The organism is Cohnella sp. GCM10012308, assembly GCF_042649185.1.
Taxonomy (GTDB): domain Bacteria; phylum Bacillota; class Bacilli; order Paenibacillales; family Paenibacillaceae; genus Cohnella.
Map to the genome: position 1 here is coordinate 86,254 of NZ_JBHRYU010000023.1, position 47,728 is coordinate 133,981.

The 47,728-nt window shown below is 60.0% G+C and carries 35 protein-coding genes; 6 read left to right on the plus strand and 29 right to left on the minus strand.

The window, feature by feature from the left end; translation table 11 throughout:
• Together ACFOTD_RS22285 and ACFOTD_RS22290 are read right to left on the minus strand one after the other, a co-directional pair.
• On the minus strand, window positions 1-1,611 hold a 1,611-nt coding region (locus ACFOTD_RS22285), incomplete at its 3' end, for an S-layer homology domain-containing protein (protein WP_378122139.1).
• 233 nt (window positions 1,612-1,844) lie between these two features.
• On the minus strand, window positions 1,845-3,236 hold the full coding sequence (locus ACFOTD_RS22290) for an MFS transporter (RefSeq protein ID WP_378122140.1): 1,392 nt from the start codon (window positions 3,234-3,236) through the stop codon (window positions 1,845-1,847).
• 114 nt (window positions 3,237-3,350) lie between these two features.
• On the opposite strand from ACFOTD_RS22290, the gene ACFOTD_RS22295 reads away from it, so the two are divergent.
• Entirely contained in the window at window positions 3,351-4,244 is an 894-nt protein-coding gene (locus ACFOTD_RS22295; protein ID WP_378122141.1) for a LysR family transcriptional regulator, read from the plus strand.
• Between the two features lie 81 nt (window positions 4,245-4,325).
• On the opposite strand, the gene ACFOTD_RS22300 is transcribed toward ACFOTD_RS22295, so the two are convergent.
• The gene (locus ACFOTD_RS22300) at window positions 4,326-6,953 is read right to left on the minus strand and encodes an S-layer homology domain-containing protein (RefSeq protein WP_378122142.1); all 2,628 of its coding nucleotides are present in this window, start codon (window positions 6,951-6,953) and stop codon (window positions 4,326-4,328) included.
• A gap of 5 nt (window positions 6,954-6,958) precedes the next feature.
• Complete coding sequence (locus ACFOTD_RS22305) at window positions 6,959-9,052, minus strand: dockerin type I domain-containing protein (RefSeq protein ID WP_378122143.1); 2,094 nt, start codon at window positions 9,050-9,052, stop codon at window positions 6,959-6,961.
• 201 nt (window positions 9,053-9,253) lie between these two features.
• Here ACFOTD_RS22305 and ACFOTD_RS22310 point away from each other — a divergent pair, with 201 nt between their 5' ends.
• A complete protein-coding gene (locus ACFOTD_RS22310; protein WP_378122144.1) occupies window positions 9,254-9,943 on the plus strand; it encodes a response regulator transcription factor in 690 nt (229 codons plus the stop codon).
• On the opposite strand, the gene ACFOTD_RS22315 is transcribed toward ACFOTD_RS22310, so the two are convergent.
• Both ACFOTD_RS22315 and ACFOTD_RS22320 read right to left on the minus strand, forming a co-directional pair.
• Window positions 9,919-12,060 carry a sensor histidine kinase gene (locus ACFOTD_RS22315; protein WP_378122145.1) on the minus strand — a complete coding sequence of 714 codons (2,142 nt, stop codon included), beginning with the start codon at window positions 12,058-12,060 and terminating at the stop codon, window positions 9,919-9,921. The two genes, ACFOTD_RS22310 and ACFOTD_RS22315, sit on opposite strands and share 25 nt — an antisense overlap.
• Window positions 12,061-12,157: 97 nt before the next feature.
• A complete protein-coding gene (locus ACFOTD_RS22320) occupies window positions 12,158-12,895 on the minus strand; it encodes an SDR family oxidoreductase (RefSeq protein ID WP_378122146.1) in 738 nt (245 codons plus the stop codon).
• Between the two features lie 182 nt (window positions 12,896-13,077).
• Here ACFOTD_RS22320 and ACFOTD_RS22325 point away from each other — a divergent pair, with 182 nt between their 5' ends.
• A complete protein-coding gene (locus ACFOTD_RS22325; protein WP_378122147.1) occupies window positions 13,078-14,052 on the plus strand; it encodes an AraC family transcriptional regulator in 975 nt (324 codons plus the stop codon).
• 447 nt (window positions 14,053-14,499) lie between these two features.
• On the opposite strand, the gene ACFOTD_RS22330 is transcribed toward ACFOTD_RS22325, so the two are convergent.
• From ACFOTD_RS22330 to ACFOTD_RS22350, 5 genes are read right to left on the minus strand one after another with little or no spacing between them, the layout of a single operon-like run.
• On the minus strand, window positions 14,500-16,746 hold the full coding sequence (locus ACFOTD_RS22330) for an alpha-L-fucosidase (RefSeq protein ID WP_378122148.1): 2,247 nt from the start codon (window positions 16,744-16,746) through the stop codon (window positions 14,500-14,502).
• Window positions 16,743-18,062 carry an alpha-L-fucosidase gene (locus ACFOTD_RS22335; protein WP_378122149.1) on the minus strand — a complete coding sequence of 440 codons (1,320 nt, stop codon included), beginning with the start codon at window positions 18,060-18,062 and terminating at the stop codon, window positions 16,743-16,745. The genes ACFOTD_RS22330 and ACFOTD_RS22335 overlap by 4 nt, the downstream gene beginning before the upstream one ends.
• A 15-nt stretch (window positions 18,063-18,077) precedes the next feature.
• Window positions 18,078-19,700, minus strand: a complete 1,623-nt coding sequence (locus ACFOTD_RS22340; RefSeq protein ID WP_378122150.1) for a type 2 periplasmic-binding domain-containing protein — start codon at window positions 19,698-19,700, stop codon at window positions 18,078-18,080.
• Between the two features lie 48 nt (window positions 19,701-19,748).
• Complete coding sequence (locus ACFOTD_RS22345; protein WP_378122151.1) at window positions 19,749-20,633, minus strand: carbohydrate ABC transporter permease; 885 nt, start codon at window positions 20,631-20,633, stop codon at window positions 19,749-19,751.
• A gap of 26 nt (window positions 20,634-20,659) precedes the next feature.
• Entirely contained in the window at window positions 20,660-21,619 is a 960-nt protein-coding gene (locus ACFOTD_RS22350) for an ABC transporter permease (RefSeq protein WP_378122152.1), read from the minus strand.
• Between the two features lie 223 nt (window positions 21,620-21,842).
• On the opposite strand from ACFOTD_RS22350, the gene ACFOTD_RS22355 reads away from it, so the two are divergent.
• Window positions 21,843-23,426 (plus strand): response regulator, encoded by a 1,584-nt coding sequence (locus tag ACFOTD_RS22355; RefSeq protein ID WP_378122153.1) that lies wholly within the window; start codon window positions 21,843-21,845, stop codon window positions 23,424-23,426.
• Complete coding sequence (locus ACFOTD_RS22360; RefSeq protein WP_378122154.1) at window positions 23,423-25,174, plus strand: sensor histidine kinase; 1,752 nt, start codon at window positions 23,423-23,425, stop codon at window positions 25,172-25,174. Before ACFOTD_RS22355 ends, ACFOTD_RS22360 begins: the two co-directional genes overlap by 4 nt.
• Window positions 25,175-25,647: 473 nt before the next feature.
• Here ACFOTD_RS22360 and iolB read toward each other — a convergent pair whose 3' ends face one another.
• From iolB to ACFOTD_RS22420, 12 genes are all read right to left on the minus strand, one after another.
• The gene (gene iolB / locus ACFOTD_RS22365; protein WP_378122155.1) at window positions 25,648-26,457 is read right to left on the minus strand and encodes a 5-deoxy-glucuronate isomerase; all 810 of its coding nucleotides are present in this window, start codon (window positions 26,455-26,457) and stop codon (window positions 25,648-25,650) included.
• 16 nt (window positions 26,458-26,473) lie between these two features.
• Window positions 26,474-27,541 carry an inositol 2-dehydrogenase gene (gene iolG / locus ACFOTD_RS22370; RefSeq protein ID WP_378122156.1) on the minus strand — a complete coding sequence of 356 codons (1,068 nt, stop codon included), beginning with the start codon at window positions 27,539-27,541 and terminating at the stop codon, window positions 26,474-26,476.
• A 27-nt stretch (window positions 27,542-27,568) separates the two neighbouring features.
• Window positions 27,569-29,035, minus strand: coding sequence for a CoA-acylating methylmalonate-semialdehyde dehydrogenase (locus ACFOTD_RS22375; RefSeq protein WP_378122157.1), 1,467 nt, complete (start codon window positions 29,033-29,035; stop codon window positions 27,569-27,571).
• An 84-nt stretch (window positions 29,036-29,119) separates the two neighbouring features.
• Window positions 29,120-30,136, minus strand: coding sequence for a 5-dehydro-2-deoxygluconokinase (iolC, locus tag ACFOTD_RS22380; RefSeq protein ID WP_378122158.1), 1,017 nt, complete (start codon window positions 30,134-30,136; stop codon window positions 29,120-29,122).
• A 3-nt stretch (window positions 30,137-30,139) separates the two neighbouring features.
• Window positions 30,140-31,069, minus strand: a complete 930-nt coding sequence (gene iolE / locus ACFOTD_RS22385; RefSeq protein WP_378122159.1) for a myo-inosose-2 dehydratase — start codon at window positions 31,067-31,069, stop codon at window positions 30,140-30,142.
• 56 nt (window positions 31,070-31,125) lie between these two features.
• The gene (gene iolD, locus ACFOTD_RS22390) at window positions 31,126-32,970 is read right to left on the minus strand and encodes a 3D-(3,5/4)-trihydroxycyclohexane-1,2-dione acylhydrolase (decyclizing) (RefSeq protein WP_378122176.1); all 1,845 of its coding nucleotides are present in this window, start codon (window positions 32,968-32,970) and stop codon (window positions 31,126-31,128) included.
• Window positions 32,971-33,084: 114 nt separating this feature from the next.
• Entirely contained in the window at window positions 33,085-35,382 is a 2,298-nt protein-coding gene (locus ACFOTD_RS22395) for a glycoside hydrolase family 88/105 protein (RefSeq protein WP_378122160.1), read from the minus strand.
• A gap of 35 nt (window positions 35,383-35,417) precedes the next feature.
• Window positions 35,418-37,172, minus strand: coding sequence for a hypothetical protein (locus ACFOTD_RS22400; RefSeq protein WP_378122161.1), 1,755 nt, complete (start codon window positions 37,170-37,172; stop codon window positions 35,418-35,420).
• A complete protein-coding gene (locus ACFOTD_RS22405) occupies window positions 37,169-38,188 on the minus strand; it encodes a sugar phosphate isomerase/epimerase family protein (RefSeq protein WP_378122162.1) in 1,020 nt (339 codons plus the stop codon). Before ACFOTD_RS22405 ends, ACFOTD_RS22400 begins: the two co-directional genes overlap by 4 nt.
• Window positions 38,185-39,057 carry a carbohydrate ABC transporter permease gene (locus tag ACFOTD_RS22410; RefSeq protein ID WP_378122163.1) on the minus strand — a complete coding sequence of 291 codons (873 nt, stop codon included), beginning with the start codon at window positions 39,055-39,057 and terminating at the stop codon, window positions 38,185-38,187. The genes ACFOTD_RS22405 and ACFOTD_RS22410 overlap by 4 nt, the downstream gene beginning before the upstream one ends.
• A gap of 26 nt (window positions 39,058-39,083) precedes the next feature.
• The gene (locus tag ACFOTD_RS22415; protein WP_378122164.1) at window positions 39,084-39,986 is read right to left on the minus strand and encodes an ABC transporter permease; all 903 of its coding nucleotides are present in this window, start codon (window positions 39,984-39,986) and stop codon (window positions 39,084-39,086) included.
• A 78-nt stretch (window positions 39,987-40,064) separates the two neighbouring features.
• Window positions 40,065-41,711: an extracellular solute-binding protein gene (locus ACFOTD_RS22420; RefSeq protein ID WP_378122165.1), complete on the minus strand. Its 1,647-nt coding sequence runs from the start codon at window positions 41,709-41,711 to the stop codon at window positions 40,065-40,067.
• A gap of 184 nt (window positions 41,712-41,895) precedes the next feature.
• On the opposite strand from ACFOTD_RS22420, the gene ACFOTD_RS22425 reads away from it, so the two are divergent.
• Entirely contained in the window at window positions 41,896-42,057 is a 162-nt protein-coding gene (locus tag ACFOTD_RS22425) for a hypothetical protein (RefSeq protein WP_378122166.1), read from the plus strand.
• A gap of 142 nt (window positions 42,058-42,199) precedes the next feature.
• Here the strand turns inward: ACFOTD_RS22425 and ACFOTD_RS22430 are convergent, their stop codons facing one another.
• The 6 genes from ACFOTD_RS22430 to ACFOTD_RS22455 form a co-directional block, all read right to left on the minus strand.
• Window positions 42,200-44,452 carry a helix-turn-helix domain-containing protein gene (locus ACFOTD_RS22430; RefSeq protein ID WP_378122167.1) on the minus strand — a complete coding sequence of 751 codons (2,253 nt, stop codon included), beginning with the start codon at window positions 44,450-44,452 and terminating at the stop codon, window positions 42,200-42,202.
• A 245-nt stretch (window positions 44,453-44,697) separates the two neighbouring features.
• On the minus strand, window positions 44,698-45,204 hold the full coding sequence (locus tag ACFOTD_RS22435) for a DinB family protein (protein ID WP_378122168.1): 507 nt from the start codon (window positions 45,202-45,204) through the stop codon (window positions 44,698-44,700).
• Between the two features lie 272 nt (window positions 45,205-45,476).
• Entirely contained in the window at window positions 45,477-45,857 is a 381-nt protein-coding gene (locus ACFOTD_RS22440; RefSeq protein ID WP_378122169.1) for a VOC family protein, read from the minus strand.
• Window positions 45,858-45,913: 56 nt separating this feature from the next.
• On the minus strand, window positions 45,914-46,306 hold the full coding sequence (locus ACFOTD_RS22445) for a VOC family protein (protein WP_378122170.1): 393 nt from the start codon (window positions 46,304-46,306) through the stop codon (window positions 45,914-45,916).
• Between the two features lie 263 nt (window positions 46,307-46,569).
• Window positions 46,570-46,938 (minus strand): VOC family protein, encoded by a 369-nt coding sequence (locus ACFOTD_RS22450; protein WP_378122171.1) that lies wholly within the window; start codon window positions 46,936-46,938, stop codon window positions 46,570-46,572.
• Window positions 46,935-47,324, minus strand: coding sequence for a MarR family winged helix-turn-helix transcriptional regulator (locus tag ACFOTD_RS22455; protein ID WP_378122172.1), 390 nt, complete (start codon window positions 47,322-47,324; stop codon window positions 46,935-46,937). Before ACFOTD_RS22455 ends, ACFOTD_RS22450 begins: the two co-directional genes overlap by 4 nt.
• Window positions 47,325-47,728 lie beyond the last annotated feature (404 nt).

Below are 47,728 nucleotides of genomic sequence, written 5' to 3' on the forward strand. Positions count from 1 at the left end.
CGGCGACGCTGTTGGTGACGTAGTCGGCGACGCTGTTGGTGACGTAGTCGGCGACGCTGTTGGTGACGTAGTCGGCGACGCTGTTGGTGACGTAGTCGGCGACGCTGTTGGTGACGTAGTCGGCGACGTTGTCGGCGATATCGTTGGCGTTGCGCTCGGCGTAGGCGTCGGGGTTGCCGCCGGCGATGTCGTCGGGCTTGTCCCCTGACCCGCATCCGAGTTGCCCGTCTGCCCCGCCGCATTCCCCGACTTCTCTACGTTGGCAGGCTGCTTCTCGAACGTAACGTTCGCGGAAGCCACGATGGCTTTTTGAATCGTGCCTTCGCCTTTGACCGAAGCTCCGCCCTGCAGATTCAACTCGGTCACGCTTACGCTGCCGTCAAGCGTGATCGTCGAGCCGGTTACCGCAGCGTCTACGGTCAGATGCTCGATGGCGCCTGCGGATACCGACAATTTTACGTTCGCTTTCACTTCAATATTTTTAAAGTCGCCGGACAAGGTCACTTCTCCCGCCTGGGAGATCGTGATGCCTTCGATGCCGGCACTGCTCTCGGACTCTACTGTCGCATCCGAACGGATGTCCATCTGCTCGACGACCGTCGTACCGCCGACGACGACGCGCACGCGTCCGCCTACCTTTTCGACGACGATCGACGTCAGGCTGGAATCATCGATGTGGATACTGTTCGGTCCGCCGCCTTTGACGATCATACTGCCGGCGACTATGACGTTCTGCAAATAGACGTCGCCTTCGCCAACGGACTCGGCGATCGTGAGATTGCCGCGAATCGTCAGGTTTTGCAGCGTAATGCCCGGCGCCTGAATCGACACGTCTCCGGCGACGATCGTCTCGCCGCTCGCCGGGCCGTAAGTCCCCGCTTCCGACAGCGCCTTCGGAGCGGCCTTGAACGCCGACGTCTGCCCAGCGTCCGCGCTTCCTTGCTTGAGGATCCGATCCAGCAGCGCTGCCGCCTCAGCGCGGGTCAGAGCCTGGCCCGGCCGAATCGTCGCATTTTCGAAGCCTTTCATGTAACCGGCGTCGATTGCGCCCCTGAAGGCGTCCGCGCTATAAGCGGGAACCGCAGAGCGGTCGCCGAACGCGCTTAACGGGTCCGTGCCGGTTCTCGTCAAGAAAGGGACGAGCCGCGACAGAATGACGGCTGCCTCGGCACGGTTCAATGGCTGGTTCGGCCGAAACGCTCCCAGCGAATCCCCTTGAACATAGCCCGCTTGCGATGCGATGCTGACTTGCGCAGCGAACCAATTCTCCGGTTGAACGTCCGAAAAAACGGCCGCGCCCGGAACGCTAAAACGAAATAGCTTGTTCACTAATGTCACGAACTCGGCTCTCGTGACGAGACTATTGGGCCGGAACGTGCCGTCCTGGAAACCGCTGACGATTCCCTGGTTCGAGAGGTCCGTAATTTCCTGTTCCGCCCAGTGACCCTTCGTATCGTTAAATGAATTCAAAGTGCTTAATAGGTTCTGGATCGCTGCTTGTCCGCTCTCGGCTGCGGCGCGATTCGCCGGAACGAGATTCGCCAGCATGGCCAGCACAAGCAAGCAGCTGACAAATATACGATTTCTTTTGTGCATCAAATGATGGTACACACGTTTGCCCCTCTCAATGTTGACACGCTCCGACACAAATATGGTTCATATCTACCATTTTAACTGATCCAGATGTCAGCAGGATGTCGAAACTAAAAATAAATGTAAAATATTCGACATTTATTTAATAGAGAAGAAAGCTAGAAAACGGCGACCGTTCCCCGGTTGAATGCCGGAGTTCGATTCGCCGTTTCGTTGGGACATCGCGCTAGCTGGCCTGCGTTCTGATTCTCTTACTCTCGGACGCCCCCCGCCGCCGGCACGGACGCGCTGCGCCGCAAGTTCATCAAGACCAGGACCAGCGCGATCGCCGCGAGGAAGACGCCGAGCTGCCGGAAGCCGACAACGCTGAACGTCCCGCCCATGATCATGCCTGTCAGCAGCGAAGATAGAATCGTCCCGAGATATCTCGATGTATTAAAGAGGCCCGAGGCTACGCCGGTTAGTTCTTTGGGCGCGCTTTTAAACAGGGCGGCCTGCATGCCGACCGCGTTCAGTCCGTTGCCGATCCCGAAGGCCGCCAATGCCAGGCTCGCGCCGATCGCAGGCGAGGACTCGCCCAGCGTAACAAGCCATAAGGAGCCGAGCATCATCAGCATGGCGGCCGCGATCAGCGCGGGCCGCGGTCCCGATTTGTCGATCCATTTGCCCGCGAACGGAGAAGCGACGAGCGAGCACAGTCCCAGGGTCAGCATCAGAAGCCCCGCGTGGAACTCGCCGATATGGCGAACCGTCTGCAGATAAGAGGGAACGCCGAAGAAGAGCGCATAAAAGAGCAGGTTGACGAGCAGGTATTGCACATTGACCCAAGTCATGGCCGGGTATTTGGCAAAGGCGCGCAGCGGAATAAACGGTGCCGCCGTCGTCAGCTCGTGCCTCGCGAATGCGGTCAGCGACATTAGGCCGATCAATCCGACGGCAACGTTCCCATACGAGGCATGCCCGGACGACTTGATAGACAGCAATCCTACGAGCAGACCTAGCAGTCCCGCCGTAAAAAGCAAAATCCCGATCGCGTCGATTTTCTCCGACCATTTTCGAAAAGTCAGCTTGCCGGACTCTCCTGTCGGACCGTCCGCGGGAATCGCGCGCCTCGCCAGCAGGAAGCTCGCCGCCACGAACGGAATATTGACGATAAAGATCGCATGCCAGTCCCACCGCGCCAGCATAACGCCCCCCGCAAAAGGACCGATCGCCGCCGCTCCCGACAAAAATACCGACAGCACGGACAGGGCCGTCGCCTGCTTTTCCGTCACGTGCATTCTTACGATCGCCATGCCGACCGCGACCAGCATGCTCGTTCCGACGGACTGCACGACACGCGCCGCGATCAGCCATCCGAAGCTGGGCGACAGAGGGGCCAGCATCGAGGCGACAAAGGATACGGCAAGACCCGCGAGGAAGATTTTCCTGCGGCCGAATAAATCGCTGGCCTTGCCCATAACGGGCTGGGCAACCGCGCTCGCCAAATAAAAAGAAAAGATGATCCAGGAGACCTCCGTATAATCGAGCTTGTAAACTTGCTGCACCCGCGGGATCGCGACGGCGATCATCGAAGAATTTAACGGATTTAATAAAACGCCCAACCCGACCGCGATCAACAGCTTTTTGCTGCGTACATCCATCTGGCTCCCCCCTCCAAATACCTCTACAGCCATCTTACTTAACGCCATTCATTTACTCCAACGCATTTTAAGTTATGATATCATTGACTACGAGGAATGATTGGAGGTGTCGTCATGGAGCTTCTTCAGCTGCAATATTTTATCGCGGTCGCCCGCCTGGAGCATATGACCGAAGCCGCGCGGAGCCTGCACGTGACGCAGTCGTCGCTCAGCAAAACGATCCAGCGCCTGGAGGAGAGCCTCGGCGTGCCGTTGTTCGACCGGACGGGCAGGCAGCTGCGGTTGAACGCGTTCGGCAGCCGGTTTCTGCGCCGCGCGGAACGGGCTTTGTTCGAACTGGAGCAAGGGAAGCAGGAGCTCGGCGATCTGGCCGATCTGAAGGAAGGCACGCTCAAGCTGGCGATGACGACCGCGAGCACGCTGCCCGGCATTTTGAAGGCATTTCGGAAAAGGCGTCCTTCCGTCCATTTCCATGCGCAAATGGCGAATCTGACGGAGATGATCGCGCTGCTTCGCCGCGGCGAGGTCGACTTCTGCATCACTTCGCCCCCCGTCGAGGAGGAAGACATTCACTGCCAGGTCGTGTTCGTCGACCCTTTCGTGCTGGCGGTTCCTAAGGGGCACCGGTTGGCCGATCGCGGCAGCGTATCGCTGGAGGAGCTTAAGGACGAATGGTTTGTCGGCGTAAAAAAGGGCTACGGCACGCGCGATTTGCTGGATGTCGTCTGCGATGCCGCAGGCTTCGTCCCCCGTTACGTGTACGAGGGCAACGAACCCGCAAGGCTGAGCGCCCTTGTCGAGGCCGAGATCGGCGTGGCCTTTATGCCCGGCACGGCAAAGTACCCGCAGGAAAATGTCAGGTATCTTCATCTTGAGGATGCCGGATTGACGCGGGAAATCGCTTTGCTGTGGCACAAGAGCCGCTATCTGTCGCAGGCCGCGCTGGATTTTCGCGAGGTCGTGCTGTGCTATTTTGCAGAGCAATCCGAGCGCCCGTTTAAGGGCTAAATGTGTCCGGCTCTCCTGCGATTGTGACCTGCGCACAAAAAAAAAAGGAAACCCTCGGGACGAGGATTTCCGTTCCTTGCTTTAATCGTTTGCGCTCCACTGCTCGCGGCCCTCGGCGTTCATCGTGTACCGATGCGTTACCGACGCTTCGAGGATGTCGCGATATGCCCAGTGCGTGCCGGGAACATCGCGCCATGTCGCGCCGGCTGCCTGCGCGGATGAAGCGTCGCGGCCGAGCAGCTTATTCACGATCGCCACGGCTTCAGCGCGCGTCACGGGCTTATTCGGAAGGAAGCTGCCGTCCTCATAACCCTTGATGATGCCGGCGCTTTGCACTTGCTTGATCGCCGCTTCCGCCCACGTGCCTGCGGTGTCCGTGAAGCCCTTTCCGGCATCGCTGACGGCAGTCGTGCCATCCATCAACTTTGCCGCCAGGCTCGCCAGTTCGGCGCGCGTGATCGGCTTTTCCGCGCCGAACGTGCCGTCCGCGTAGCCCTTCATCAGCCCCATCGTCGTTACCGACGAAATCACGTTCTTGGCCCAGTAGCCGCTCGGCACGTCGCCGTATGCGATGTCGGCCGTCGTAGCAGGCAGCGTCACGGTCCGCGCCAGGATCGACGCGATCTCGGCGCGCGTAATCGTCCGCTCCGGACGGAACGTGCCGTCGGCATAGCCCTTCACATACGCTTCGTGTGCCGCGCCATCCGTCTTCACGAGCGTGAACGTGCTGAACTTGTTCACTTTGAATTCAACGCCCTGCACGCCGCTATCGTAGGTAACGAGCTTGCCGTGCAGCAGTTCCTTCGTTCCGTCGCTGTGCTCGATGAAGATCCCCAAGCCCGCAAGCTCCGCCTGGCTCAGCGTTACACCCTTCAGCGGCATGACCAGCGTGACCTCGCGGCCCTGCAGGTTCGTTTCAATCGTCATCGGACGGCCGACGACCGTGACGCCAAGCTCGCCTGCCGCCGCCTTCACGGCCGCATCCTTTTCAGCGCGCGCCTTGGCTTCTTGCTTGCCGGCCTCGCTCTTGATCGGCACGAACCGGAAGTACAGCTCGTCCGTGAAGTCCTGCAGCGACGCTGCCGGGATCTGTACCTTCACGTTGTCCGTCACGATGCCGAGTCCGATTTTAGCGTCCCGGATCAGCTGGCCCGCATCCTTCGGCACGGTCACGTTCACCTCGGACACTTCGTCCTTCGTATCCGTAATGATGATGTTCGCCATCTTCGAACCCGCGGCGATGATGCTCGCCACCGTCTGCTTCGCCTGATCTGCCGTCAGCACGACCTTATCGCTCTTCGTGCCGTCCGCTTTTTTCGTGCGCTCGATCTGCGCCTTGGCGACCGCGCCGCCGCTCGCGGAGCCGGCATCCTTCACGTCGACCGTAATAATCTCCTTGTCCGGCTGCGCAGCCGAGGAAGGTGCGTAAACCTCTACGCTGCCCGCCGTCAGCGTCTTCACCGTCTCGTAAGCCGCGACGTCCGTCACCGTGAACTGCCGCAGATCCGCCTCGTCGGCAACCTTCAACGCGTAGTTGCCATACGCTGCATCCGTCTTGATCTTGAATGTTACCGTGAACAGCTTGTCTCCCATCTCGAGCGCCTCGTCGCCGCCGGAGATATCCGCCCAGCTCGCCGACAGCCAGCCTGCTTCGTTATCGAAGCCGCTATCGAACAGTTCGCCGCCAGGTCCGGCGATGTCCGTCACTTCGAGAGCCGACGAATCGAATGAAAGCCGCATGCCGTACGAGCCGATTCCCGCCGAAGCATCCGTCAACTTCACGGGCACCGCAACAGTCGCACCCTGCAGGCCTGACGCTTGACCGATCGTCACAGCTGCGGTCTCTCGAATCCCCTCGACAGGTCCCGTTGCCACGCTAAGCGCAGCTGTTCCTGTCGTCGCGCCTCCCTCGGCAATAGGCGTCACCTCGAAGAACAAATATTTGCTCTGCAGCGCTGCGGTCAACGCCAACGACTTGTCCGTCGCTTCCTGGATTACGGTCCTGTCCGTACCTGCCGCATCGGACGCTGCGTACCATTGATACGCCGATGTTCCCTCTGCGTTTCCTTCCCGGTCCGCATACTTGTAACCGCCCGTCAGCGTCTGTCCGACCGCCGGCGTACCGTCAAGTCCGATGTCCGCGGCCGTAGGCGCGTCGTTCTCGATCGTCACCTGCGCGCCGCTCAAGCTCTCGATCTCGACAGCTTCCGTATCGAGCGTATAGGAGCCCTCCTGCAGCAGGATGTCGGTCGCTCCCGGCGCCGCATCCTTGTTCACGGTGAAGGTCAAGGTAAATACATCCGCTTGCTCCATTACGAACCCGGCGATACCGCTGCCGAACGAGTCCGCCTGCACGTACACGGTGCCCGCCACCGAAGTATCCGCGTCGAAGTGCTCGGCGTCCGCTTCGTCGCTTACGGCTCCCTGCAACGTCAGCACTTGCGGATCGTACTGTAAGCGCATCGTGTACGCCCAGAAGGCATCGTCATAGTCCGCTGCGTAACCCGGCTCCAAGGAGACGGTCACATCCACCGTCTCCCCGCCCCGACCCGTAACATCCGACGCCGCAGCGGCGAACGGCTTGGACGGTTGTCCGGCGTTCGCCGATACGGGCAGCAGTCCGAGCGTCAGGCACAGCGCCAGCAGCGCGGCTGCCAGCCGTTGACCGCTCCTGACGCTTCCTTTCATGAATCGCAGTATGGTAGTCATGCCGCTCACACTCCCTTGCCGTTGTAAATATTAAGTATAATCGCGGCATCGGCAGCATCGACATCGCCGTCGTTGTCCATATCGAGCATGACCTTCTGCTCATCGGTCAGCGAGATCTTGCCCGCCAAATACTTGTTAATGATAAGCGCATCGGCCGGCGTAACATATCCGTCTCCGTTGACATCGCCCTTCACTACGCCTACCGGTCCAAGCGGGGCACTCTCCGTCGGCGTGCCGCTCGTTGTGCCGGCTGCAGCGCCAGGCGTCACCTCGAAGGTGATGTACTTTTTGAACTGGGCGGCCTTGAGGACGAGCGTCGTGCCTGTCTCACCGGATATGATCGTCTTATTCGTACCGGCAGCGTCGTCGGAAGCGTACCATTTAAAGACCGTAGCGCCTTCTGCATCCTTCTCCGCGTCTACATAGCCATAGCTGCCAATTAACGTTTGATTCAGATTCAGGCCACCGGCAATGCGAACATCTTCAGCCGTCGGTGCCGCGTTCGCCGCGACCGGAGAGGAGCTCGTATACGTAACCGGGATACCCGACTGCGTACCGGCCGAAGCAACCGGCGTTACTTCGAAGATAATGTATTTGCCGGCATAGGCGCTTGTCAGCTGCAGCGTTTCCATCGTTGCTTCCGGAATGACCGTCTTCCCCGTACCCGCGGCGTTGTCAGACAAATACCACTTGAACGTCGTTGCGCCTTCGGCATCGCTTTCCGAATCTTCGTACTTATAAGTGCCTGTCAGTATGCCGCCTTCCTTTAGCGTGCCGGAGAAGCTCACGCCGCTCGCCTTTGGCGCTTCATTATCCGGCCCCATCCGCACCACTCTTACTTGATTGGCAGTACCGTTGCTCTCCAAGAATATCGCGTACAGGCCACTGTCGCCGCCGTGAGAATGAACGACTAAATCGCCATAATTTGAACTCTTCGTCGCATCTTTGTTCAAGCCATTCCCGCTCGCCGGCTCAGCGGAGGTCCAACTGGTGCCGTCATACTTTTTTGCGCGTATCGTATTGATACTGAAGTAATTCTGCGCCCAAATCGCGTACAACTTACCGTCGTACACGGCGAATCTGGCAAATGAGTCGCTTTCATACTTCCTGTGGGTTGCAATTCCTTTGACCGGGTCTCCGCCGTCCGCGGAAGTCCAGGCCGTGCCGTCAAACTTTTTCACGCGAATCTCGCTGCCGTTGTCGATCGACTCCACCCAGCTCGCGTACAAATTGGAAGGTTCCGAACCGGCGCCGTACACGGCCAGCCTGGGTCGCATCCCGGACATGCCACCGTTTACGTTAAGACCGCTTGTCCCACCCCCGTCTGCGGAGGTCCAGCTCGTGCCGTCATACGCTTTGACGCGAACCTGGTACTTATAATTGACGTCCGCCTCATGCCAGGTGGCATACAGCTTGCCGTTCCAGATGGCCGCCTCGGGATATTGCGCAGTGTGACTCTCATCATAATTCAGCGGCGTCCCGCTCGTCAGACTCCAGGTGGCTCCGTCATTGTTATATTTTCGCATCCATATGAGCGTCTTGATTCCTGTCGACTCGTCCCAAAGCAAGTATAAAGCGTTGTTGTATACGACAAGCTTGGCATCCCGGGCATTGATGTTCGGATTGAAGTTCAGACCGTTCGCACCGTTGCCGTCGACCGACGTCCAAGATGAACCGCTGAGCTTTTTGACGCGTATCTGCCACATCGGTCCGACTTCTTCCCATGCGACATACAACTCGCCGTTGTATATGGCCAACGAAGGATTTTTCGCTTCTTTGTCTGACGAATAGTTAAGCGGATTGCCATTGTTGGCATCGATCCAGTTATTCGTGTCGTCGTCGTACTTTTTAACCCGGATTTGTGTCGTCTGCCCGTTTGATTCCGCCCACGACGCATAGAGCGATCCGTTGAATTCGACCATCACCGGAATTTGCGCGCTTTGACTCACGTCCGCGTTAATGCCACTCTCGCCGTTTCCGTCGATGAAGGCCCAGGATGCTGCCGAGACCGACGAATGGCTGAATACGGACACCACCAACAACATCAGGGCCAGCGCGCCTGCGCCGACACTCCAAGTTTTCTTCTTTCTGATAGTCAAGCGGATTCCTCCCCGTGTCATGGTATGGCTCTTCTGCACAACTCCGTCCGGACGCCGCCGTCGACAAATTCATACAATTTCCCCATAACGAAATGAAGTATAATGGAGACGGCACATTACGCCTAGTAACGGAAAGACACAATAAAAGTGACCTTTAGTCACCTCGCCCAGTACAACCCATGCAGCGGAAAGGACTACATCGTGCCGACAAAAACATGGAACGTGCTTATCGTGGAGGACAATGCGTTGATGCGGGGAGGCCTGCAGCTGGCCATCGACAGCGAGCAGGATCTGAACGTCGTCGGCACGGCCGCGAACGGCCTGGATGCGCTGGAATGCTGGGAACGGCTCCGGCCCGACATTATTCTCATGGACGTGCAGATGCCCCAGATGGACGGGATCTCTTGCATCAAGGAGATTCGCAAGCAAGACGATCGGGTGAAGATCGTCATTTTGACGACGTTTAACGAAGAGGAATATATATTCGAAGGCCTGGCGAGCGGGGCGAACGGGTACTTGCTCAAAAGTCTGGATATCGACAAGCTGATCCGGACGATCCGCGATGCCGCCGGCGATGCGTTCGTCCTGCCTGCTGAGGTCGCGGCCAAGGTCGCCCGCTACGCCGTAAACAACTCGCAGACCGCGCGGCAGCAGCAGATGATGGACCGGTTCATGGCGCAAGATACGCTGTTCACGCACAAGGAACGGCAGATGATCTCGCTCCTGATGCTCAAGCTGCCCAACAAAGAAATCGCGGCCAGACTCTCCCTCACCGAAGGCACGGTGAAGAACAAGCTGACCGTCATATACGATAAATTAAACGCGAGCAGCCGGTACGATGCCGCCCGGCTGCTGAACGAATATATTCACGGCTTCGATTCCGGCATCTGAAGCGGACTTGCAGCCTCGGCGCCGAACGCAAGCGGCAGCGCCATGCTAAACGTGCTTCCCGCCCCCTCCTCGCTCTCCACGCCGACCGCGCCTCCATGCCGCTCGACGATTTCCTTTACGATCGCCAGCCCCAGACCGCTGCCGCCCTCATTGTTTTCCCGCTGCGTGAAAAACCGGCGGAAGACATGCGGCCGCATCTCCTCCGGGATGCCCGTGCCGTGATCGCGAACGGCGATGACAAGCGCGCCTCGCGGATGCGCCGGATCCGGACGAACGTATGCTTCAAGCTCGATCGCCTCATTAACGCCTCTGCTGAACTTGACCGCGTTGTCGATGTAATTTTGCAGCGCCTGCGCGATGCGGACCGGATCGATCGTAGCGGTCGCTTCCATGCCGTCCTCCGTCTCCAGACGCCACGCGCCCCTGCCCAGCGTGATCCCCGCGTGCCTCAGATCCGGTTCGAACTTGCGGTAGGTCGCTTCAAGCCATGGACCCATGACGACCGTCTGGAATTGAAATGCCTGTCCGCCCGACTCCAGCTTGGACAGCTCGAATAGATCATCGACCAGACGCTTCATATACCCGGTATGCTCGAGCAGCTGCCGCGTCAGGTCCTCCCTGTTCGTACCGGCCTTTCCGCGCAGCATCAATTGCAAATAAGTCTGAATGCCGACCAGCGGCGTACCCAGATCGTGCGCGATATTGAGCAGCATTTTGGTCCGGGTATCGTTCGCTTCGCGGAGACTGCGCGTGCGCAGCGTCACCTTGTGCTCCAGCTCCGCATTAAGCCGGTTCGTCTCCGCCAGCAGCATATGGTTGCGCGTCGACAGCTGCGTGTAGCGGTACGATACGATAATCGCCTGCGCCATAATAAAAGGAACGACGCTGTATCCAAGCAGCTCCGGCGTATCGGCCAGCCTCAGATAATACAGCATATCGTTCAGCGATGCCGCTACGATGACGCCCAACGCAATGAGATGGATGAGCGCGCCTTCTCTTTTTCGCAAATAGGCCCGTACGCCGACATAAAACAGGAAATAAAGCAGCACGGCCGCCTTGACGACGGTCTGAATCAGCATCGTCTCTGTATAGACGCGGGCGGGCGTCAGCGCAACGAACAGCAGCAGGGCGCATGCGATGGCGAGCGAGATTCTCACCATCATCCGGCCGGTCTCCTGCGGGTACAGCCGCTTCATCAGGAAGATGCAGGCGACGAGGCCGCCGATCTCGCTCATATATTCGAGCTTGACGAGCAGCTCCCAGCTCTCGATGCCGAGCAGCTGCGTGGATACGTAGCCGTTGATGAACAACGTCCGCAGCGACACCGCCAGCGCCAGCAGGCCGACCCACAGCGTCGCTTGTTCCCGCCTGCGCATGACGAAGATGATCAGATGATAAATGCCGATCATCAGAAAGCCGCCGATGACGAAAATGTCCGTCAGCAGCTCCTTAAGGACGAACGGAATGAGCGCGGCCGTATCCCCGTAGACGATGTCCCGGTTGATCCCGCCTTCGCGGAACGAGTAGTTGGACACCTGCATGACGATCTCCACCGTGCGGTCGCGAGGCTGAAAAAACACCATGTTGATATGCGCCTGCGGTCGCTCTTCGCCCAGCGCGGTGCCCACCTTGCCCAGTCCTTCCATCTCCGCGCCGTCGATCCACAGCCGGTAGGCGCTTCCGACGGAACGGATGAAGAGCGCCTTGCCCTGGCCGACATCGGAAGCGGGAACGCGCAGAAGAAGCCGGTAAGTACCATATCCGTGCGCGTCCCACGAGGAAGGAACCGTACGGTAGGAACGCTGCATATCGTTTAATTGCAGATCCTGCGGTTCGAGGAGCTTGTTCCAGTAAAATTCCCACTCGCCGTCAAGCGCGATCTTCTGCTCGCCGGCGTCGGCATCGTCGCCGATTTGCAGGGCGCCGCCTGCCGCATGCGGCTGCGATTGCGTTTGTGATTGCGGCTGCGATTGCGGCTGTAATTGCATCTGCGATCGAGCGTCGCCCGCCGCGAACGACCGCTGCGGCAGCGATGCCGCAGCGGCTGCCAGCATCAACAAGATCAACAACGGGGCCAGCTTCCCCATCCAGCTTCCGGGCATCCATCTTCCCTGCATCCGATCCCGCCTCTTCGTTCGACAAAATACGCGATTATGCTGTAAGCATACTTCACGCTTGCCTGCGGGTAAACGGGTTTTATACTATACTAGCCAATCAATTAAAACCGCCGTTCACGCGAAGGGTTTGCCCGGTGATCCAGCGGCCTTTGCCCCCGGCGAGCAGCTCCACCGCGTTCGCGATGTCTTCGGGCTCTCCCAAACGTCCGAACGCGTTCATCCGCCGAAACGATTCGACCAGCTCGTCGGATTTGCCAGTCAGGAACAGCTCGGTCGACACCTGTCCCGGCGCGATGCAGTTGATCGTAATGTCCTTGGGACCGAATTCCTTGGCCAATTGACGCGTCAACTGTTCGACGGCGCCCTTGGTCGCGGCGTAGACGCTGTATGTCGGCAGCATCGCGCCCGCTACGGAGGTCGAGAAGTTGATGACCGATCCGCCCGGCGACATATGCTTCATCGCTTGCTGGCAAGCAAAAAACGTCCCTTTTACGTTGATGGCGAATTGACGGTCGAACGCCGCCTCCGTCACGTCCGCGATCGCCGCATTATCCATGATGCCGGCATTGTTGACGACGATGTCGACGCGGCCGTATTGTTCAAGCGTCCGTTCGAAAAGCGCTTCGACGTCGCATACTTTGCTAACGTCGGCGCCGATGGCGAACGCTTCTCCGCCGGCTTGCTTGATCGTCTTTACGACTTCGTCCGCCTTGCCCGGATTCGAAGCATAATTGACGATCACCTTCGCGCCGGAGCCTGCCAGTTGAATGGCGATCTGCCGCCCGATTCCTCTCGAAGCCCCTGTGACGATCGCGACTTTTCCCTGCAATTCCATATCGAATCTCTCCTTTTGGTTTAAACGGCCGCCCCGCTGACTGCGTCCGACCTCGTATCCTCATTATAGGAAAGCTTGGCTCTCGCAGGGTAGAACAGACGTATTCGATCCTTGCCTATTTCTCTTCGGACCGGGTATGATAAAAAAAAAACGCGAAGCGCGCGGGAAGGAGACGTCGACCGATGAATGAACCTTCGCGCATAGAGCAGGCCCGGCAGCGATTGGCGAATGCGATTCAGCGCCATGCTCCGAGAAGCGGCACGCATCGAACGGCCATACCGGATTTGACGCTGCTGCATGCCGTGCGAACGTCCGAACCGCTGGAGTCCGTCTACAAGCCCTCGATCTGCATCGTGGCGCAGGGCGCCAAAACGGCTGCCGTGGCGGACGGTACCTATACCTACGACCCGATGACGTACCTGGTGACTTCCGTCGAGCTGCCGATCTTCGGCAAAATCGTCGAGGCATCGCCCGAGGTGCCCTATCTTAGCCTGAAGCTGTGCTTCGACGCCGATGTCATCCTGGACATTGCCGGCGAGATCCAACGTCCTGAGCTCATCTCCCCGGAAGCTAGCCGCGGCATTACCGTGAGCCGCATGTCTCCCGCCTTGCTCGAAGCCGCCTGCCGGCTGGTCGAACTGCTGGATGCGCCCGAGGATGTACCGGTGCTGGTTCCCCTCGTCATTCGCGAGATGGTGTACCGCCTGCTCCAAGGCGAACAAGGACCGCTCCTTCGCTCGTTCGCGACGGTCGGCAGCCAATCGCATCTCATCGCCCAGTCTGTCCGATTGATCAACCGGCAATACGAGCGACCGATTCGCGTCGAAGAGCTGGCGGACGCCGTCAACATGAGCGTGTCGGCGTTCCACAAGCACTTCAAGCGCGTCACAGCCATGAGCCCGCTGCAATATCAGAAGACGGTGCGTCTGCAGGAAGCGAAGCGCCTGATGCTGTCGGAAGCCGCACCGGCGTCCGAGGCGGCTTTTCGCGTAGGCTACGAGAGCCCGTCTCAATTCAGCCGGGAGTACGCCCGCTTGTACGGACGGCCGCCGATGCAGGACGTGCAGGAGCTTCGCGAGGCGGCGGAGAGCGGGGCGGGCGGCTTCGGAGCGGGTAGCGTTGGGGCGGGCGGCTTCGGGAAGGGTAGGGGAGAATAGTCGCGATAAGCCGTTCTTGCGAGGGTTGCGATAGCGGGCCGCGCAAGATAGATGCAAATATGCAGTTAATCATGGGTAAAAAACGGAGGCTGAGAAAATACCTGCGAATGTGCAGTTATCTTCTCTGGCTGAGCTCGTTTGGCGCCAAACGAGCGGAAATAACTGCATTTTTGCAGGTATCTGCTTCATATCGGGGAGTTTGGGCGAAAATAGATGTACGATTGCAGGTATTGCCGCCAGACTGCCGCCACACCGCCGCTCGAACCGTCACCTGTACCCGAACCTGCACACCTGCACTTTTATCGCCTGCACCTACACCGCCACCTGTCCCTGCATCGCCACCGCGTCCCTCCCCCGCCCGCACGCCTTTTTAAAGCAACCACGCAGCAAAACAGCCCCCGGTCGTTCCGATCGGAACGGCCAAGGGCTGCAATGACTGGCTTAGGTCTACTGGAACGACAAGGCGTCCACTTCTACGTAATAGTTCGTCGATCTTACGTTTTTGCTGTTCTTGGCCACCACTTTGATCGTGTGCGTGCCGGTCGTCAGGCCTTGCTTGCGATAGACGGCGACGTCGGTGAAGCGTTCCTCGCTGTACAGATCGACCGTCTGGTCCAGCACGCCGTCGATATACACGTCGGCCATCCCGTGGTCGGCGTCCGTCTTGCCACGCCATTCGACGCTCGTTCCCGTGAAGCTGGCTTGCATATACGCGCCGGTCGAGGTCGTATGATGGCCTGTATCGCGATAATAACCGGTGCCGGTCGAGATTCCTGTGCCCCACGTACCGGAATAAGCCAGCTGCGAGCTGCTGTCGTCCCAGGTGACGATCGGCGTGCCCTTCGAGCTGTTCAGCCGGTCGATCTCCACGTAATAGCCGGTCGAAGCCGCGTTCTTGTCGCTGCGCGCGACGATCTGGATCGTATGCGCCCCGTTCGAGAGTCCGCGCTTCACATAAATTTGATTATCGATATAACGATTGGCATTATAGAGATCGACGGTCTGATCGAGCGTGCCGTCGATATACACGTCGGCTTTGCCGTGGTCCGGACCGATGACGCCGTACCATTCGACGCTTGCGCCGTTAAACGTATATTGCGCGTAGCTTCCGCCAGCCGTCGAGAAGTGTCCCGTATTGTTCCAATAACCGGTTCCCGAAGGTACGCTGGTCAGCCACGTGCCGGCGTAGGTAAACCCGCTGGCCGTGTCGTCGATGACCGTCGGCGTCCCCGTCGTGACGTTGAAGCGGTCCACCTCCACGTAGTTGCCCGTCGACGCGCTGTTTTTGTCGCTCCTGGCAACGATCTTGATCGTATGTGGACCGTTCGTCAGGCCGACCTTGGAGTAAATCTCCGTGTTGACGAAGCGATGGACCGCGTACAAATCGACCGAATTGTCCAGCGCGCCGTCGATATAGACGTCCGCCGTGCCGTGATCGGGACCTTTGACGCCGGACCAGACCACGTTGGTGCCGTTAAACGTATATTCCGAGTAGCTGCCCGTAGTCGTCGTAAAGTGCCCGTTGTTCCCCGAATACCCCGTTCCCGACGGAACGCTGGTCAGCCAGGTTCCCGAATAGGCAATGCCCGCGTCGTTGTCTTCCACCACGGTTACGCCCGGCCCTACGCCCGCGATCGCGTTATGCATGTTGACCAGCTGCGCATATTGCGGAGAATTGATATGACCTTCCTTGCTGACGTTCGGTCCGATGGAGATGACGCCGCTCTGATTGGTCACCGTCGAAAAATAGTTGGTCAAATCCAGCGTCGAGTACTTGAAGCCGTTCCGCGCCCAATCGTAGCCCTGATAGGCCGTCTCGCTCCACTGGACCCCGCCGATCCACCTGGAATAAGGCGCCGCGTTGTATTGGGAAGGCACGTATTGGAGCAGGTTTTGCTCGCCCGTAATATAATCCGCGTGTGTGGTCATCGGCGCTTCTACCGACAGACCCGGATCGAAGGAAACGATCGCGTCGGCATTGCCGTGCTTGGCGGCCGCGGCGAAGGTCTGAAAATTGTGCGCGGCCGTGTAATCCGTATACGCCTGCGAAATATCCGGCTTGCCGTACATGGCGCCGTTATTGTAGGTCCCGTCGAACCACCAGCCTGCGACTTTCGAACCGTAACGGTCCGACCATTCCTGAATCACGCTCTCCCATTTGGCCTGGAAGGCTTGCGGCGCCAGATGGTCGTAGATCGGCGTCGGATCGCCGAGCGCCGCAACCGCGTCCGGATCGTCCGAAGGCGAGCGGGCGGGCAGGTACAGCATGAGCTTGATGCCGTAAGGATTCAGCGCGTCGTACAGATCCTCCGGCAAATCCCGCGTCGACATCTTCGACGTAGAAGCGGTGCGCCCGACGAGGCTGTCGTACGTCGCATTCGGCGAAGCGAAGTAACCGCTGTTCTGACCGAGCGTAAAAATGACGTACTTCGCACCGGTCTCGCTCACTTGCTTCGCAAAATAATCGACGTCGAAGTTGTCGACCAGCGTGTTCCAGTCGCCCGTAATATCGCCGCCGCCGTACAGCCACTGAACGAACAGCCCGAATTTCCCCTGCATGAACCAATCCGTGTTGGCATTGTACGTCTGGGCCTGCGCGCGATGAGACGGAATGACTGCCAGAACAACCAGTAAAGCCAGAACCAACGCATACGTACGATTAGAACGTTTAAATGGTCTTTGACGCATCGTCATGCTTGAACCCTCCCTTGGCGGATGGCTTGCTTAATGGCTTGCAGTTGCTCCAGTTGCCGCGGATCGAGACGGCCGAACCGGTTGACGTGAACGTCCAACGCGATGACGCCTTGCAGCTCGATGGCGGACTTGACCCAATCCGTCAACTCGCCGGTCGGCCAGTTCAGCCCCGTATTGCCCCAGCCCGCCAGATCCGTGACGAATCGCCCCAGGAACGTCCAATGGAACCACTGCACGCCTTCCCGTTCATCCGCCCATCGCCCGTTCGGGGGCAAAGGACCGATCTCGTTGGTCTCTCCCGCCGTATAGTCCTCGAGCGGCGAATTGACGAGCCGGTCTCGGAAGATGCCGCCGTTAAAGGCCACGATGCGCGACGGGTTGCCCGACTTTGCGGCGCCGGCCAGACTGTACCAGTTGTATGGCTGCGTCAGGTCGTCGTAAGCCTCCTGGAACCACATGCCGTCGAACCACCAGCCCGCCAGCTTTTCCCCGTACCGGTCCGACCATTCGCGGATGACCGCCTGCCACTTGGCCTGCGTCTCCTGCGATGGCGCGATCTCCACCGGATAATCGAATGCCCGGTTGATCGCGTGATCTTCTCCTTCCAGATGCGCCTTGCTCGGCGGGTTGGCCGGCACGTACAGGATCAGCTTAATGCCGTGAGGCGCCAGGGCGCCGGCAATCTCAAGCGGCAGATCTCTCGTCGAGGCGCGTTCGCCCGGCTGCAGGACGGCGATGCGATCGTAGGTCGCGTTGGGCGAGAGCAAGTAGCCGCTGTTCTGGCCGAGAGTCAGAATAACGAAGCCGGCTCCGCTCTCTACGACCTGCTCCACATAACGATCGACGTCGAAGCCGGCGATCACCTCGTCCCAGCGCTCCCCGTCCTGCCATTTCTCGCCGTCGTTCGGCGCCACCCGGTTCATGAACTCCGCCAGTAAATGGTGCGAGATGCCATATCGGGCGTCATACAGCCAATCCGTATTCGGATTTCCTTCCGCATCGGCAATGGGTCCGATCGTGTCGCTGGTCAAGACGAGACGCTCATCTCCGTTGGCGAGCACCGTCTCGCACCTGACATAGCGGCCGACGGAGGCCGCGGAGAGCGGCAGAACATCGTAGTACGCACCGGCGATTGGCGCATAAATCCCGTCCTTGGCATCCGAAGTGAGCCAACGGTAGGATGGCCCCTCGTGCCCCTCGTACCGGGCGGATTCCCGCTCCGGCAAAATGATCCTGGCTTGCAGCGCGCCCTTCTTGCGGGGCAAGCCCGTTATTTCGACGCGCGCTGCGTTAACGTTCTCACGATTGGACGGCACGGGCATCCGCTCCTCTCATTTCTTATTGAGCTGGTCCAAAGTCGCCTGCGCTTCGGCCAACACCTTGTCGCCTCCGGCCTTTTTCCAGTCCGCTACGTACTTGTCGAATTCGCTAATCGGCCTGCGGCCGGTGATGAAGTCGATGAAGCTCTTGATCGTAAGCTGCGTCAGCGCGTCCTGGAATTCGTCGTAAGCCGGCTTGGCCAGCGGCGTCATGAAGTCGTATTTGCCGATCCCTTTGCTCGCCGCCGCTTCCTTGACAGGCATCAGGTCGCCCCGCGTCATGAACGGCGCCTGGAAGTCGTAATCGTTGAAGCTGGCCGGCGCGTGATAATAGTTGCCGATGCCGAACTTCGTGCGCTCCTCATCCGTGTCGTAAGGCGGGATGTAGGCGTAGGTGCCGTCGCTCTTGATTTCGAACGTCTTGCCTTTTTCTCCGTAGTGGATTTTCGTATACAGGTCGAGATCGAAGGAGGTCGCGTCGAACATTTTCAGATAGGCCGCCATCTTCGCGGGATCCTTCTCGAGCTGCTTGCCGAACTGAATGCCCGTTCCGAGCATCGGATTGCCCTGCGTGATGCCGAAGCTGCCGCTCGGCCCCTTCGGACCGCTGGACAGCGCCCAATCCGCGTCCGGTACGTTTTTACGCAATTGGGCGTAATACTTCCCTTCGTAAAAGGCTTCCGGCTGGATGAACTCCCACCACGACCTCTGCACGGCGCCGACTTTGCTGGAAATGACCTTATCGTCCACGTTGGAGTCTTTGTTGACGAAAAATTCCGGATCGATCAAGTCGGCCTTGAACCATTTGTTCAACGTCGTCAGCGCTTCCTTGGCGCCCGGTTCGATCTCTCCGCGCACGGCCTTGCCGTCCGCATCGACGGTAGCGCCCGGATATACGCCGTACGCGCCGAAGACGGACGAGAAAATGGTCTGGATCGTCGTGGCGCTGGCCGTCATGCCGTAGGTGTCCTTCTTCCCGTTGCCGTCCGGATCGTCGTTGCGGAACTTGGTGAGCGCCCCTTCCATCTCCTCGACGGTGTCCGGCGTCTTCGCGATGCCGACCTTCTTCAGCCAATCTTGCCGATAGCCGATGATCTCGGAGGAGGAAGCGAGCGTCCACAGCACCGGCAGATTATAGATCTTGCCGTCCTCGTGCCGGACGAACCGCATCGGATCGGCGCCGAGATTTTTCTCCAGCCAGGCCATATATTTCGGCGCGTTCTGCTGCAGCATATCGATCGGAATCTCCGCCGCCGCCCCTTGATCGGCGAACTTGTCGGCGTCGGCGAACGGCACTTCCTTCCACCAGTCCGGAATGTCGCCCGAGGCGATCTGCAGCAGCAGCTTCTCCTTGATAGCCGCCGCGTCGTTCGTCGAGTTGTAAAAGCCGATATCGACGCCGAACTTGTCGCGAATCGCGTTCATCGCATATCCGTCGAGATTCGTCTTGTCCGCGTCGAAGTTCCATACCATCAGCTTCATTTTTTCGCCGGATGCCGACGCCGAAGCTGAGGCCGCAGACGCGCCGGACGATGCCGCGGCATTGCCGTCATTGTCGTTGCCGCATGCCGTCACCGTCGTCGCCAACAGCGCCGTTCCCAGCAGCATCGAGATTCTTTTCTTCTGTTTATCCATCTGAACCGCTCCCTCGAGTGTCGTTTTTCGAATCTGTATATAAAAGGCTCAGCCTTTTATAGCGCCTACCATGACTCCTTGGACGAAATACTTCTGCACGAACGGGTAGACGACCAGCATCGGTATGATCGACAGCATGACGACCGCCGCCTGCAGCTGCCTATCCGTATATTCGCTGTGCGTGTTCATCTTCTGGATCATCGCGTTCATGTCCGCCGTATCGTTTTCGATGAGAATCTTGCGGAGGACGACCTGAAGCACCTGCTTGTGCCCGTCGGCGATATAAATCAGACTGTCGAACCACGCGTTCCAGTGACCGACGCCCACCCACAAAGCAAGCGTCGCCAGCACGGGCGCGGACAGCGGCAGGATGACCGAGACGTAGATTCGCAAATAACCCGCGCCGTCCACGCGCGCCGACTCCTCCAGGCTGTCGGGTATGGAACGGAAGAAATTGCGCATGACGAGCGCGTTAAAAGCGCTGAGCGTGCCGGGCAGCACGAGCGCCCACACCGAATTCAGCAGATGCAGCTCGCGAATCAACAAGTAATTCGGGATCAGGCCGCCGGTAAACAGCATCGTCAGCAGCAGAAAGCCGGTCAAGGCGCGATTGAAGGGCAAATCCTTCTTGGACAAGGGATAGGCGGTCAAGGAAGTCACGACAAGCATGCACAGCACGCCAAGCACGGTTCTGACGATCGTATTGAGATAACCCGTCCACAGCGGCGTAAAGTGAAAGGCCAGGCGGTAAGCCTCGAATGAGACATGCTCCGGAACGAACATCAGGCGGGTCGAATAGACGGAAGCGCCCGTCTCCAACGAGGTAACCAGCTGCGTCCAAAACGGATAAAGCGTGAGCAGCATGAGCAGCGTCATCGACGCATACAGGCATAGATCCGCAGCCATGCCGAGCCGCGTTTTACGGTAAACCATCTTCTCACCTCTTCTCGTACGTTGGTCTACCAAAGCGTGTGATCGTTGCCTCCGACGGCTTTGACCAGACGATTGACGCTTAGCAGCAGGATTAACGCCACTACCGATTTGAACATGCCGACCGCCGTGGAATAGCTGTAATCGGCATTAATGAGCCCCAGCCTGTACACGTAGGTGTCGATGACGTCGGCAACGCCGTACACCTGCGAGTTGTACATATTAAAGATCTGATCGAAGCCGGCATCCAGAATTGTTCCCATCGAGAGAATGAGCATGATGGAGATGACGGGCGCCAGCATCGGCAGCGTAATCTGGATCATGCGCCTGAACCGGCCGGCCCCGTCCATGATCGCCGCCTCGTGAAGCTGCGGATCGACGCCCGCGATCGCCGCCAGAAAAATAATCGAGCTCCAGCCGAAGCTCTGAAAAACCGAGGTGCCGACCAGGATGCTTCTGAAGTAACGCTCGTCGGCCATGAATACGACCGGCGCATGACCGAACGCCTTGACGAGGGCATTGACGGGTCCGTCTAGAGAGAAGAGCGTCGTGAAGATGCCCGCAAGCACGATCCAGGAAATAAAATGCGGCAAGTACGACACCGTCTGCACCCATTTGCGGAAAAGCGGACGTCTAATCTCGTTAAGCAGCAGCGCGAACGCGATCGGCGCCGGGAAACCGAAAATCAGCTTATAGACGCTGATCAAAATCGTGTTTTTGAGCACGACGTAGAAATGCGGATCGTCGAACACCTTGTTAAAGTGCTTCATGCCGACCCAGGGACTGTCGAGAATGCCCGAGGTAATGCGGAAGTCCTTGAAGGCGAGCACCAGCCCGTACATCGGTGCGTAATTAAATACCAGCAAGAAGATAAAGCCGGGGACGAGCATTAAAAACAACATCCGGTATTGCTTGAACTTGTTGAACCGTCCCTTCGCCCGACCGCTCGAACGGGTCTGGACGGCGGATTCCGTTGCGGTTGCCTGCATCGCTCGCTTCCTTTCCAGCGCTTGCCGAACGCCCTCTGCTTGTGCCTTGCATGAGTAATCTTAGCAAGCCGGAATGGCTTTGTATCGTTCTCATTTCTTCGATTCGTTTCAGTTTTTTTCGTTGTTGGCCGACGCTGCCGCATACCGCTTGACGCCTTTTCTCCAGGTAAGCAATAATCGATTAAAGCGCTTACGCTAACCTGCAACGGAAAGAAGGCTGGCTATGTTCCGCATCCTGATCGTCGACGATGAGCCCTTCGAGCGTGACGGCGTCGTCTTTCTCATTCGCAAGTTCGGTCTGGATCTATCGATCGCCGAAGCGGAGAGCGGCGAAGAAGCGCTTGCGTATATGAAGACGCACGCCGTCGATATTCTGCTGACCGACATCCGGATGCACGGAATGGACGGCCTGCAGCTGGCAAGGCAAGCGCGGGACCTGCAGCCGCATGTCAAAATCGTCATTCTGAGCGCCTACGGACAATTCGAATATGCGCAGCAAGCGATCGACCTGCAGGCCGTTCAATACGTGCTGAAGCCCGTCGAAGTCGAGAGCTTCATGGAGACGCTTCAAAAAGCGATCGATCTGTGCGCGGAGGAACGGCGGGAGTCGGAACGGCAATCCCGGCTTCAGCAAGTGTACCGCCGCGGCATTCAGTCGGAGAAAATCACGCTGCTTGCCGACCTCATGAGCGAGAGGGAAAACGAAGCTTCATCCGAGGAAGACGTCAACGGCGAGCTGCTGCGATTGCACCGCTTGTTCGCCGGCCCCGGCGTTTCCGAAGATCGCTCGTACCGCTTCTTGATGCTGGATACGCGACTGCGTTTTTTCGATACGGTCGATGCCGGATTCGAAGCGCTGGTGGGCGATCGGCTGGCATGCGAAGGCTCCGTCATGGTTTTGAACGAATATCAGGCACTTGTCCTCATGGAAGCGCACGCTGCGGAGACGGAGCGCTCGCTGGAGCGGATGTGCGAAGACTTGCTGCGCTGGTTCAAGCGGCAATACGGCAAGGAGCTGAGCATCGTGTGCAGCGGCTCGTTTCATGATGTCGCGCAGATGCGAGCCGAATACCGCAAATTGGAGACCATGCTCGAAAACAAGTTTTTCTACGAGGAAGGCTTCGTCTTGTTCGTCGACGCCCCCCAACCGCAGCTGCAATCGTCCGCGATTGCGGAGCGGGCGATCGCGGATATTTCCCAGTGCTTGTCGCGCAAGGAGTGGGACGTCGCCCAGGTCCGCTTCGTCAAGCTGTTCGACGATTTGAAGAACGGCGGACATTTCTCGGTGATCTACGTCAAGTACATCTGCTCCGAAATTATTCGCCCGCTCCTCCAGACGATGCGTAAAGGAGATTCCGACTACTTCCGGCGCACGCTCGAAGCGATCTTCCGCACGGCCGCGCTGAAGGAGCTGCGGCAATTGATGCTCGACCTGTTCAGGGAATGCGGCGCCCGTACAGATCAAGCAGTTCCGACGGAAGCCAATCATAAAGTCGTGGACGAGGTCATTCAGATCATCGGGCGGGAATATCATACCGACTTGTCGGTCGACACGATCGCCGAACGCGTCTATCTGACGCCGAGCTACTTAAGCCACTTGTTTGCCAAGCAGACCGGCGTGAGCCTGATCAAGTATTTGACGATGCACCGGCTGGAGAAGGCTAGACAGCTGCTACGAGAAACCAACCGCAAAATCGTCGAGATCGGCGCCGAAGTGGGCTATGCCAACTATCCGTATTTTTGCTCGCTGCTCAAAAACTATTACGGCAAAACGCCCACGCAAATCCGGGAGGAAGGCCGGGCATGATCGCCGCAATCCGGCATGCGGTCAATCGGCTGAGGTTCAGGCAGAAGCTCGTGCTATCCTACTTGTTTATCAGCTTGATCCCCATTTTGTTTCTTGGGACGTATTCCTATAACCAGTCGAAGCATTTCCTGAACAACCAGGCGATGGACGACTTCCGCAGCAGCGCGGGCATCTTCGCGGAAAGCATCCGCGCCAACATGGACCGGTACGAAACGATGGCCAGCCTGGTGCTTTACAACGATATCATTCAAAAGATTCTGTCCAAACGTTACCTGGACCTGTTCAATTTGTACGATGACTTGACGGAGTTTCTGAACCCGTATTTGAACATGCTGCTTAACCTGAACAAGGACACGCTGCAGCTCACCATCTACACCGAGAATCAGATGCCCGAGTACGGCGACTACATCAATCGGATCGAACGCATTGAAGGCCTGCCATGGTATGCAGAGCTGCGGAACGGCAATCGGCCGCAGTGGTTCCACGACCCGAACCAGCTGTTCCTCGCGAGCCGCTTCCCCAAGCTGCGCCCGGCCGGCAATGCGGACGGCGCGGCAGGAAGCGCGGGCGACGACAATGTCCTCTACATCCGCGTGAACAATCGCAATTTGTTCGCAAGCCTGCCAGACGCGATGAAGGACCAGTTGGTATTCCTCGTGGATGTCTCGGGAGCGACGGTCTACGCCAATCAGACCATGGACGAACAGATGACGCGCACGCTCGCCGGCATCGTGAACAGACCGGAGGGTCATCTGAAAATCGGCGGGGCCGATATGATCCTGATCAAGCAGCCCGTCGCCGCGACCGACTGGCTGCTGTATTGCCTCGTTCCCTATCGCAACCTGGCCCAGCATTCGGGCAGCATCGTCCGGGCTACGCTTATCGTCGCGGGACTTTGCTTGCTTTTTCTGATCGTGATCATCGCGGTGTTCGCCAAATCGATGATCCGGCAGATCTACAAGCTGAACAACTGGATGCGGCGCGTCGAAGAAGGAGAGCTCGAGCTGAGAATCAAGAGCACGTCGATGGACGAGATCGGCGAGCTGACGCGCCGGTTCGGCAACATGCTGCAGCGGATCAATGAGCTGATCAACGAAGGCTACAAAAACAAGATCAAACAGAAGGAAGCAGAGCTGAGCGCGTTGAAATCGCAGATTACGCCGCATTTTCTTTACAACACGCTCAGCTTCATAAATTGGAAAGCCGTGAAAAGCGACGATCTCGAGCTCAGCCGGATGGTCACCAGCCTCTCCAAGTTTTACCGGACGGCGCTTAATCGCGGGGATAACATGATCTCCGTGCGCGACGAGATCGAGAACATGAAGTCCTACGTGGACATCGTGCTCATGACCAGCGGCCACCGCTTCGACGTGATCTGCGACCTGGACGAGACCGGCTACGGGTACGGCACCATCAATCTGATCCTGCAGCCGCTCATTGAAAATGCGGTCAAGCATGGCATCAACAAAAAGACGGACGGCAAAGGCTTGCTGGAAATCAGCCTGCGCGTCGGCGAGGACACGATCGAATTCAGCGTTCGCGACAACGGGCCCGGGATCGAACCGCGCCTGTTGGGCGAGCTGCTGACCAAGCCTACCGCCGGCTACGGTCTGAAAAACGTGGATGAGAGAATCAAGCTCGTATTCGGCGCCGAATACGGACTGCTGATCGATAGCGAGGTTGGCAGAGGAACGTGCATGCGGGTCGTTATTCCGAAACAGGCGATGCGGAGCGGCGGGGGAGAATAAGCGGGGAGCGTGTCGTCGAAAATGGGACGGGGCAGCGCGATGCCGAGCGGCAGCAGCAGCAGCAGCGCCAGCCGTACTTCGTTGCCCAGCAGGTTCATCAGCCTCAACTCCGTTCCGCCGATTCACGGCACATCCCCCCCTCCCCCGCCGAGATAGCTGCCAAAAGGCATTTATAACGCAAGACTTGCCCGATCAAACAGAAATAAGTGTTGAAGAGCAGTTAATTGCTCCCTGAACGCCGCAACCGAGCGAAACGAGAGAGATTAACTGCTCTTTAGCCATTAATAGGCCCATCAGGCGCGGCTGAACAAAAATAAATGCTTTTTAACACTTATCGCCTTGCTCCAGCCTGCCGGCCTCCGCCACAGTCTGCGATTATGCTTATTTGGGGGAAATGTCGTTCTGCTCCAGAAAAAAAGAAACCGCGCCGGATCGGCGCGGTTGCAGTCTGGCAGTTATATAGTTTATGTGCGTCAGCGCATCAGCCAGGCGTGGTCGGGGTCGTTGTGAAAACGCCACGCGCGCGTCGGGCCGGCCATGACGTTCAGGTAGTAAAGGTCGTAGCCCGGCGGCGCGGATACGGGGTGGTAGCCGCGGGGCACGAGCACCGCTTCGCGGTCCTTGACCGCGAGCGTCTCGTCGAGGGAACGGTCGTCGGTGTAGACGCGCTGCACCGCGAAGCCTTGCTCGGGCTGCACGCGGAAGTAATAAGTTTCCTCCAGCAGCGACTCGTTCGGCAGGTCGTCTTGATCGTGCTTGTGCGGCGGATAGCTCGACCAGTGTCCGGCCGGCGTGAATACCTCGACGACGAGCAGGCTGTCCGCCGGCTCGCTCTCCGGAAGAATGTTGTGCACAAGGCGCGACATGCTGCCGCTCCCCCGATGCTCGACGCCGACGCGGTCCGGCGCGATCAGCCGCGCCGCATGGCCGCCCCGGCCGGGCGCCAGGCATACCGCCAGCTCCACGTCGGTCAGCGCCTCAAACGACCATTGGTCGCCCGACGGCACATATACCGTGTAGGGAGGCGTCTGCTCGAATACGCTCATACGCTTGCCGATGTCTTGCCACGTCTGTCCGCCGGCGCTCACGTTCGCGCGGCCGGACAGCAGCACAAGCGCGGCCTCCTGAGCGCCGGTCTCCCGTCCGAGCTTGTGACCGGCCTGAAGACGGAACACCTCAAAGCCGACATATGTCCATCCGGCGCTCTCCGGCGTGACGGACAACACGCAGCCCCGCTCGTCGGGGACGGCGCGCGAAGGTACGATTAATTGGGATACGCCCATCCGTTCTCCTCCTCTCTTATGCCTCGACGGCCGGAACCGCAGCAGAATCGACGGCGGCCTCGGCGAGCTCCGCGAGCTTGACCGGACGTCCCGTCTCGAGCGAACGCTTCGCCGCCACGGCGATCAGCTCCGCCTGCAAACCATCCTGGCCGCTCACCGGCACAGGCTGACCGTGACGCACGCTGTCGACGAATTGGCGCATCTCGTCCCGGTACGCTTCCATGTACCGCTCGAGGAAGAAGTGCAGCGGCTTGTCCCGCGTGATCGCATCGATTCCGCTTACGACCGCCGTATTCGGATAGTCGTTGCCGATCGACACGCTGCCGCCGGAGCCGAACACCTCGACCCGCTGGTCGTAACCGTAGACGGCACGCCGGCTGTTGTCGATAACGCCGAGGGCCCCGCTGGCGAACTTCAGCGTCGTGATCGCCGTATCGATATCGCCGGCTTCGCCGATAGACGGATCCACCAGCACCGCGCCCTGCGCGAATACTTCCTCGACCTCGCTGCCGGAGAGAAAGCGGGCGATGTCGAAGTCGTGGATCGCCATGTCCATGAACAGTCCGCCGGAAACTTTAACGTACTCGATCGGCGGCGGGCTCGGATCGCGGGAGGTGATCTTGATCAGGTGAGGTTCGCCGACGCGGCCCTCGCCCACGATCTCCTTCACGCGGCGGAAGTTATGGTCGAATCGCCGGTTGAAGCCGATCTGCAGACTCACGCCCGCAGCCGCGACCGCCCGCAGCGCCTCTCGCGTGCCTTCGACGCTCATGCTGATCGGTTTTTCGCAGAAAATCGCCTTATCGTTCGCGGCCGCTGCCACGATCAGCGGGACGTGGGTGTCGGTCGGCGAGCAGATGACGACAGCTTCAATGGCGGGGTCCGTCAGAAGCTCGCTCGCATCGGACGTTACCCGTGCGATGCCGCGTTCCGCAGCCCATGCGGCGAGCGCTTCGCCCGCGAACGGGTCCGCGATCGCCGCGACCGTGACGCCGGGCATGCGCAGCAGATTGTCCGCATGGATCTTGCCGATGCGGCCGGCGCCGATGACGCCGATGCCGATCGTTTTCGAGCTATTATTCAACGTAGGTTCCTCCCCTGCCGAAATGGCTTACCACCGCGCCGTGACCATTTTTTTACGCGTATAGAACTCGGCGCCGTCCGTACCGTTGGCGTGAAGATCGCCGTAGAACGACTTCTTCCAGCCCGAGAACGGGAAAAACGCCATCGGCGCGGGCACGCCCAGATTGATGCCGAGCATGCCGGCGTCGATCGTCTCGCGGAATTGACGCACGGCGCTGCCGCTGTCCGTGAACAGGCAGGCGCCGTTCGCGAACTCTGAGCGGTTCGCGATCTCGATCGCCTCGTCCAGCGTGGCGGCGCGCATGACGGCCAGCACCGGCGCGAAAATCTCGTCTCGCCAGATCTTCATCTCGCAGGCGACATCGTCGAAAATCGTCGGTCCGACGAAATATCCCTTGCCGTCGGCTGCCGCGTCCTGGCGCCCGTCGCGCACGAGCTTCGCGCCTTCCTGCTCGCCGGCTTCGATATAGCCGAGCGTCCGCGCTTTGTGCGAATCTCGGATGACCGGGCCGAGGAATACGCCCTCGTCCATGCCGTTGCCGATCGAGATCGCGTCGGCCGCCTGCTTCAGCTTCTCCACCAGCGCGTCGCCGACGTCGCCGACCGCCACGACGACGGAGCAGGCCATGCAGCGCTCGCCCGCTGATCCGAAGGCGGCGGCGACGATCTGCGTGACCGCCGCGTCGAGGTCGGCGTCCGGCATGACGATGCTGTGGTTTTTGGCGCCGGCGAGCGCCTGGACGCGCTTGCCGTGCGCCGAAGCGGTCTTGTACACGTACTCGGCGACCGGCTGCGAGCCGACGAACGAGACGGCCGCGATGCCCGGATGCTCGAGGATGCCGTTGACCGCGTCATGCGCCCCGTGCACGAGATTCAGCACGCCCGGCGGCAGTCCCGCCTCCTCGAACAGCTCGGCGAGCCGCTGCGCCAGAAGCGGCGTGCGCTCCGAAGGCTTGAGCACGAATGCGTTGCCGCAAGCGATTGCGAGCGGGAACATCCAGCAAGGCACCATCATCGGGAAATTGAAAGGCGTAATCCCCGCCGCGACGCCGACCGGATAACGGTACATGCCCGATTCGAGGTTGGTCGCGATGTCGGGCAGCTGCTTGCCCATCATTAGCGTCGGCGCGCCGGCCGCGAACTCTACGCACTCGATCCCGCGCTGCACCTCGCCGTAAGCTTCCGTATAGCTCTTGCCGTTTTCCAAAGTGATGAGCCTGGCCAGCTCCTCCCAGTGCTCGACGAGCAGCTGCTGATACTTGAACAGAATCCGCGCGCGGCGCGGCACCGCCGTCTTGGCCCAGGCGCGTCCGGCCTCCGCGGCCGCGCGCACCGCCGTGTCCACGTCCTCCTTGGCGGATAGAGGTACGTACGCGATAACCTCCTCGGTGGCCGGATTGTAGACCGGCTCCAGCTTGCCGGAAGCCGACGGAACCTGCTTGCCTCCGATCAGGTTACTCAGCGTACGGGCTTCGGCTGCGATGTGATTCGTCATGACTGGCATGCCCCTTCCTGTTTCAGTTCTGATATCTTCAAGCGCCGCCTCGCCTATCGATCGAGCCCGGCGCTTCGTTGTCGTTCATCGGCTGTTTGCGGTAATCTCCCCGCGGTTGCACCGCTCGATATAGTCGTGGACGGCGCCTGCTGTCGGCATCGCGTCCGAGCAGCTGTGGCTGGAGATCACGATACAAGCCGCCGCGCTGCCGAATTCCATGCAGCGCTCGACCTCCCAGCCTTGCAGCAGTCCGTACAGGAAGCCTGCCGCATACGAGTCGCCGGCGCCGAACGTCTTGACGACCTTCGCAGGGAAGCTCCGGGCGGTGTGCGCCGCTCCGTCCTTCGTATAGGCGACGGAGCCTTCCTTGCCGTGCTTGATGACGACGATCCGTGCGCTGTAGTCGAACCACTTGGATGCCGTGACGCGGTCGTCGCGGTCCGGATTGCGCTCGAACCGCTCCATCATGTCGAATTCCTCGCGCGTGCCGAGGAGGATGTCGCATTTCTCGGCGGCAAGATTGTAGTAAACGGCCGTCTCCTGCTCCGACCGCCACGTATAAGGACGATAGTCGAGGTCGAACGTGATGACCGCGCCGTGACGCTTCGCATAGTCGAGCGCGAGGAACACCGCTTCCCGCGACGGACTGGCCGCGAGCGCCGTCCCGGAGATCAGCAGCATCTTGGCGTCCGCGACGAGCGCCTCGCTGACTTCGTCCGGCGCCAGCAGCAGGTCTGCGGCGTTGTCGCGGTACATCAGGATGCTGCAATCGGTCGGGCTCTTGATCTCGGTGAAGGCCAGCCCCGTCGTCGCGCCGGTGCGGTCGATCGACACGCTCGACGCGTCGATGCCTTCTTTGGAGAGATACTGCGTAATAAATCGGCCCATCTGGTCGTTCGCCACCTTGCCGATGAAGCCCGTACCGAGGCCGAGCCGGGACATGCCGATGCAGATATTGGCTGGAGAGCCGCCAACGTATTTGGTGAACGTGAGCGTCTCTTCCATCGGCCGGTTAATCTCATTGGCGTTCAAGTCGATGCACAGGCGGCCGATGGCCGCGAAGTCGAGCTTTTTTGCCGCGTTAAAATCGATGATTCCCATCGCTTACGCCTCCCTTGTGCCGGCTGTCCCTTGAACCCGGTCCAGCATCGTATCGAGATAAACGATCGCCCTGTGCGCATATTCGCGGGGCTGGTGAAGCGCCGGGTCCTGCTCGCCCTCCAGCATCGCCCAGCCGTCATAGCCGCGCGCCAGCAGCTCGCGCACGATCGGCTCGAAGTCGATGCAGCCGTCGCCGGGGACGGTGAACACGCCTTTGCGGATGCAGGTGACGAAGTCTGCGCCTTCCGTCCTGGCTTCGGCGAGTACCTTCGGCCGGATATCCTTCAGATGGATATAAGCGACTCTGTCGTAATGCTTGCGCAGCAGCGCCAGCGGATCGGAGCCGCCGTAAAAGGCATGGCCCGTATCGTACAGCAAATGGACAAGCGCGGGATCGGTCCGGCGGAGCAGCTCGTCGATCTCCTCCGGCTGCTCGACGACCGTGCCGCCGTGGTGATGGTACGCGAGCTTCATGCCGAAGCTTCTAGCGATCTCGCCGGCTGCGTCCATCCCTTTTGCAAGACTCTCCCAGCCCGCCTCGTCCAGCCGCAGCACCGTCTTCTCTCTCGCCGAGCGCCGGGGATCGAAGTGCAGGGAGCCTCCGACTTCGGCCGTGCTGATGACCGTGCTGCCGAACTCGGCCAGAAACGCCGCGTGGCGGCGGTAATCTTCGAGCTCCCGCTCGAGATAGTCCGGATCGGAGAACAACACGGACTTCCATTGGGACACGAGCCGGACGCCGCGGGCATCGAGCTCCCGCTTCAGCACGGCCGGATCCTTGGGAAACTTGCGCCCCATCTCCGTTCCCTTCAGGCCGAGGGACGCGATATCGTCCACGATGGTCTCGAAGGTCGTATCCGCGCCGTGCTCCGCTACGTCCTCGCCCACCCAGTTGATCGGGTGGATGCCTAGCTTAAACGGCCGATCGGCCATGCGGCTCACCTCTTCCTCTATATTTAATAAAGCTTCGCTTATTCGCTTTTCGTTTATCAGTAAGGCTTCGCTTCCGCGGTCCTCGCCGCCATCTCCCGCTGCGCCGCGCCGACCTTGGCAGAGACGGACACCTCCGGCACCTCGACGCGCCACCACGATTCGTAGCCGTCCGTGTTCGTGCCGGGCACGACCGGAATCTCGATCAGCGTGGTCGTCGTCTCCCGCTTGGCCTGCGCCAGCGCCTCGCGGAGCTCTTCCGGCGTCCGCGCGGTGTAAGCGGCAGCCCCCAGGCTGCGGGCGTGCGTGGCGAAGTCGATCGGCAGCGGCGCGCCGGTCAGGCGGCCCGTGTCTGCGCTGCGATAACGGAATTCGTTGCCGAAGCCGTCGCTGCCGTTCGCGCGCTGCAGGTTGTGAATGCATTGGAAGCCATGGTTGTCGAAAAGAAGAATCGTCATCTTGCGTCCTTCCTGCAGGCTCGTGATCAGCTCCGAATGCATCATCAGGTAGCTGCCGTCGCCCACGAACGCGTACACTTCGCGCTCGGGCTCGGCCAGCGCGGCGCCGAACGCGCCCGCGACTTCGTAGCCCATGCAGGAAAAGCCGTATTCCATGTGATACGTCTTGGGCTGCGCCGGTCGCCACAGGCGATGCAGGTCTCCCGGCAGACTGCCCGCCGCGCAGACGACGACCGACGTCGGATCGATCGTCTCCTGGATGACGCCGAGCGCCCGCGTCTGGGACAAGCCGTCCGGATGCTCGGCCGCGTACAGTCGATCGACCTCGCGGTCCCATTCCGCTTTGAGCGCTGCCAGCTCGCCCTCGGCGTACGCGCTGCGATAGCCGGCGGCATCCAATGCAGCTTGCAGAGCTGCAAGCCCCGCCTTCGCGTCGGCAACAAGCGCCGTCCCTTCCAGCTTCGCCGCATCCGCGGCCTGCACGTTCAGGTTTACGAACTTCACGTCTTCGCCCCTGAACGCCCGCTTGGACGCCGTCGTGAAGTCGGAGTACCGCGTGCCGATGCCGATGATCAGATCGGCCTCGGCCGCAACGCGGTTCGCCGCGAGCGAGCCGGTGACGCCGATCGCGCCCAGGTTAAGCGGATGATCCCAAGACAGCGCGCTCTTGCCCGCCTGCGTCTCCGCCACGGGGATGCCGAAGCGCTCCGCGAACGCGGCCAGCTCGGCCGTCGCGTCCGCGTACAGCACGCCGCCGCCGGCGATGACGAGCGGCCGCTTGGCTGCCGCGATCAGCGCGGTCGCCCGCTCCACTGCGGCAGCCGACGGCGGACGGCGGTCGACGACATGTACGCGCCTGGCAAAAAATGCGTCCGGATAGTCGTACGCCTCGGCCTGGACGTCCTGCGGCAGCGCCAGCGTCACCGCGCCCGTCTCGGCGGGATCGGTCAGCACGCGCATCGCCTGCAGCGCCGCCGCCATCAGCTGCTCGGGCCGGACGATCCGGTCCCAATAACGGCTGACCGGCTTGAAGGCGTCCGCCGCGGAGATGTTGTAATCGGACGCTACCTCCAGCTGCTGCAGCACCGGATCGGGCTGGCGGCCGGCGAAGTTGTCGCCGGGCAGCAGCAGCACCGGAATCCGGTTGACGGTGGCGGTCGCCGCCGCCGTCACCATATTGAGCGCGCCCGGGCCGATGGACGACGTGCACGCCCAGATCTGCCTGCGGTTCTTCTGCTTCGCGTAAGCGGCGGCTGCGTGAACCATGCCCTGCTCGTTTTTGCCCTGCACGTAGACGAGCTCGCCCGCGCTGCGCTCGAGCGCCTCGCCGATGCCGGTCACGTTGCCGTGGCCGAAGATGCCCATCACGCCCTGCACGAACTTGGTCTCTACGCCGTCTGCCGATATATATTGGTTGTCCAGAAACTTTAACAGCGCCTGGGCCATCGTTAATCGTATGGTCAATTCGTTCTCTCCTCTCGGCCGATCGCTGATCAATTGCCGCCCGCCGTTCACTTGCCGCTTGCCGTTCTCTTGCCGGTCAGTAGCCGGGCCTGTCGTTCACGCGCCGGTGCCGGTCTGCACAGCCGCAGACGTCCCCGACGAATCCCGTTCGCGCAGGAATGTCGCAAGACGGCAGATCTCCACGCCCGCCAGCATCATGATGCCTGTCCCATGGTTGTCGTTGACGACGGTGAGCAGATCGTATTTGTAATAATCCCCGGTAAAAGAGTAGCGCGAGCCGCTGCACACGCCGTGCACGTTGCCCTGGCGGTCGATCGCCTTGTCGGCGAGCCCCCGCCAGCCGCGCAGCGCGGCGTCGGTATAGCGTGCGGCATCCTCCAGCCATCCGAACCGGACGCCCCGCGCGAAGGCGTAGGCGAACATCGCCGTGCAGGAGGCTTCCTCGTACGCGTCCGGATCGGTCAGCACCTGCCGCCACAGGCCGGACTCGCCCTGCTGCGCCGCGATGCCCGCGCACAGCTCGCAGAAGAAGGCGAGCAGCGCCGGCCGGTCCGCATGCGCCAGAGGCAGCCGCTCCAGCAGCTCCGACAGCGAGAACAGCGTCCAGCCGTTGCCTCTGCCCCACGGGATGCGCGTCGCCTTGCCGTACTTAAAGTCGTACACATGGCTCATGACGCCCCGGTCTTCCATGTACAGATACCGCCGGTAATGCAGGAACTGGCTTGCCGCATCGTCCAGGTACTGCCGATTCCCGGTAATTCCCGCGTAGCGGCTCAGGAAAGGCGCGCTCATGTACAGATCGTCCGCCCACATCGTGTCGGCCGAGTATTCGCCGACGCACAGGCGGTAATACGCGCCGTCGTCGCGCCGCTCCAGCCGGTTCGCGATAAAGTCCGCGATGACGTCCGCGATGGCCAGGTAGTCCGCGTTGCCTTCGGGCGGATACGCCTCCAACATCGCCGAGCCGAACGAGCCGCAGTTGTCCAGCATCTTCATCAGCACGAGCTGGTGGTTGACCGACGGGAAGCCGTACGCGGCCTTATCCCAGAGGGAATACGCGTACCAGTCGGTGCAGCTGTCGATATGCGCGCGCGCATAGTCCGCGATCTCGGGACGGTCCAGCTCGCGGGCGGTCTGCAGCAGACCGTACATCGTCACGCCGAGCGGATAGTCCCAGCGGGCGAAGTTGGTCGCGGCGCCTACCGTCCAGCGGTTGCTCAGCATCGCGTTCTCGTAATACGGCCGCAGCCTGAGGCCCGGACCGTCCAGCGACCAGCCGGCCATGCCGCGAGCCCCCGCCGCCTCCGCGCCGTCGGCCAGCTTGAACAGCCGCTTGACCGATTGCACGGCGGCTGGCGCCTCATCGTGCTCGGCCGGCAGCGGTCCCGCGTAGAGCCACCCGCCGGCCGAGTCTACGCCATGTACCGGTACCGGCATCTCAAAGCGTACCGGACCGCTCGACTCCGCGGACACGGCCAGCTCGAAGCCCCAGCCGTGCTCGCCCGTCTCCGCGCGGACCAGCACATGGCCGTCCGCGAACGCCAGCGGCAGCTCGCGCTTGAACGCGCCCGCCTCGTTCAGCTCGATGATCGGCTGCCCGTCCAGCCAGACGGTCAGCGGTCCATACGCCCATCCCCGCCAGGAGCTGCGCGCGCCACGGGCCGTCACTGGCAGCCGGCTCCAGGCATACCCCGATGCCGCTCCCTGCTGCACGCCGTAAATCCGCTCGAAGTTCGGCCTGCCCAGCGCGCCGGCCGACCACTCGCGCAAAGGCATCCAGCCCATGCCGGTGTCCGCTTCCTTGCCGCCGAAGTCGGGGAACCCGAGCCCTTCGCCGTACAAAGCCTGAGCCAGCGCGCCGGAGTATGCCCAGCCAGCAGATTCCCGGCGCTCGGCGAACGGCGCCAGCACCTGAAGGATGCGCACCTTGCCTTCCTCCGCGCCGAAGCGGCAGCCGAAGCCCGCTTCCGTCTTGCGCATCTCCAGCAGCAGCGCGTTCCAGCCCTTGCGCAGCAGGAGCGGGACGACCGCCTTGGCGTCCGGCTTCATCTCGTCGACCGCGCCGGAGCGGTACAGCAGCGTTTCGTTCAGATAAAAACGAACCGGACTGAAGGGCATGATCCCCGCGTCCAGCGAGCGCTCGTCGTCGCTCCACACAAGTCCGCAGGCATATGCGACCTCTCCGTGCCGCGCTTCCGGCAGCCGCCTTGCCAGATCGAAGTCGTAATAGCCTTCTTCGGTCTGGAGAATGCCGTCTGCCGAGAATGCGCGAAGCGCGAAGGGAATCTCTGGATTCGCGCCCAGGTAGCGCCCGGCCACCGTGCCGAGGATGCCGGCGGCGTCTTCGCCCAGCCAGTAGCCGATACTCTCGCGGCGTTCGATATATTCGGTCATGGATGATCACTCCAGGCTCATTATGCAAATAGAAATCAAGCTTCCGTACGCGGCAAGGTCCGGATGCGGATCCGCGTCTCGAACGGCGTGACGACGTTCAACAGCAGCGTCTGGCAGTCGGTCGGCAGGTTCGCCTCGCGCACGAACCCGGCCCGGTGCCCGAAGGCGCCGCCGCTCAGTTCCAGCGCGTCCCCGCCTGCCTCGTATCGTACGGTTCCGGATTTCCAGAACTGCTTGCCCGCTCCCGCAGGCGCCAGCTCGCCGCCGGACAGCTCGCCGTCCGCGGCCAGAATGACGGAGATCTGCGCCATCGCTTCCTCCGGCTCGCCGGAGCGAATGACGAGCTCCCAGCCGTCCGCCGTCTCCAGCACGTCGACTTCGACGCGAAGCCGCTGCACATGCGTCTCCTCGCGCACATGGTGAGGCAGCAGGTACCACGGGCTGGTCGCCTCGCCCGCCGTCGCCGGCAGGTGCTCTGCAGCCACCGGTCCGTAGTAGCCTTTCAACTGCTCTCCGGCCAGGCGATATCCGCCTTCCGCTTCGGCCAGGCTGTTCATCGGGACGAAGCCCGGCGAGAAGTAGGTCGCGACCTGGACGCCGAGCAGCCGCGCGGCGCCATGCCGCAAGGCGAAGAAGGAAGGCGTCTCCGAGCTGATCGTGACGCTCTCGTCCCCGTTGCGCACCCGGGCGACGGCGGCGCCGAAGTCGGGGTGCAGGCGGCTGTGATAGATCCGGCCGTGATGCCCCGCGTCCTCCATCGCCGCAAGATATTGCCGGCGCGGGAAGTCCGCGTGAAGCAGCTTGCGGTAAGCGGTCGGCAGCGCTGCCGGCTGCACGGCCTGCGTCTGCAGCGACGGATCGAGCAGCAGCCGGACCGCGGCGTTCGTCGGACAGCTGCCGGGATGCCGCAGCTGTCCGTAGGCGAGATCGGCGGCCGCCTGGAACTCGGCGTCTCCGTCGAGATGTGCCATCATGGCGTAAGGCAGATAATAGGAGGACAGATCATGCTGATGTCCGAAATCCTGTCGGCCGGAGTAATCCGTCACGACGTCGCCGTTCGGATGAACGAGATAGAGCATCATGCGCAGGTTGGCCCGCACGGGCGCGAGCAGCTCGGGCTTCCCGAGCAGACGGGCCGCGTGGACGAGCATGATGTCGCTCACGGCGTTGTAGATGCCGTTGCTCCGCTCGGTCCATTCGCCGTCCGGCGTGATGTCCATGCCCTCCGCGATCCACTGCTCCGCGCGGCGCAGCGTCTCCGGCGCGCCGAACAGCTCATGCAGGAAGCCGAGCGCCGCGCCGATAACCCAGCGATGGTTCGGCGTGTGAACGCCGCCCGTGACGAGCGCCGGAATCGTCCGCTCGAGGAACAGGCGGACGTCGGCCGTGGCCGCGCGAAGCGGCTCCCAGTCCTCCTGCGCGAGCAGCTGGTACACCTGCGCATAGCCGACGACGACAAACGCCGTATCCGGCGGCGAGTGGAAGTTGGTCCAGCCCGGCGAGATCGTGCCGTCCTCGTGCTGCGCGCCTGTCATATAGCGGGCTGCGAGCGCGAATCTGCCCGCCAGCTCTTCGTTCCGGAAGAAGGGAGAGACGGGATTGCAGAGCGAAGCCGCCCAGATGGCCATCGTCATGGGCGTCCCGGTGGAGTGGTTGGGCGAAGCGAGGCCGTACTCGGCGCTCAAGATGCCGCCGTAGCTGCGGCTTTTTTCATCCAGGTCCTGGCGGTCCATGCCCTCTTGCACCCAATTGTCGTTGATCTCGAACACGTTCCGATAGACGCTATTCACGCTTGAATCCCTCCGTCCGCCGCCGGCTTCGAATCGGGAGCCCCTTTTCGCGCCGACAGCTTTTGTTGCAGTATCGCATGACTGCGGTGAATCGCCTCCGGCTCGCAGGCCGCTTTTAGCTCGTATACCTTAAGCGGGACGCGGTCGATCGCCTCGAGAAACAGGTCGAACGTCGCGTCGTCGCCGCTGTGGACGTACGGGCACCAATGATCGGACAGTCCGATCGTCTCGTGAATGTGCAGACCGCCGATGTCGCCGATCAGGCCCGGCAGCTCCGCGGCGTTGTCGTACAGCCCCATGCGCTCCATCATCATCCCGTGCCCGATATCGAACCAGAGCTTGACGGGCGAGCCCTTCAGCTGATCGATCAGCCATCTGGCTTCGGCGAGCGTCGGGATCTGATTGCAGCGCGAGCGCGTCTCGATGCCGAGGATCAGATCGTAGCCTCTCGCGGCCAACGTCTCGGACGCCTGCTCCAGACTGTCGCGGATGCGCGCGAGATACCCGCCGGCCAGCGCTTGCCGCCGCTCCAGCATCTCGTCCCACAAGGTCCGGTAAGCCTCGGCGTCCCGTCCTTGCTCGCGGTAGATCTCCTGCAGCTTGCGGCTGATATCGAAGGGGAAAGGCACCTCGCCGGGATGCACGACGACGGCCTTCGCGCCGTACCGGTGCGCATATTCGGCCGAGCGGACGAGCAGCTCGACCGCCCTGCGGCGTTTTTCTTCGTCCTCGAAGCCGAGCAGCACCGAGTCCGTGCCGTAGTCGGGGTCCGCGACATGCGGGAACGTGTTGTGCACGCTCGACACCCCGATCTCGCCGCGCTCGATCATCGGTTCGATCGTTTTCAGCAGCTCATCGGTCACATTGTAGTTCAGTTCGACCTGCCGGAAGCCGAGCTCGCGGATCTCCTCGATCATGTCGCTGCCGCGCGCATGGCGCTTGATGTTCCAGCACGTCGAGAAAGAATAGCCGGCTTTATCGTGTGCATGGTCCGCAGTCTTGTCCAGGCCGCTCATCCCTTGACCGCTCCAAGCATGACGCCGCTGACGAAGTAGCGCTGCATCCACGGGTAGACGATCAGAATCGGGACGGTGGCGAATATGACGCTCGCCGCCTTCAGGCTCTCCGGCGTCGCGCGGACGGTGCCAGGCCCTTCGTTCGCCGTCAGGTCCGATACCATGTTGTTCTGTACGAGCTGGTACAGCTTGAGCTGCAGCGGATAGAGCTCTGTCTTGGTGATATACAGGAGCGTATCCTGGAAGCCGTTCCACCGGCCGACGGCATAGAACAGGCTGAGCGTCGCGATGACGGGCAGCGAGAGCGGCAAAATGACGCGAATCAAGGTGCCCAGCTGCGTGGATCCGTCGATCTCGGCGGCTTCGACCAAACTTTTCGGGATGCCGTTAAAGAAAGATATCAGAATAATCAGATAAAAAGGGCTGACTAAACCCGGCAGCACGAGCGCCCATACCGTATTGAGCAGGTGCAAGTCCTTGACCAGAATGTATTCCGGGATGATGCCGCCGCTGAAAAACATCGTGATCACGATGATCATCATGAAGATCTTGCGGCCCTTCAGCTTCGTATGCGTCAGCGGATAAGCCGCCGCGATCGTCATCGCCATGCACAGCACGGTGGAGAGAATCGTTAGAAATACTGTGAAGCCGAGCGAGTGAATCATGGACACATCCGAAAGGACGCTGCGATAGGCGTGCAGGTCAAACTCGACGGGCCACAGCGTGACTGCGCCTGACGTGACCGCGCGGTTGGAGCTGAGAGAGATCGCAATGATATGGAAGAAGGGTGCCAGGCAGATCAACACAATAAATGAAATTAACAGGACGTTGACCGTATCGAATATCCGATTGGACGTACGTTCGCTCACCGTTAACCACTCCTCTCGGCGGATGACTACAGAATGCTTTCTTCCGTCAGTTTTTTGGATGCGAAGTTGGCGCCCAGTACGAATATGAGGCCGACCACCGCCTGAAACAGGCCGACGACCGTCGCCAGCGTATACTGGCCGGACTCGAGGCCCGTTCGGTAAACGTAGGTGCTGAGCACGTCGGAGTAATCCATAACCATCTTGTTGCCGATGACGAACGGGCGGTCGAAGCCGATCGCGATGATATTGCCGAGGTTAATAATCAGCAGCGTGGCGATCGTCGTCTTGAGCCCCGGCAGCGTGATATGCCAGATGCGCTTGAACCGTCCGGCGCCGTCCACTTCGGCCGCTTCGAACAGGTCGCGGTTGATGCCGGTGAGTGCGGCCAGGTACAGAATCGTGCCCCATCCCGCGCTCTGCCACACGCCCGTCGCCAGATACGTGAGCAGCCAGTGGTTTTTGTCCGTCAGGAACGGGATCGGCTCGAAGCCGAGCGAAGTGATGAAGTTGTTGATCATGCCGGATTGCGTGCCGAACACTTGGTACACGATGCCGCCTATGATAACCCAGGAGATAAAGTGGGGAATGTACAAAACCGTTTGGGACAGACGCTTGAACCACTGGAACTTGACCTCGAACAGCATAATCGCCAGAATCAGCGGTGCCGGGAACGAAACGATCAGGTCCAGGATGTTGAGCATGAGGGTATTGCGAAGCGTCTTGAAAAAATCTTGGGAATGGAACACCTCGCGGAAAGCTTCAAAACCGATCCACTTGCTGCCGTTAATGCCCTGGAAAAAGTTAAAATCCTTAAATGCGATTTGAACGCCCCACATGGGGCCGTACTTGAAAATGACGAAATAGGCGAGAGGCAGGGCTAGCAATGCGTATAACTGCCAATAGCGGCGAAAGTACGTGGTCCCTCTCATCTTGTCACTCCTCTCCCTGCTCGCAGGGTATGAAAGGGCGGCCTCGCGGCCGCCTTTTCTCCCGCTTTGCTCTGGTCCTTATTTGGACTTCATCTCTTGGTAAGCCTTGGTGCGTTCGTCGAGAATCGCCTGGCCGCCGCTTTGCATGTAATCCTTAAGCGCAGCTTCGTACGCGCTCTCGAACTTGTCCGGCTTGGCCGTCGCGGCCTTGACGATCATCTCGTCGTACTTGTCTTGCAGCGCCGTGCCGTACTTGCCTTCGGCTTCGATCGGCTTGTCGAACAGAATCGGCTTAATCGTGTCGGCTACCGAAATGTCCAGCGCCTTGCGAACGTCCGCTTGATACTCTTGCGGGAAGCCCGCAACGAACGCTTGCTTGTTCTTCTCGTCGTCGCCGGCAAATTTGCCGTTGGCGAGGATCGCGGTATCGCCGGAGGTGAAGAGGCGGTCAAGCACGTTCTGCGGCGCATCCGCCTTGACGACCGGAATGCCGTCCTGCATCGTGTAGTTCTCGCCTTCGACGCCGTTTTGCAGCGCGACCATGTTGTCGGTCTGGCTCATCCAATCCAGGTACTTGATTGCTTCGGCCGCGTGCTCGCTCGACTTTGGCACCATGATGTACATCGCGTTCGGCGCGTATTCCGGCTTCGCGTGCTTGCCTTCGGAATTCGTGAGCGCGTCGACCGGATCGATCTTGGCGCCCTGTACCGTCTTTTGCAGATTGGCGTAAGTGCCGTTTGCGTAGTACAGGTTCGGGTAATCGTCCGTGAAGTAGCCGACAATGCCGTTCTGGACGTCCTGGACCATCTGTTTCTTGTCCTCGTCGAGTCCGAAGTCCTTGCTGATGAGACCTTCATTGTACAGCTTGTTATAAAATTGCAGGGCGTCCTTGAAGCCTGGCAGCAGCGTCGGATAGTCGTTGGAGCCGAGCTTCTGCGTCAGCGTGTACTGCTGCTCTTCGGTGAGCGGCTGGATAAACGACCAGATGAGCGGATCGTATTGTCCCGGAGCGATCGTCATGCCGTACGGAATCACCTTGCCGCCCGTGCTGCCCGGATCCTTCTCCTTGAACGCCTTCAGCACGTTGTAAAGTTCATCTGTCGTTGTCGGTTCCTTGAGGCCGAGCTTGTCGAGCCAGTCCGTGCGAATGAAGCCGGAATATTTGCCGAGAATCGACCGTTTGCCCGATACGGCGAATTGCTTGCCTTCATATTGACCGTACTTTAACGTATCTTCGCCGAGCAGCGTCTTGAGGTTCGAGCCGTACTGATTCAATACGTCCGTCAGGTCCGTCAGGCCGCCCTGCTCCGCGTACCGGTTGAAGGTTCCGGAATCGTACGTGAACACGATGTCAGGCACGTCGCTGCCGCTCGCCATGAGTACGTTCAGCTTCTTGATCTCCTCGGAGCGAGGCACCGGCACGAACTCCACCTTTATATTGTTCGGCGTGCCGAAGTTATCTTGGATGTACTTGCTCAGGTAGTTGTCCGTGATCGTATAAGGACTTGGCGCATTGCCGCGGTCGAAGATCTCGACCTTCAGCGTGACTTGCTTGCCCGAAGCGGCGGGCGAGGATGCGGTGCCTGCCGAAGCCGATGCTCCGCTGCTTGCTGCGGCGTTCCCTGCGTCCGAGTTCGAATTGGATGAACATGCGCTCAGCAGGCTCATGCTTGCGAGTACGGCTGCCAGCGACAGGCTTGCTGTCTTCGTCATCTTTGGTGCCATTGTCACAACCCCTTATCTTTTGAATAGGTTCGCCCAGTTCGCCGCCGTCTGTGGGAGTCGCCTGGAACGCTGCGTGCTCCGCCACTTGAAAGCGCTTCGATCGGGATGTCCCCAGTATGCCTTCACTTCGGGCAAAGGGACAATAAACTAAATTCCGGCCCTGCCCCGGAGCCGCCCAGCGGCTATGTTACGGCAATTCCGGAGCGAGAATGCGGGCGTACCCGACTGTTTTCCCGAACTAAACCGGATTCCAATCGTCCGCAAGATCCCGCTGAACACCTCGTTTTTACCGCCCGGACCGTCATTCGTTTCCATGTACGGCACCGAAGCGATCGGACGCTACTGAATAAAAAAAACGAAACGAGTGCGCCCCCATGCGGACATGCGCACCCATTTCGTAACCAAAACGCAACGGAATAAACCGAATTCCCGAACTAAACTTTAACGGAACAACCGCCGAAATTCCTTATCGCACTGCGGGTTTGCGTCTATTCGGACGGCGAGCGCAGCTTCAGCTTGCGGTAATCGCCAGGAGCGACGCCGTAGGTCCGCTTGAAGACGCGGCCGAACGTGATCGAGTTGGCATAGCCGATCTGCAGGGCGATATCCTGTATCGGCAGCTTCGTCTCGAGCAGCAGCTTCTCCGCCCGTTCCATCCGCAGATGCACGAGAAAATCGACGAACTTCATATCGAACTCCATTTTGAACAAATAGCTCGCGTACTTCCCGGAGATCTGGAAGCGGTCGCTTAAGTGCTTGAGAGACAGATCGGGATCGGAAAAATGCTCCTCGATATAACTCTTCATCTCGGTAATCATCGCGCGGTACGTATTCGTCTTGCTGACGACGACGTAGGAGCGATAGGTCTCGCTCAGAAATTCGCCGATCCGGGTCTCCAGCTCCTCAAGCGACCTTGCTTCGCCCAGAATGCGCTGCCAGCCTTCCTCATTGTCTCCGGAAAAACGGGATCTCAGTTCGTCGGAGAAGGCGTCCAGCTCGTGTCCCAGCATCCGCAGCATCGTCTGCAGCAGTGAGCGGATGCCGTCGTCCTTGAGCTTGTCCTTGCGGAAGCGCTCGAACATGTCCTGCAGGCCTTCCCGCCAAGCCTCGTTGTTCAGCCGGAAATCCTTGACCAGTTCCGCAATCGTCCCCAGGTATGGCAGTACCGGGCTCAGATCGCCGCTCGACATCTCTTCGCCGAACAGTATGGTGCCCTGTCCGAGTGACAGCTTGTGCCGGAGCGCCTCGGTCGCCGCCCGGAACGAATGCTCGACATCCGCGAGCCGTCCGACCGCCAGACCGATCCCGAAGCTGAGCGAGATGCGCAGCTTGTCTTCGACCCAATCCCGGCACTGATCCGCGATCGCGCGCAGATCCTCCGTCGTCTTGCCGGCTTCTCCTTCGGGCAAGGCGATCAAGACGGCGACGCGATCTCCGCCGATCCACTCTGCCCAGCTGTGCAGGTTCTCGCCCTTGGCGAGCTCCTCGAATACGTTCATCAGCGCAAACTTCAGCACGTTCTGATCCTTGACCGAATACATGCTCTGGAAGCCTGCGTACTCGTCGATCTCGGCGAGCATGATCGCGTAGCGATCCGTCTCCGAAACGGGAGGCAGCGGGCTCAGCTTGCGCATCTTGTCGTCCAGGTCCGCGCCGAGCTGGTGGCCGCCGATGAGATCGACGAACAGCTGGCTGCGCTGCAGGACCAGATTCTCGTGGTACTGCTTCTCGTAGTCCATGGACCGGGAGATCAGGCTGGTCAAGGCGTTGTCGATCATGGCCAGCTCGTCCTTTTTGGACGGCGGCGCGTCGTTGCGCAGTTGAATGGTCTGCAGACGGTTCATGACCAGCTGGATCGGGCGATAGTTTTTGCGCGTGATGTACACGATATAGACGATGGCAAGCAGCACGGTGAGAATGCCGATCCCGATCCACACGTAGGAAATGACCGATACCCACGCGTACAGCTGGCCCGTATGGATGCCGCTCTCGAACTCCCAGCCCACCCGGTCCGAGTGGAGCTTGGTCAGCACTTTGCCGCCCGAAGAGGAGCCCCCGACGCCTTCTGCCTTGTGCGCTTCATAGATTAGATTGCCCGAATCGTCATTAATGATCATAAAGGAGATGCTGGCGTTGGTCATCGCGTTCACGACTTGCTCCAGCGGATACATGCTGACGTTGATGACCAGCAGTCCTTGGCTGCCGAACGGAAGCGGCAGATGCTTGTACATGGAGATGACCCGCGTCGGGTTCGTGCTGCCGACTTCCCGCAAGCTCCGCACCTTGGACCAGCCCCGATACTCCGGCTTCTGCAGCGCCTCCTCGACAAAAGCGCGGTCGGGGAAGAGGGACAGCTCGCTCCTCCCCCGCTCCGTCAGGACGGTCTTGTCGACTTCCCGGTACAGGTAGACGGACTGGATCAGCTCGCTGTTCTCGTTGAGCGCGCGAAGGCGAGGCGCCAGCGTATATATAAGCGACTGATCGTCGTCGGACGATCGGTTCAGGTAAGTGGAGTAACTCAAGTTCGTCTCCATTTCCTTGAGTACGCTCATCTCGATATCGTTAACGGACCGCTCCAGGTTTTCCATGATGAACCGGGTGGATACGGCGTCCGCCTTAGCGGTTTCTTTGCGGGAGATTTCGTTGACCATCAGAAAAGAGAGAAACACGATGATCGTGATGGTGATCAGAAAAATGGGGAAGTAAGACAACAGCAGTCGTCGAAACCAGCTTTGCTGCAAGTGGTGCGCCCCTTTCGAAATGCGGCGATCGGTACGGAATGATACGGGATACAAACGCTTTCACATCTCCCTATTGTATCATGGCCGCGCGTTCGCGGAAACCGAAGCGGTCCCGTTCCCTCGCATTGGAAAAGGTGGAAGCGACCGCCGAAGGACGGCCCCCTTACTCCTCCTGCGCCAAATAAACGGCAATAAAAAACGGAGCCTCTGCCGAGGTCTCCGTCATTTCGTTGGGCTGCGGTGAATTACTGGCCGCGTGCGGCTCTCATCGCGGCGCCTTCTTCCTCGTTGGGGCCGTATACGCCCGGAGGCACCACGTCCGCTTGACGCATGAGAATCGTCATCTGTCCGCGGTGGTGAATCTGATGGCGCACGACCAGAGTTACAACGCCGGTATACGTCATGTTCATCGCGCCGAACAGGAGCAGGCTATCGGCCAGTCGCGCGTCCGTCCACTGCGCCTTGATCGCGTCGGCCACGGCGACGCTCATGCTGCGATAGGCGTCGGCAAGCTCCGCAGCGCTCGCGGGAACCGGGCGTTTGAAGTCCGGACCGGCGATCTGAAGCCCGGCGCTGCCAAAAATGCCGACCGGCGCGCTCGCCACATGCCAGGCGATATCGCCGAGCGTTCTATGGCGAGTCTCCGATACGGCCTGCTTCAGCGAAGCGTCGCTCATCGCCTCAAGTACCTTAAGCGTCAACGCGGCTTCCTGGTTCCAGTCGTTCACGACTTGCTCGATCGATTGATACATCGTATTATCGCTCCTTTGTACGAGTAGATATGTATCCAGCATATCATCGCAGAGGTGCTTGGGACAAACTAGGATCCGCCCCGGACCGCGACGACGAGGCAGCAGTTGAAGGCGATGCCGGTCGCGGGCGTCAACTGGGGCTGTGGCGGCTCTGAAGGGAGCGAGTTAGACGGTTTTTCCGGTTAACTGGGGCTGTGGCGGCTCTGAAGGGAGCGCAAAAACCGCCCCGTCACTCAGGCGGTTCGCGGTCATGCGAAGTTTGCCGTTTCCTTTTACTTCTTCTCCATCACGGCGAAGTAGTTGCCCTCGTCGTCGGCGAAGTTGAATACGCGGCCGAAGGGCAGTTCAACCAGCTCGCCGACCGTGACTTCCTTGCTCTTGTAGTCGGCGTACAGCTTGTCCAGCTCGCTCGTGAAAAACATGAGGGAAGGCGTGCCGAGGTTGAGCTCGGGCGACATTTTGGCCACGAAAGCCTTGTCGTGCAGCACGATCGTCGTCTCCGCTCCGCCCGCAGGCGCGATCTCGATCCACCGCATGCCTTCGCCGTTGTTTTCCTCGTTAGCGACGCGGAATCCCGCTTTTTCCGTCCAGAAGTTCCGCGCCTTGTCCAGATCGTCGACGTACACCATAATTTGCCCTACCTGGTTGATCAAATCATCCACCGCTCCCTCGCCGTTTAGTCGGACGCTACTATTTATATAGTTAAGAACTAGCCTGCGGTAATCATCCACCGGATGCCGAACCTGTCCGTCAGCTCGCCGTAGTACAGTCCAAATGGCTGCGTCTCGATCGGATGCTTGATATGCCCGCTCTCGGCTAGCTTCTCGAATGCCTCGCGCGCTTCGTCCTGCGACGCATAACTTATCGACAGCGCGACTGCTGCGCCGGAGCCGACCGGCTCGATCGCATCCGCCAGAAAGATGTAGTTCTCCCCTGCTACCTCAATGCACATATGCATGACCTTGTCCTTAAATTCATTTTCCGCACCCATCAGCTCGCCGTGCGTGCTCACGGACATCAGCTTGCCGCCAAGCGCCTGCAAGTAAAAGTCGGCCTGCGTTCTGGCGTCCTCCGACTGGATATACGGCTTCAATGCTCCCATGCTGCGCCACCGTCCCGATTCGTTTTTGAAGTGCCTCCTTCAAGCTATCATAACCACGCTTCCCGCGTTTCTTACGAATTGCTGTCTTTGAAAACTTGTGCATGCCGAGACTTCCGATCTGAACGTCGCCCTCGATGCAGCTACGGTCGCCATCAGTCCGAGCTCGCGATCGAGACGATAAACGTTCTATAGGTCGGCACCGTCAAGCCGCTTCCCCGAGCAATTCTGTTCGTGGCAGCTTGGCTGGTCCCCGAGCGACTTTTTTAATCGCGATAAAAAGACAGCACCCAGCACACGCAGTTCCGGTCGGTCACGATGGCGAGAAGCCCGTTAAACGGCGCTTCATAAACCGCGGTATTGATCGTACCTTCGTCCCCCAACCTGTCGTAGACGCCGCGAAAAGCATCCTCCGTCTCGATTTTAAGAAATACCCTAACGTAATCTCCCTTTTGCGCCGGCTTCGCCGCTTGGGAGTCGGCAAACTTCAGGATCGCGCCGTCCGCATGCAGGTCCGCGTTAAGCACCGCATCCCCCTGCTTGCGCAAAATCTCGATTTGGCCGCCGAAAACCGTCTGATAGTATTGAATCTCATCCTTGCAATTATCCACCACGATAAAAGGGATCGCGATCATTCGGGCCTCTCCTCCAGTTCGGTTAAGTTGCGGAGCACGATCTTCAGGGAGCCGAGGAATTCATCGTAGGCCTCGTCCGAAAGCCCCTTCCGCGTCCGTGCCTTCACGCGGGCCAGCGCTTCCCTCACCTCGGGCACGACCTGCCGACCCGCTTCCGTCAGATCGAGCAGCTGATACCGGTTGTCGGAGGGATCCGGCTCCCTCCGTACATAGCCTTCCGCTTCAAGCTTGGCGATCGCCTTGGCCGTCGTCGTCTTGTCGACGAGCAGCCGTTCGCTCAGCGCCTTCTGGGTGACGGACCGCCCGGACGCGATCGCCATCAGGAAAATGTATTGTCCGCTTCCGATGCGGTATGGCGCCAACTCGGCGGCGATCATGACCTGCATGTGACGATAAATGGCCGATATATACTGGCCGTGCGATTCAGCCGCGCCTTCGCCAGCCGGCCTCTCTTGCTCGCTCAGTCCTCTCTCCCCCTCATATAGAATGCTATTGCAACTAATTGCATCATACGCGATATAGAATGCTATTGCAACTAATTTCCCGCATGCGATGGTCCATTCTGCTCGCCGATCGTCGCCCGCACTGCTTATTGCCGTAATGCCTGCAAATATACATCTAATTTCGCCGGTATCTGCCCTCTTAAACAGAATAGCTGCAAAAGTGGTTACTACTTAGCTCCCCCCCTCGGCGGGGGGATTTTTTGTTTTTTTTCTAACCTAGAAGGGATTTAAGCATACCCATCGAGAATTAGTAGTTAAACCCAAACGAGGATTGTGAAGAGATGGAA

Excerpts from the sequence above, each read along its gene's own strand:
- ACFOTD_RS22345 (WP_378122151.1), bottom strand. The coding sequence starts at position 20,633 with ATGGTTTACCGTAAAACGCGGCTCGGCATGGCTGCGGATCTATGCCTG.
- ACFOTD_RS22420 (WP_378122165.1), bottom strand. The coding sequence starts at position 41,711 with ATGGCACCAAAGATGACGAAGACAGCAAGCCTGTCGCTGGCAGCCGTA.
- ACFOTD_RS22455 (WP_378122172.1), bottom strand. The coding sequence starts at position 47,324 with ATGCAGGTCATGATCGCCGCCGAGTTGGCGCCATACCGCATCGGAAGC.
- iolE (WP_378122159.1), bottom strand. The coding sequence starts at position 31,069 with ATGGCCGATCGGCCGTTTAAGCTAGGCATCCACCCGATCAACTGGGTG.
- ACFOTD_RS22295 (WP_378122141.1), top strand. The coding sequence starts at position 3,351 with ATGGAGCTTCTTCAGCTGCAATATTTTATCGCGGTCGCCCGCCTGGAG.
- ACFOTD_RS22340 (WP_378122150.1), bottom strand. The coding sequence starts at position 19,700 with ATGGATAAACAGAAGAAAAGAATCTCGATGCTGCTGGGAACGGCGCTG.
- ACFOTD_RS22425 (WP_378122166.1), top strand. The coding sequence starts at position 41,896 with ATGTTACGGCAATTCCGGAGCGAGAATGCGGGCGTACCCGACTGTTTT.
- ACFOTD_RS22395 (WP_378122160.1), bottom strand. The coding sequence starts at position 35,382 with ATGACCGAATATATCGAACGCCGCGAGAGTATCGGCTACTGGCTGGGC.
- ACFOTD_RS22320 (WP_378122146.1), bottom strand. The coding sequence starts at position 12,895 with ATGGAATTGCAGGGAAAAGTCGCGATCGTCACAGGGGCTTCGAGAGGA.
- ACFOTD_RS22405 (WP_378122162.1), bottom strand. The coding sequence starts at position 38,188 with ATGAGCGGCCTGGACAAGACTGCGGACCATGCACACGATAAAGCCGGC.
- ACFOTD_RS22450 (WP_378122171.1), bottom strand. The coding sequence starts at position 46,938 with ATGATCGCGATCCCTTTTATCGTGGTGGATAATTGCAAGGATGAGATT.
- iolC (WP_378122158.1), bottom strand. The coding sequence starts at position 30,136 with ATGGGAATCATCGATTTTAACGCGGCAAAAAAGCTCGACTTCGCGGCC.
- ACFOTD_RS22315 (WP_378122145.1), bottom strand. The coding sequence starts at position 12,060 with ATGCAGGGAAGATGGATGCCCGGAAGCTGGATGGGGAAGCTGGCCCCG.
- ACFOTD_RS22300 (WP_378122142.1), bottom strand. The coding sequence starts at position 6,953 with ATGACTACCATACTGCGATTCATGAAAGGAAGCGTCAGGAGCGGTCAA.
- ACFOTD_RS22375 (WP_378122157.1), bottom strand. The coding sequence starts at position 29,035 with ATGACGAATCACATCGCAGCCGAAGCCCGTACGCTGAGTAACCTGATC.
- ACFOTD_RS22360 (WP_378122154.1), top strand. The coding sequence starts at position 23,423 with ATGATCGCCGCAATCCGGCATGCGGTCAATCGGCTGAGGTTCAGGCAG.
- ACFOTD_RS22435 (WP_378122168.1), bottom strand. The coding sequence starts at position 45,204 with ATGTATCAATCGATCGAGCAAGTCGTGAACGACTGGAACCAGGAAGCC.
- ACFOTD_RS22350 (WP_378122152.1), bottom strand. The coding sequence starts at position 21,619 with ATGCAGGCAACCGCAACGGAATCCGCCGTCCAGACCCGTTCGAGCGGT.
- ACFOTD_RS22325 (WP_378122147.1), top strand. The coding sequence starts at position 13,078 with ATGAATGAACCTTCGCGCATAGAGCAGGCCCGGCAGCGATTGGCGAAT.
- ACFOTD_RS22355 (WP_378122153.1), top strand. The coding sequence starts at position 21,843 with ATGTTCCGCATCCTGATCGTCGACGATGAGCCCTTCGAGCGTGACGGC.
- ACFOTD_RS22415 (WP_378122164.1), bottom strand. The coding sequence starts at position 39,986 with ATGAGAGGGACCACGTACTTTCGCCGCTATTGGCAGTTATACGCATTG.
- iolB (WP_378122155.1), bottom strand. The coding sequence starts at position 26,457 with ATGGGCGTATCCCAATTAATCGTACCTTCGCGCGCCGTCCCCGACGAG.
- ACFOTD_RS22290 (WP_378122140.1), bottom strand. The coding sequence starts at position 3,236 with ATGGATGTACGCAGCAAAAAGCTGTTGATCGCGGTCGGGTTGGGCGTT.
- ACFOTD_RS22445 (WP_378122170.1), bottom strand. The coding sequence starts at position 46,306 with ATGGGAGCATTGAAGCCGTATATCCAGTCGGAGGACGCCAGAACGCAG.
- ACFOTD_RS22330 (WP_378122148.1), bottom strand. The coding sequence starts at position 16,746 with ATGACGATGCGTCAAAGACCATTTAAACGTTCTAATCGTACGTATGCG.
- iolD (WP_378122176.1), bottom strand. The coding sequence starts at position 32,970 with ATGGCCCAGGCGCTGTTAAAGTTTCTGGACAACCAATATATATCGGCA.